We start from the raw sequence: 56,321 nt of genomic DNA, 5'->3' as shown, positions 1-56,321 counted from the left end.
TGCAGGCCTACCTTGACGACTATAACCAACGGATTATCGAGCAGTTCCGTCTGGGCGGTGACGGTACCGAGGAATCTAAGTCCCCGCTTTTCACAGGGACGTGACCGCGCTACTTCTTATGGAAAACCTCTCTCCTTTCGGGGACAACGTTTGTATTAACGGAACAGTTTGGGAGTATATTTGGTCAGAGCCTTGAATAAATAAATTTATAATCAAGCGATTAGCGGGAGATCGTGAGTCCTGCAGCCGAAAGCAAGGGGTTACGCAAACATTGCGTAACCCCTTTTTTCTTTTCCGGGCCGGCTCCTCCTCTCAGCCTGCGTTTGAATCTTCAAACGTCCTCTCGCACACCCACCGTCACTCCCGCGTACCATAACGGACACGCCCCGCGCGCCGCTCCACCATCCCGCCAGCCCCGCGCCCGCACCCTCCATCCTCTCGCCTCATGCCGACACGAATCCTCCTCGTAGACGACAACCGCGACGCCACCGAGGCCCTCGCGCTACTCCTCGAGCTCGAGGGCCACGACGTGCGGTATGCCTGCGACGGCGGCGAAGCACTGGGTGTGGTCGAATCGTTCGTGCCGCAGGTGGCGTTCATCGACTGGAACCTGCCGGACATGAGCGGCGGCGACGTCGTGGCGCGCCTGCGGCTGAATCCCGCGCTGTCCGGCACGCGCTTCATCTCGCTGTCGGGATCGTCGCTGCCCGACATCGGGCAAGGCGCCGCAGACGCCGGATTCGAACAAAACATCACCAAGCCGGCCACGCTCGAACAACTTCTCGCCTGCCTGTAGTTCCTGCCGCAACGCCCGCCACCGCCGCGCGGCAAGTTCGAAAGAATGACCCGCTGCGCGAGCGTATGCCTGTAAAGACACAAGGCATACGCTGCAGCTTCTCCGCTCCCCGGTCTCGTCGCCGCGGCACAAGAATTGCGGCGGTCCACTGAATTGACTTTCTTCCGCGCACATTCCTCCTACGATGGCGTCCGTCGCTCCGATTCCCGTCGACCCGCAGTGCCCAGGATGGCAGGGCGAGATGGCCCAGCGAATCGCCCAGTTCGACTGGAGCGGCACCTCGCTCGGTCCGCGCGAGGCGTGGTCCGCGAGCCTGCTCGCCGCTGTGCGGCTGGTGCTCGCGTCCCCCACGCCGCTTGTCATGTTGTGGGGCCGCGAGGGCACCATGCTTTACAACGACGCCTATGCCGTTTTTGCAGGCGGGCGCCACCCGTTTCTGCTGGGCAAACCGGTGGAGATCGGCTGGCCGGAGGTGGCGTCGTTCAATCGCAATGTGGTGGACAGTTGCCTCGCCGGGCGCACGCTTTCGTACCGGGACAAGGACCTGGTGCTGTATCGCGAAGGTCGCGCGGAAGACGTGTGGCTCGACCTCAGCTACAGTCCGCTCGCCGATGACGACGGCCGTCCCGCGGGCGTGCTCGCCATCGTCTTCGAGACCACGGCGAAGGTGCTGGCGCTGCGACAGCGCCAGCGTGCCGAAGAGGAACTGCTGAAGCTCACGCAGACGCTGGAGCAACGCGTGGCCGAGGAGGTATCGGCGCGCGTCGCGATGGAAGAGCGGCTGCGCCAGTCGCAGAAGCTCGAAGCCATCGGCAGTCTGACCGGCGGTGTTGCGCACGATTTCAACAACGTCCTGCAGGTCATCTCCGCAAATCTTCAGCTCATCGAAATAGCCACGCGAGGCAATGACGCGCTCAAGCGTCGGGTGTCGGCAGTGAGCAACGCGGTTGCGCGCGGCGCCAAGCTCGCGGCGCAACTTCTCGCGTTCGCGCGGCGGCAGCCGCTCGTGCCCACGGTGTTCGACCCTGTCCGCCTCGTCGAAGGCATGGCCGAGATGCTGCGTCGCACGCTGCCCGAAACGACGGAGCTTACGACGGCGGTTCCCGCTGACCGGTGGAACATCTGCGCGGATCGCAACCAGCTGGAAATCGCGCTGCTCAACCTCGTCATCAATTCGCGCGACGCGATTCACGGTCGCGGCAGCATTCGCATCGAGATCGGGTGCGTGCGTGCCGCGAGCGACGAACGCGCCTGCGTGGCCGGCGTGCCTGCCGGCGAGTACGTGCGTATCTCGGTCTCCGACACGGGCACAGGCATGCCCGAGCACGTGAAGTCGCGCGCCATCGAGCCGTTTTTCACGACCAAGGCCGAGGGGCAGGGAACCGGCCTGGGCTTGAGCATGGTGTTCGGCTTCGTCTCGCAGAGCGCGGGCTACGTCGACCTGCTGAGCGCCGAAGGCCGCGGCACCACGGTGGATCTGTACTTCCCGCGCAGCCTCGACCCCGCGAGTGACGCCGCTGCGCCCATCGGCAGATTGGCCACGCGCGGCGGGGAAACCATCCTCGTCGTGGAGGACGACGCCGACGTGCGGATCGCCGCGATCGAGATGCTCGCGCAGCTCGGCTACAAGGTGATCTCCGCGCAGGATGGCGATGCCGCGTTGGCGCAGCTTCAGGGCGGGCAGCGCGTCGATCTGCTGTTCACGGACGTGGTGATGCCCGGCACGGTGAGGAGCAGCGAACTCGCGCGCATTGCAGGCGGGCCGCCGCACAACGCGCGCATTCTGTTCGCCTCTGGCTATACGCGCGACGTGATCTTCCACGACGGCAAGCTCGACGAGGGCGTGGCGCTCATCGGCAAGCCGTACCGTCTGGAAGACCTGGCGCGGGCGGTGAGGGATGCGCTGGATGCGGCGCCGGGGACATCCGCGGAAGGCTCGGGCCAGTAACGCGCGCGCTGAGGCGTTCCGCACCAGCAGGACGCGCGGTGATCCGCATTTGGCTGGGGCCGGCTCCCCCCGTTCCACGCATCGCTTCCTGGCCGGCAAGCCCCGCCCCCCCGACGTGCTATACCGATGCTTTAAGATGACGCGCTCGCGGCCGCCTGGCACGCGCGCTTCTCGTCATCACTCGTCATCGAGTTCCCATCGCATCCGCCATGACCGATTTCCCCACCCTCAACTGGTCCGACGAACAAGGCACGCACGTCGCGCGCTGGCGCTCCGAAGCGGGCGTGCCCGCGCCGAAACGCGTCGTCATCGCCGACGACCGCATCACGGCCGACGCCGCGTGGCGCCTCGCCTGCGAGGGCACGGCGCTGCTGTGGCACGGCGATTTTCAGAACGCGCGTCAGTTGCTCCAGGCTATGGCGCGGCGCGTGGAGCGCAAGCCTCACAAGAAAGCGAAATCGCCTCCGCCGTCGCCGCGCGACGCGTTCAACCTGCACCGTCTCGCGCAGGCGCAGCGCGCACGCACGCTCGGCATGTTGCTGATTCCGCTCGCCGCGGATTACACGATCGCCCTGCGTCGCGCGCCCGACGTGAAGCAGGCATGCGAGGAGGTGTACGGCGAGGCAGGCCCTTCAGGAGATACAGGCTCCGTCGTTTCGCTGCGCGAGTTGCTCGGTCTGATCGGCGCGCACGAATGGCGCAAGAAGGGCGTGGAGATTCCCGCGCTGGGCGACCGGATTCATCCTTACTACGGGGTCTTTTCGCCGGTGCGCGGCGAGTACCTCGATCTCGTCGCGAGCGTGCCTCTGCCCTCGCAGGCGAAGGCATTCGACATCGGCACGGGCACCGGCGTGATTGCCGCGGTGCTCGCAAAGCGCGGCGTGAAGCACATCGTCGCGACCGATCAGGATCCGCGCGCGCTCGCATGTGCCCGCGAGAACCTGGCGCGGCTCGGTTACGCGTCGCAGGTGGACGTGGTGCAGGCGGACCTCTTTCCCGAAGGCCGCGCGCCGCTCGTCGTGTGCAACCCGCCGTGGGTGCCCGCGCGACCGTCGTCGCCCGTCGAGCACGCCGTGTTCGATCCCGAGAGCCGCATGCTGCTCGGTTTCCTCAACGGTCTGAAGGATCATCTGGAACCTGGCGGCGAGGGCTGGCTGATTCTCTCGGACTTCGCCGAGCACCTCGGCCTGCGCACGCGCGATGAACTGCTTGCGGCGATCGATGCCGCAGGCCTCGAAGTGGCCGGCCGCGAGAATATCCGCCCGCGGCATCCCAAAGCCGCCGATCCAACCGATCCGCTCTTCAAGGCGCGCGCCGCGGAAGTCACTTCGCTCTGGCGGCTCAAGGTGCGTTGAAGCAAGTTGCAGCACGCCGTGAGTGTGCATCAGCACACCGATACGCCGGCGCTGCGCACGCAACTGAAGACGCTGTTCCGTGACGGCACGCCGCCCGTCGAGGTGGTGCGAGCGGCGTGACTGGCGTGACTGGCGTGACTTCCGCTGGAGCGCGGCAAGGCAGCAACGCGACTACATGGCCGACCGCGCTTCGCCGTCCATCTGCTGGCGCCGGTCGTCGGCTGCGGAAAGCGGTTCGATCCGGCCCACGATGACGAGATAGCTGAACGCTCCCAGAAAACAGAAGCCGCCTGCCACGACGAGCGGAATGGTGAACGAGCCCTGGGTGAGCTGAACCATCGCGCCCGTGAAGGTCGTTATGACGATGCCAGCGAGATTCGACGCGAAGTTCTGGATGCCGCCAATCGACGCGACGTGCCGCGGCGTGGGCGCCACGTCCGCGGGCAGCGACCAGATGCTCGCGGCGGCGAACGCGAGGCTGCCATACGAAATGCCGAAGAACGCCAGCATGAGCCAGATGTTCGAGGTGAACGCGCAAAGCGTAATCACGGACGACATCAGCATGCCGCCCACCATGCACGTCTTGCGCGCCGCAGTGAGGCTCCAGCCGCGGCGGAACAGCGCGTCCGAAACGAGGCCGCCTATCCAGCCACCGGGAATCGACATCAGTGCCGGAATCATGCCGAGCGTGCCGAGCGACTTCAGCGAAAAACCGCGCGTGGCGACGAGATAGCTGGGAAACCACGTGATGAAGAAATAGATCACGAAGTTGAGGCAGAAGAAGCCGAGCATCATGCCCCACAGCGTGCGGTAGCGAAACAGCGAGCCCCAGCTCACGGAGGGTTCGTCGGGGCCGGCGCGGCGCTCGGCGGATTGCGGTGCGGGGACTTCGCCGTCGGCGCCAGTCATGTCGGCGTGTGCGGGCGCGCGGTAGATGGCGAACCAGCCCACCACCCACACGAAGCCCACAACGCCTGTGATAATGAACGAGGCCTTCCATCCGAGCGTGCTGATGATGAGCGCGACGAGCGGAATGGAAAGCGCCGAGCCCACGCGCGAGCCGCTGTCGAAGATGCTCGTGGCGAGCGCACGTTCGGCGGGACGAAACCACTGCGCGACGAGCTTTGCGCACGACGGGTACGCGCCTGCCTCGCCCACGCCGAGCATCAACCGGCAACCGAACATCGACGCCACGCTGGTTGCGCCCGCGGTGGCCGCCGTGAAGAGCGACCACCAGCCCACCGCGAGCGGCAGCGCGATGCGCGCGCCCACGCGGTCGACGAACCAGCCGAACGGCATTTGCATGAACGCATAGGTCCAGAAGAAGCCGCTCAGGATGAGCCCCATTTCGGCGGGCCCAATGCCGAGCGCGTGCTGGATCTGCGGCGCCGCGACGGCGAGGTTGGCGCGATCGACGTAGTTCACCGCGATCGCAAGAAAGCACAACAGGACGACGACCCAGCGCATTTTCCTCATGTCTCTTGTCTCCTCCTCGAACGGCATCATGGCGATGCATGGCGGCCCGCTGCGATGCCGGACAGCGGACCACGCTGGTGCGCCGGATTCGCGCCCGGCGCCGGTGTCTTGTTCTGAAAGCGTGCGGATGACTACAGCATGGGACGTGCCGCGCGAGAACGGAAAACTCGCGCGACGCGCATGGCGGACGGTTCGGGTGAATCGGCTTCTTGTATCGCCCGACAGTGACGCTAAACGATGCGTTGGGCGGAGCCTTCGACGAGCGCGTCTGCTGCGCCAAAGCCTGCTTGCGGCGTGGCGCTGGCTGTGTGCGTGCTGCGCCGCGCCACGCGACAGGCGGCCATCGCGGTCATTGATAGTAGGAATGGGAGGGGGAGGCGGTCAAGGCATTTTCCGGCGCGCGCTGTGTGGCACTCGCCTTGGCGCCTGCCGCGGGGCTCGCTGTTGCCGGTGCCGAAATCGTGCTGCGCGCGGCCATGCAGTAGACCATGCGCGCAACGCGTGCGTGCTGGTGCCGCTGAGTCTGTCCAGCCAGGTTCGGCCTTCGTCAGCCCGCGCCAGCCTGCATCAACCCGGATAAGCCTCGTCGACCTTCAGCCCGGCGAGCTTGAAGATCACGCGCAGCGTTTGGGGCTTGATGTCGCGGCGCGCGGCAAGCGAGGTCATCACGAAGTCGAGCACCTTCGCGTATTTCAGCAGGATCAGGCAGGTTTCCAGGTTGGCTTCGCCGTCGCGCATGTGTTCCGCGAGCTGCAGCATCTCCACCGAAATGTCGCGAGCCATTTCGAGTTCGATCTGCTGCTTCTCCGTCCACTCAGGCGTGGCCGTGAGCTTTGCGAGCAGTTCCTGAAACTTCTGCTCGGCCTTTCCGTCGGGTAGTGCGTCCATTGCCGCCTCATTTCATGCCGCGTGCGCTTCTGGGCGTGTTCGACGCTGTCCGGCGCACTGCAGGTTACGTAACATGAGCGCCCATGTTCCGGCGCGTCCTCCCCACATGCCTGCCGGCTTGTTGCGCCAGCGGGCGAGTCTGGTCCCTCTGATGTCTTGTTTATGCGGGTTCTACGCACGGCACACCGGTGCGGCGTTCACTGCCGGCCGTCCGGCGACCGGGTCTTGCACGAAGCGTTCCAGGCGCACTGGGGCAAGATGGTGCCGCGCCGCCGGTTCCGTCCGGCTTTTTCCGTAAAATGACAGGTACTTTCCGTTCCTTCTGTCCTCTGTCGCACGTTTCCTGGCCCTTCGCCACGCGTTGCTACGGCCGCCTTGCCTCACGATCCGCTTACGATGTCCACTGCCGCCAAGACCTACGAAGTCCGCCCCAATCAGTCTGTCGAACTCCTGAAGGAACTCCATATCCTCACGCGCGACGGCAAGATGAACCAGGACAGCCGGCGCAAGCTCAAGCAGGTGTACCACCTGTTCCAGTTCATCGAGCCCCTGCTCAAAGAACTGAAGAACGAGAAAGCGAACATCACGCTCGTCGATCACGGCGCCGGCAAGTCATACCTTGGTTTTATTCTCTATGACCTGTTTTTCAAGGAGCAGTGCGATAGCTCGCATATCTTCGGCATCGAGACGCGCGAAGAACTGGTCGCGAAGTCGCGCGAGCTTGCCGCGCGGCTGGGTTTTGGCGGGATGTCGTTTCTGAATCTCTCGGTGGCGGAGTCCATCGCGTCGAGCGAACTGCCGGAAACGGTCGATATCGTCACGGCACTGCACGCCTGCGATACCGCGACGGACGACGCTATCCGCTTCGCGCTGAAGAAGCACGCGCAGTACATCGTGGTGGTGCCGTGCTGCCAGGCCGAGGTGGCGGGCGTGTTGCGGCGTAACAAGGGCAAGTCGCTCGCGAACGCGCTGACGGAAATCTGGCGGCATCCGCTGCATACGCGCGAATTCGGCAGCCAGATCACGAACGTGCTGCGCTGCCTGCAACTCGAGGCGCACGGCTACCAGGTGAGCGTCACCGAACTGGTGGGCTGGGAGCATTCGATGAAGAACGAACTCATCATTGCCCAGTACAAGAATTTGCCGCGCCGCAAGCCTGCGGAGCGTCTCAACGAGATTCTGGATACGCTCGGCATCGCTGAACTGCGCGAGCGGTTTTTCGTGGAGGCCTGACGGGCGGCGCAGTGCGGCCGGGACGAGCGAACGTGCCGCAAAGGGCGAGTCAGTCTTTCTCGCTCATCCATTTACGCCAGCCTTCGAGTCCCATCTCGCGCAACGTAGCCTCGTTGCGCTCGTAGATCTGGGCGGCGTCGGGAAAGGCCTCCACGGCGCGGTCGATGCTCGCCTCGCGCAGCAGATGCAAGATCGGATACGGCGCACGATTCGTGTAGTTCTCGATGTCGTCGGCTTGCGTTCCTTCGAACTGGAACTGCGGATGGAAGCTCGCGATTTGCAGCGTGCCTTCCAGTCGCAGTTGCCGGAGCAGCCGGTCGGCGAAGTGCGTGCAGTCGTTGAAATCGGCGAAGTGGGCGAACGCGTTGGGGAGAATCAGCAGCGTCGTGTCGATATCCGCCGGGTCCGCATCGGCCAGCGTTTTCAGCTCCGTTTCGAGATCGGCGAGCACGCTTTCCAGGTCCGTCGCTTCGCTGATCGTGTAGCGAATCTGGTTCTTCACGTGCACGCTCTTCGCGAACGGACACAGGTTCAGGCCGATCACGGCGCGCGTGAGCCAGTGGCGCGTGTCGCTCAGGATCGTTTCGCGGGAGGCGGAGGAAAGCGGCATGGTGGTGGGGCGGCGGGGCGAATGAAAGCCGTCATTCTAGATGCGGTTACGGCGCGCTTTGGGTGGGTGCCTGCGGGCAGGCCGCTGCGATCAACTGCGCGGCTACTTTCGGCGCGGCGAGTATCGGACCGCACCCCGGCCCGTAGGTCTGACTGGCCGCGTAAATGCCTTCGATCAAGAGCGCGAGCGCGTTGGCGAGCGCGGCTGCGTCGTTCGCGCCGGCCTCGGCGGCCAGCTCGGTGAGCCGCGCCATCAGCTTCGTCTTGTTGTCCGTCACGCATCGCCGCGCAGGGTGGTTCGTGTCGGGAAACTCGGCGGAGACGTTCACGAACGGGCACCCGCGATAGTCCTTCACGGACGCCCGTTCCGCGAGGTCCTCGAAATACTGGAGCAGTTGCTTCGCGGCGTTGCCGGGGTGCTTCTCGATGCTGCGCTCGAAGCGCTGGAAGAAGCGTTCGTCGGAGCGTTTCAGGTACGCGACGACAAGATCGTCCTTCGACGAAAACTGCCTGTAGAGGCTCATCTTGTTCACGCCCGCGCGTTCCACCACGGCTTCCACGCCGACGGCCCGCACGCCTTCGCGGTAGAACAGATCGGCCGCGGCGGAAAGCAGATGCTCCTGCGCCTGCGATGCGGCGGTGGGCGGGCGGCGCGTGCCGGTTCCAGATGACGATTCGTGTTGCGACATGTCCATGCTGCCTGTAGTGACGTCGGGGCGATGCCTTGACATGTTACCGAGCGGTAACTAAGATCGCAACAATCTTGTTACTGACCGGTAACAAGCATCGGATGGCGGGTGGAGTGCGGCGCCGAAAGCGCGCCTAACAAGAACACAAAGGAGCGCGGATGAACTGGGCAGCAAGGATGGTAGGCGGACGCTTTCACTACGGTTGGCTGGCGGTGGCGGTGGTGTTTCTGGTGCTGCTCGCGGCGGCCGGAACGCGCGCCACGCCCAGCGTGATGATGGTTCCGCTCGAGCACCAGTTCGGCTGGAGCCGCGCGACGATTTCGCTCGCCATATCGGTGAACATCGCGCTTTATGGCCTGATGGGGCCGTTCGCAGCCGCCGCCATGCAGCGCTTCGGCGTGCGTCCCACCATCCTCACGGCGGTGGGCACGATGGGCGCGGGCGTGGCGCTCTCTTCGATGATGACCCACCCGTGGCAGATGATTCTCGTCTGGGGCGTGATGGTGGGCGGAGCAACGGGCGTGGCGGCGCTCACGCTCTCGGCGACGGTGGTGAACCGCTGGTTCAGCACGCATCGCGGCCTCGCGATGGGCATTCTCACCGCGAGTTCCGCCACGGGGCAGCTCGTGTTCCTGCCGCTGCTCGCGGCCGTCGCCGAGAAGCACGGCTGGCAGGCGGTCGTGTTCGTTGTGGCCGCCGCCGCTGCGGTGGTGTTGCCGCTTGTGGCATTCCTGCTGCCAGAGCGTCCTGCGGACCTCAAGCTGCGCCCGTTCGGCGAAGCGCACGACGCGCCGCCGGTGCCCATGGCCGCCGCCCAGAATCCGCTCAAAGTCGCCTTCGGCACGCTCGCGATGGCGAGCCGCACGCGCGACTTCTGGCTACTGTTCTTCAGCTTTTTCATCTGCGGCGCGAGCACGAACGGCTATGTCGGTACCCATTTGATCGCGATGTGCGGCGACTACGGCATGACCGAAGTGCAGGGCGCGTCGCTGCTCGCTACCATGGGCATCTTCGACCTGTTCGGCACGACGCTCTCGGGCTGGCTCTCAGATCGCTTCAACAGCCGCGTGCTGCTCTTCTGGTACTACGGGCTGCGCGGCCTTTCGCTGATCTACCTGCCGCATGCTTTCGGTATCGACTTCTTCGGGCTGCCCATCTTCGCTGTCTTCTACGGGCTCGACTGGATCGCCACCGTGCCGCCCACCGTGCGACTCGCCACCGACGTCTACGGCAAAGAGGCTGCGCCGGTCGTGTTCGGCTGGGTGGTGGCGGGCCACCAGCTGGGCGCGGCGTTCGCGGCGCTGGGCGCCGGCATGCTGCGCGCAAGCCTCGGCACCTACACGGTGGCGTCGATGATTTCAGGCGGGTTGTGTCTCATTGCATCTGTCATCGTGCTGCGGATCAATCGCGGCGAGCAGCGGGCGGTCGCTGCGGCGGTATAGGCCGCAAGGCGCTGCGCGTCTATTCCCTCTGAGGTGCTGAGCATCGGAACAGATTGCACAGCACCTGTCGTGTCTCCCGGTTATGCTATGGCCCTTTGACGGCCGGCGTCTGCCAGGCGCCGGTCGTCGGCCGTTCATATTTCCGCGGTCGGCATCTTCGGGCCGCGGGGCATCAGGATCATCACGACCCACTGCACCGAGAGACGCCATGAGCCACAAACCCGCTCCTACCGAAGTGCCCATCCACGAACTGCTCGCCGGCCGCTGGAGCCCGCGGGCCTACACCGCCGAGCCGCTTTCCCGCGACGCACTGCGCGCCGTGCTCGAAGCCGCGCGCTGGGCGCCGTCGGCATACAACGCGCAGCCGTGGCGCTTTATCGTCTTCGACCGCTTCGCCGACGAGGCGGCTTTCAAGCGCGCTTTCGGCACGCTCGTGCCGTTCAATCAACAGTGGAACGCGTCGGCACCCGTGCTGATCGCCGTCACGGCGCACACGCGCAATGCCAAGGGCGACGTGAACCGCACGGCGCTTTACGACGCAGGCGCGGCGGCGATGTCGCTCGTGCTCCAGGCGCACGCGCTCGGTCTCGCCGCGCATCAGATGAGCGGCGTCGACGTGCCGGCGTTCCGCAAGGAATTCGCGATTCCGGAAGACGTCGAGGTGATCGCCGTTATCTCGCTCGCCCACCATGGCGACGCGCAGAAGCTGGAGCCGGTGTTGCGTGACCGCGAAAAGGCGGAACGTGCACGCTTGCCGGTGGGTGAGATTGCCTACGGCGGGGCGTGGAATAAAGCGTTCTGAGGAGTTGAGGGGGCGGGGCGGCGTGGTGGGTGTGGGGTGAAAGGGTAGGCTTGCATGGGCGGTTGGTGTCCGCTGTGCCAAGGTGCCCGCATCGCATCGCATCGCGTTGGCATTGGCGTTGCGCTCGCGGACCACGCTGCGCCGTGCGGTCAAGCCGCGCGAGGCCCCGCGCCGAGGTGCCACCGCCGCGTCCCACGGCGGCATCTCATTGCCATACTCGCCGCACTCCGTCGCACTGCGTTCTGCTATGCGCGTTTGCCGCTTCCCCGGACTTCGTTCGCGGGGCCGCTTTCGTGGGTGACACCTGGGGCAACGGTGTCCATCGAGTCCGTCGGCGCATTTTTCCGCACCTGCCGGGCGCCGTTGTCCGCCTCTTCGTCGCTCACCTCGGAGAGCGGCGCCGCCACCGTCTCTAGCGACTTGCGCTCCGCGTCCACGCCCCAGATCGCCGCGATCACCGCGGCCGCGATCATCAGCATCGACCCTGTCAGATAACCGGTGAAGACTTCGCTGCGCTGATGCGTGTCGATCAGCCGCCCGAAGAAGGCCGGCCCCGCGATGCCGCCCAGCGCCGTGCCGAACGCATAGAACACCGCGATGGCGAGCGCGCGGATCTCAAGCGGGAACGACTCGCTCACCGTCAGGTAGGCCGAACTCGCCGCCGCGGAGGCGAAGAAGAAGATCACCATCCACGCTGCCGTCTGTGTCGTGACGGTGAGCCACTGCTGCTCGAACAGATAGCCGCTCACCGTCAGCAGCACGCCCGAAATGGCATAGGTGGCGGCGATCATGGTGCGCCGGCCCGCTATGTCGAAGAGCCGCCCCAGCACGATCGGCCCGATGAAGTTGCCTGCCGCGAACGGCAGCAGATACCAGCCTACGTGTGCGCTGGGTACGCGGTAGAAGTCCGTAAGCACCAGCGCGTAAGTGAAGAAGATCGCGTTGTAGAAGAACGCCTGCGCGGTCATCAGCGAAAGGCCCACGAGCGAGCGGCGCCGGTGCAGCACGAAGAGTGCGCGCAGCACTTCGCCGAGCGGCGTACGGTGTCGGGCGCGCAGACGCAGCGGCCGCAGCACGTCGTCGGCGAGCGTGTGGCCGGCGCGGCGAAAGCGGCTCTCGATGTCCTCGACCACCGACTTCGCGGTCTCGTGCTCGCCGTGCGTCATGAGCCAGCGCGGGCTTTCGGGAATCCACCGGCGCATGGGCAGGATGGCGAGCGCGAGCGCGGCGCCGATCAGAAAGCACGCGCGCCAGCCCCAGTCGCCCGGCAGCAGGTTGGGATCGAGCAACACCAGCGATCCGGTCGCGCCAAGCGCCGCGCCCACCCAGAACGTGCCGTTGATGCCCAGATCGGTCCATCCGCGCACGCGCGCCGGCGTGAACTCCTGGATCGTCGAGTTGATGGCGGTGTATTCGCCGCCAATGCCCGCCCCCGTGAGAAAGCGGAACGCGATGAAGCTCGCGAGATTCCACGACAGCGCCGTGGCCGCGGTCGCCGTGAGGTAGAGACCGAGCGTGACGAAGAAAAGGCGCCGGCGGCCGAGGCGGTCGGTGAGCCAGCCGAATCCGAGCGCGCCGAGCACGGCGCCCGAGATGTACGCGCTGCCGGCCAACCCGACGTCGGCATTCGAAAAGCGCAGCGCGGGGCTCGCCTTCAAGGCGCCCGCCACGGCGCCGGCGAGCGTCACTTCGAGGCCGTCGAGCAGCCATGTGACGCCAAGCGCCACGACGATCAGCGTATGAAACCGGCCCCACGGCAGCCGGTCGAGCCGCGAGGGCAGATCGGTCTGGACGACCGCGGCGGCGGGCGACGAATCGCCTGCTGAGGCACGGGGTAGCCGGGACATGGCGTGGCGTCTCCTTGGTGCGGCGTGGGTGGCGCGGCGTTGTGGCGCTGGTTGCCGTATAAGTACCGCAGTGTTGTCGCGGCGTTGCTGCACGGTGCGGCATGCAGCGCTGGAGTGCGGCGGCCGCCCAGAACACGCTTCACGGCGCGCTTCCGCTTCCGTACATCTCCTTGCTTCGGGGCCGCAGCAGGCGTAGCCAAGCGGTACCGCAATCGCCGTTCCCGGCCGCTGCCCGCGCGGCTATCCGGTTGATCGCCAAGCGGTTTTCATGATACAAAGCCCGTCCTCATTTTTCCGCGTCAGCCGTGAGCGGCGAGTCCAGCCATGAACTTCTGCGCGATTGACTTCGGCACGTCCAATTCGGCCGTTGCCTTGCCCGATGGCGCGTCGATGCGCCTTGCCCCGGTGGAGGGTGCGTACACCACGCTGCCCACCGCGGTCTTCTTCAATACCGACGAACACACGCGCGAATTCGGCCGCGCCGCGCTGGCGGCGTATGTGGACGGCTTCGACGGCCGGCTCATGCGGTCGATGAAGAGCATCCTCGGCTCGCCGCTCGCCGAAACCACGACGGACCTCGGCGACGGCAGCGCCATCCGCTATACGGACGTGATCGCCACCTTCCTTGCGCACCTGAAACAGTGCGCGGAGGCCTGCGCGGGCAGCCCGATCGCGCGCGCCGTGCTGGGCCGCCCCGTGTTCTTCGTCGACGACGACCCTCGCGCCGACGCGCTCGCGCAGCGCCAGCTCGAAGCGGCGGCGCGCTCCATCGGGCTCTCGGAAATCCATTTTCAGTACGAGCCGATTGCCGCGGCGTTCGACTACGAGTCGCGCCTCGCAGAAGAGGGGCTCGTGCTCGTGGCCGACATCGGCGGCGGTACGTCGGACTTTTCGCTCGTGCGCGTCGGCCCGGATCGGATGGCACGCATCGAGCGCAAGGACGACGTGCTCGCACACCACGGCGTGCACGTGGCCGGCACGGACTTCGACCGCCGCGTGGAGCTCACGGCCATCCTGCCTGAATTCGGCTACCGGACGCTCGACCCCGAAGGGCGCGAGATGCCGAACCGCGTCTATTTCGATCTCGCGACGTGGCATCTGATCAATACCGTCTACACGCCCAAGCGGGTGACGGAGCTGAAGCTGATGCGCCATCTGTTCTGCGATACGCGCCAGCACGACCGGCTCATGCGCGTGGTCGAACGGCGGCTGGGTCATGCGCTGGCCGCGCGTGCCGAGGAGGCCAAGATCGGCGTGGCCGCCGGTGGCGAAACGATGATCGATCTGGAAGAGGTGGAAGAAGGGTTGCGCCTCGCATTCGACGAGGCGCAACTCATCGAGGCCGGCATCGAGGAAACCCGCCGCATCGTCGAGGCGGCGCGCGAGACGGTGCGCACCGCAGGCGTCGCGCCGCGCGAGGTGAGCGCGGTGTACTTCACGGGGGGCTCGACGGGGCTCGCGTTTCTATCGAACGCGCTTGCCGCCGCGTTTCCTGACGCTCGCCCGGTCTTCGGCGACCGGCTCGCCAGCGTGGCGACGGGGCTCGGCATTCACGCCCGACGGCTGTTCGGCTGAGTTCGGCTGAGCACTGAGAGAACGGTTACGGGCCGGCGGACGATCCGCCGGTCGAGCACAGTTGCTGGATGCGGGTCATCCCGTCCCGGCCACGCGCCTGCAAGACCCGCCTGCAACGCACCACCCTGCAACGCTCCAGAAATGACAAAACCCCACCTTCGAACGAAGCGTGGGGTTTTTCCCGCGTCAGGAAGCGCAGACGCCCAAGCCGCATGTGGCCTGGGCGTGCCGCTTGCTCCTGCTTACAGCGGCTTGATGTTCGCGGCTTGCTTGCCCTTCGGGCCAGTCTTCACTTCGAACTGAACCTTCTGGTTCTCTTGCAGCGTCTTGAAGCCTTCCACGCGGATTTCCGAGAAATGCGCGAACAGGTCTTCACCGCCGCCGTCCGGGGTGATGAAGCCAAAGCCCTTAGCGTCATTGAACCACTTGACGGTACCGGTTTCCATATTACTTTCCTAAAGATGAATTTGAGCCGAAGCCCGTTGGGATGTGCACGAAAATCAAGGAAGGGGGGTAATAGGACAGCCGGAGTACCGTTGATGGGCGAACCACGAAAGACCAATTCACACTCGCCGCTTGAAATCCTGCCCGGACTTTATACGGCGATTTTCAAAGAAGGTCAACCGCAACCGAGGAAATTGCAGGGTCTTTCCTATCTGACGCGCCTGAATGGGGCCGCATTCACTCTTACAAAGCTTGCGCTAAAGCGCATTTTTTTGTAGGGACAACCCGGATTTTGACTGCATTCGGCTGGTGCAACCGGTAAACTACGCGCCGCGCGGCGGTTGCACCCAGAAAACACGCTCGCGCATGCATGTGCGACGCCCGCGAGAGCCCCACGTCAGAGGGGGCGCCGCAGCGTCAAGCTGCGCTTGATACAGGAGATGACGTGAAAAGTTCTATTCAACGGAACATTGGTCCGATCGCGCTGATGCTGACCGGGCTGGGTTCCATCATCGGCTCCGGCTGGCTCTTCGGTGCATGGAAGGCCGCCAAGATTGCCGGGCCCGCCGCGATCTGTGCATGGATCATCGGTGCTGTCGTGATTCTCGCCATCGCGCTCACCTATGCCGAACTCGGTGCGATGTTTCCCGAGTCTGGTGGCATGGTGCGCTATGCGCGGTACTCGCACGGCTCGCTCGTGGGCTTCATCAGCGCGTGGGCCAACTGGATCGCCATTGTGTCGGTGATCCCCATCGAGGCGGAAGCCTCTATCCAGTACATGAGCACCTGGCCGTACGAGTGGGCGCACCAGCTCTTCGTGGGCGGTGAACTCACCACAACAGGGTTACTGCTCTCGGCGCTGCTCGTGATCGTGTACTTCCTGCTCAACTATTGGGGCGTGAAGGTCTTCGCGCGCGCGAACTCGGCGATCACGGTGTTCAAGTTCCTGATTCCGGGCCTGACCATCGCCGGTCTCATGGCCACAGGCTTCCATCACGAGAACTTCGGCGAAGCCAGCACGTTCGCGCCGTATGGCTGGTCCGCGGTGATGACGGCCGTGGCGACGAGCGGCATCGTGTTCGCGTTCAACGGCTTCCAGAGCCCGATCAACCTTGCAGGCGAAGCGCGCAACCCGGCGAAGAGCGTGCCGTTCGCGGTGATCGGCTCGATCCTGCTGGCGCTTGTCATCTACGTGCTGCTGCAGATTGCCTATATCGGCGCGGTGAGCCCGTCCGACGTCATGAAGGGCTGGAACCAGTTCAACTTCAAGTCGCCGTTCGCCGAACTGGCGATGGCGCTGAACCTGAACTGGCTCGCCATCCTGCTCTACGTAGACGCGTTCGTGAGCCCGAGCGGCACCGGCACGACCTACATGGCGACCACGACGCGCATGATCTACGCGATGGAGCGCAACAACACGATGCCGAAGATGTTCGGCAACGTGCATCCGTTCTACGGCGTGCCGCGCCAGGCGATGTGGTTCAACCTGCTCGTGTCGTTCATTTTCCTGTTCTTCTTCCGCGGCTGGAGCTCGCTCGCGGCGGTGATTTCGGTCGCCACCGTGATCTCGTACCTCACGGGCCCGATCAGTCTGATGGCGCTGCGCCGTTCGGCTACGGACCTCGAGCGTCCGCTGCACATTCCCGGCATGTCGGTGATTGCGCCGTTCGCGTTCGTGTGCGCGTCGCTGATCCTGTACTGGGCGAAGTGGCCGCTGACGGGCGAGATCATTCTGCTGATGATCGTCGCACTGCCGGTGTACTTCTACTTCCAGGGCAAGTCGGGCTGGAGCGGCTGGGGCCGCGACCTGAAAGCGGCGTGGTGGCTCGTGGCGTATCTGCCCATCATGGCGCTGCTCTCGCTGATCGGCAGCAAGGAGTTCGGCGGACACAACCTGATTCCCTACGGCTGGGACATGGTCGTCGTGATCGCGTTTTCGCTGGTTTTCTATTACTGGGGTGTGCGTACGGGCTACCGCACCGAGTATCTGGACGAGCGCGAGAAGCACGACGAGATTCTCGAAGGTATCGGTGTGTGATCTGGGGCTGATCCTTCCGGTAACGGCGGCGTGTAGTCGCCACGTCGCGCAGTAACGAAAAAGCCTGCCTGAATTGCTCAGGCAGGCTTTTTTATGGGCTGCAGCGGCTGTACTTTTCACCCGCGATGAAACGCTTACGCGTGACCGAACACGTAGTTCGTCATGGCGAGCGCACGCTGGTACGTGCCGAGCGACTGCACGCCGACGGTGTAGTCGTCGTCCGCGGCGCCGAGGGCCGCGAAGACGGGCAGCAGATGCTCGTCGGTCGGATGCATGAGCGCCGCGTGCGGGGCGCGGGCGCGGTAGTCGAGCAGCGCGTCGATGTCGCGGGCGGCGAGGTGCGCTTCGAACCAGTCCGTGAATTCGGCGACGCGCGGGTCGGCGTCTTCGGGGCGTGCGCCGAAGTCGGCGGCGCGCAGGTTGTGCGTGATCTGGCCCGATCCGACCACCATCACGCCTTCGTCGCGCAGCGCACGCAGTGCGCGTCCCATACGGAAATGATGCGCGGGACCCATGTGGGGCTGGATCGAGATCTGCGCGACCGGCACGTCCGCCTGCGGGAACATCAGCAGCATGGGCACCCACGCACCGTGATCGAGCCCGTGCGCTTCCTCGCCGGTCGGAATGCCTTCGGCAGTGAGCAGTTGCGCGGCGCGGTGCGCAACGTCCGGCGCGCCTGCCGCGGGATACTCGATTTCGTAGAGTTCGCGCGGAAAGCCGTAGAAATCGTGGATCGTCTCGGGTTTCGTCGCGGTGCTCACGAGCGGTCGCGTCGTGCCCCAATGCGCGGAGAGCATCAGAATGGCTTGCGGGCGCGGCAGGTGTGCCGCGAGAGCGGTGAATCCGGCCGAGGGCAGAGCCGGATCGATAGGCAGCGTCGGCGCACCGTGCGAAAGATAAAGGCTGGGCACGCGGTCGGCGTGCAGCGTGGATTGGGTCATGTCAGCGAACCGCCTTGCAGGCGGCAGACGAGGTTTCGTTGACTCGAATATAGAGCCGCACTGACATTTGATAAACAGCCCATTGCGGATTTGATTGCATCTCTGACGTTGTGAATGACGAGCTGCGGTGCGTGCGGACTGCGTTTATTCGTCTTCGCCGCGCAAGCCCGTCCATGACGGCGAGAGCGCCGGCCCCAGCGCGAACAGATCGAGCACGCGGCCCACGGTGTGGTCCACCATTTCGTCGAGCGTAGTGGGGCGGTTGTAGAACGCGGGCAACGGCGGGAAGATCACGCCGCCCATTTCCGTGACGGCCGTCATGTTGCGCAGATGCGCGAGATTGAGCGGTGTTTCGCGCACGAGCAGCACGAGACGGCGGCGCTCCTTGAGCGTGACGTCGGCGGCGCGGGTGACAAGGTTGTCGGAGAGGCCGTGGGCGACGCTCGCGAGCGTCTTCATCGAGCACGGCGCGACGATCATGCCCTCGGTCGCAAACGAACCGGACGCGATACTCGCGCCCACGTCGCGCACCGAATGAACGACGTCGGCGCGGGCGTGCAGGTCGTCTTTGGTCAGCTGAAGTTCGTGCTGGATGTTGAGCCAGCCGGCGCTGGAGATCAGCAGATGGGTTTCGACGCCGCCCATGCGGCGCAGCATGTCGAGCGTGCGCACGCCGTAGATGGCGCCCGTCGCCCCCGTGATGGCGACGATCAGCCGTCGGGGACCGGGGCGGCGCACTGCGTTCGAATCCATGAAAGGCGGCGCCTTGGAGAGCGGAGAGAAACGAAAAGGCGTTGGGCGGGAGGGCCGGCGTACGTTAGGCCGCCGCGCCGCAACCGGGAAGCCGGACCAACGGTACCAACGGCATCAATGACGCCAACCGTACGTCGATCAGCCCCGCTCCCGCTCGGACGTCTCGCTCGGACGTCTCGCTTGGACGTCTATCAGGCAGCGGTGAAAAGCTGCTGCAGTTCGCCGTTCTGGTACATCTCCATCATGATGTCCGAGCCGCCGACGAACTCGCCCTTCACGTAAAGCTGCGGAATGGTCGGCCAGTTCGAGAATTCCTTGATGCCCTGGCGGATTTCGTCGTCTTCCAGCACGTTGACCGTCTTGAACTGGTCGACGCCGCAGGCCTTCAGAATCTGCACCGCGCGGCCCGAGAAGCCGCACATCGGAAACTGCGCGTTGCCCTTCATGAAGAGCACGACCGCGTTTTCGTCGACGATTTGCTTGATGCGTTGTTGCGTGTCCATAAGCGCCCTTGCGTGTACGGTTTTGTGCGAGATAGATGGAAATGATAGCGGATTTCGTTCAAGCGGGCTGAGCGTGCCGCGCACCCGCCGACATCGCGGCGAGCCGTGTCTAGGCGGCCAGCGCACCGCCGCTGATGCGTTCGATACCGGCGAGATCCCGCTCCGAGCGCACCTCGCGAAAGCTCGCCGCTGCGAGCAGCGCGCGCACTGCCTCGGCCTGATCGTAGCCGTGCTCGATCCACAGCGCGCCGCGCGGCGCGAGCCAGGCCGGCGCGCCGGCCACGATGCGACGGATGGCCGCGAGTCCGTCGGCTTCGTCGGTGAGCGCGCCGCGCGGTTCGAAGCGCAGGTCGCCTTGAACCAGGTGCGGGTCGTTCTTCGCGATGTACGGCGGATTGGTCACGATCGCGTCGAAGCGCAGCGCCGGGTCGAGCGCGGCGTACCAGTCGCTTTCGATCAGCGTGAGCGGCCCGCCAGGCCGAGCCGGGTCAGCGAGCCGTGCCGCGTTGCGTCGGGCCACCGCGAGGGCTTCGCTGGAGCGGTCGACGGCCCAGACGAGCGCGTCGGGTCGCGTGGACGCAATGGCAACGGCGATGGCGCCGGTGCCCGTGCCGAGGTCCAGCACACGCGGCCGGTTCGTAGCCGCGATGGCCGCGAGCGTCGTTTCCACCAGCAGTTCGGTTTCCGGCCGCGGAATCAGCACGTGCGGCGTGACTTCGAAATCCAGTCCGTAGAATTCGCGCTGGCCCACGAGTTGCGCGACGGGCTCGCCGGCCACGCGCCTCGATTCGAGCGAATGGAACCGCGCGATGGCGTCTTCGTCGAGCGGTTCGGCCCCGCGCGTGATCAGTTCCGTGCGGCGCCAGCCCAGCGCGTGACCGAGCAGGATGCGCGCTTCGAGCGCGGGCAGCGGCGACGCGCGCAGCAACGCAGCCGCCGTCGCGCCAGGCTCGCCGGCCTTCGGGCCAGCACTCGCGCTGGCGTCGTCCTGTTGTCGCGCGTCGTGGTTCATGTTCTACGGCTGCCCGTCAATCCGCGTCGCCAAGCGACGCAAGCTGCTCGGCCTGATGCTCGGTCACGAGCGCCGCGATCAATTCATCGAGCTCGCCGTCCATGATGGCGTCGAGGCGGTACAGCGTAAGGTTGATGCGGTGGTCGGTGAGCCGGCCCTGCGGGAAGTTGTAGGTGCGAATGCGCTCCGAGCGGTCGCCGGAGCCCACCAGGCTCTTGCGTGTGGCCGCTTCTTTCGCGTGCTGCTCCTGGTACTGCTTGTCCTTGATACGCGCGGCGAGCACCTTGAGCGCGCGATCCTTGTTCTTGTGCTGCGAACGGTCGTCCTGGCATTCCACGACGATGCCGGTGGGAATGTGCGTGACGCGCACGGCCGAATCCGTCTTGTTGATGTGCTGACCGCCCGCACCGGAGGCGCGGAATGTGTCGATGCGCAGGTCCGCGGGATTGATCTCCACTTCACCGATTTCGTCCGCTTCCGGCATCACCGCCACCGTGCAGGCCGACGTGTGGATGCGCCCCTGCGTTTCGGTGGCCGGTACGCGCTGCACGCGGTGTCCGCCCGACTCGAACTTGAGCTTGGAATAGGCCTTCTCGCCCGCGATCCGCACGATCACTTCCTTGTAGCCGCCCAGGTCCGACTCGCTCGCGGAGATCATCTCCACCTGCCAGCGGTTGCGTTCCGCGTAGCGCAGATACATGCGCAGCAGGTCGCCCGCGAACAGCGCCGACTCGTCGCCGCCCGTGCCCGCACGGATTTCGAGGAAGATGTTGCGCTCGTCGTTCGGGTCCTTCGGCAGCAGCATTTTCTGCAGTTCGCCTTCGAGCTGCGCCATGCGTTCGCGCGAGGCGCGCACTTCTTCTTCGGCGAACTCGCGCATCGACGCGTCGGCCAGCAGTTCCTGCGCCGTGGCCGCGTCGTTCTGCGCCTGGCGCCAGAGCGCGTAGTGCTCCACGACCGGGCCGAGTTCCGCATGCTCGCGTGTGAGCTTGCGGTATTGATCGATGTTCGAGGTGATGTCCTCGCGGCTCAACAGGTCGTTCAGTTCGGCCAGCCGGGTGGTGAGCTGGTCGAGCTTGTTTTGCATGCTCGTCTTCATCGGGCGGTGCCAGGGGCTCCGTAAAGGACTGCGGGAATGGGTGGGGCCGGGTAGCGACCCGAGGCGTTGTGAGCCGCGAGCGAGCTTCAGCAGGCTCGGCGCGGCGTGCTGCAGTGCCGCTAACGCTCGGACGGGCCTGAGTGCCGGTAGAAGCCGCTCATCAGTTCGATGAGCGTATCGCGGTTTTCACCGCTTGCGCGGTTCAGCGCGTGAGTCGGGCCGTGGATCAGCTTGTTCGTGAGCGCCTGCGACATCGTCTCGATCACGGCCGTCGGGTCGTCGCCGCGCGCCAGCATGCGCAGCGCGCGTTCGACTTCGGCACGGCGCAGCGCGTCGGCCTGGGTATGCATATGGCGGATCACCGGCACGATGCTGCGCGCCTCCAGCCACTGCATGAAATTCTGCACGCGCGTTTCGATAATCCCTTCCGCCTGCGCGACGGCTGCCTGGCGCGAGGCGTTGCCTTCGCGCACGATCGCGCCGAGGTCGTCCACGGTGTACAGGAACACGTCTTCGAGCTGGCCCACTTCGGGTTCGATGTCGCGCGGCACGGCGAGGTCGACCATGAAAATGGGACGGTGCTTGCGGGCTTTCACCGCGCGCTCCACGGCCCCCAGGCCGATGATGGGCAGCGTGGACGCCGTACACGACACGATGATGTCGAACTCGTGCATGCGCGCGGGCAAGTCGGCAAGCGGGATGGCGCGGCCATTGAAGCGCTCGGCGAGCCGCTGGCCGCGTTCCGCGGTGCGGTTGGCGACCACGAGTTCGCGCGGCTGTTGGGCGGCGAAGTGCGTGGCGCACAGTTCGATCATTTCGCCCGCGCCGATGAAGAGCACGCGCTGATTCGAAATCTTGTCGAAGATGCGCTGCGCGAGCCGCACGGCGGCGGCGGCCATGGAAACCGACTGCGCGCCGATTTCGGTCGTGCCGCGCACTTCCTTCGCCACGGCGAACGTGCGCTGGAAAAGCTGGTTCAGGTACGTGCCGAGCGCGCCCGCTTCGGATGCGGTGCGCACCGCGTCTTTCATCTGACCGAGAATCTGCGTTTCGCCGAGCACCATCGAATCGAGCCCCGACGCGACGCGAAACGCGTGGCGCACGGCTTCGGACTGCGGCAGCGCGTAGACGTGCGGCGCGAGTTCGTCGACCGCCACGTTGTGGTACGCCGAGAGCCACTGGATGGCGGCGTCGCGCGCGGCGCGGTCGTCGGTGGCGCAGTAAAGCTCGGTGCGGTTGCAGGTGGAGAGAATCGCGGCTTCCGGCGCGGCCAGCGAGCGGCGCGCCGACCAGGCCTCGCGGAACGTATCGAGTGCAGGCTTGATCTGTTCGAGCGGAAACGCCACGCGTTCGCGCAAGGCGACGGGCGCGGTGTGGTGATTAATTCCGATCGTTAGAAGCTGCATACGTGGGGCTATGGTCGAAGGCTCCATTATAGCGTTTCCCGCTTTGCCGCATGGGGCGGGGCGCACCGGCAGGCGCGAGTGCCGGCGTGGTCGTGCGGCCTCGCGGCGCTTACCCGCTTGCGCTTGCTTTGGGACATCTGGCCCCCTACACTCGACGCCTGCCTGCGTCCGGCGTGCGACGTCGACCTGCACGCCAATGTCCAGTCGGATTCCCCCGTTTGGGGCGGGTTTCTGTGAAAATCTCCGAGAACAATATGTCACGCTCCGCAAGCCTCCGCGTTCCTCCCTTCCGTCCGACAGGCCAGAAAATAGCGAAGGCGCGCGGCTGCTGATGGGCTGGACTGGCATCGTCGTGCTGGGTGCCGCGGTCGGTCTGGCCGGCTGGTGGCTCCACCCGCGGCGTAATCGTAGTGCACGCAGCCGCCGCGGCATGCAGATGGCCATTGCGATCGCGGCCGGCGTGGCCGGCGCGGCAATCGCCAAAATGGCCGGCAGCGTGACCGGCATCTTCCTTGACGGCGATACGCTCGAATGGCCGGTTTGCACGGCCGCCGCGCTTCTCGCCGTTGCCGTGACGGCCGGCCTTGCGTCGCGTCGCTGAATCCCGCAGGTGAAACAATGAACGCCCGACTTCCCGAAACCTCCTCCATTCCCGAACGGATCACCGCGCTGCGCGCCGCCATGACCACCCAGGGCGTTGCGGCCTGCCTCGTGCCATCCGCCGACCCCCATCTGTCCGAGTACTTGCCCGAGCGCTGGCAGGCCCGACAGTGGCTATCCGGATTCACGGGCTCGGCGGGCACGCTCGTCGTGACCGACGACTTCGCGGGCGTGTGGACGGACAGCCGCTACTGGGTCCAGGCGCAGGCGCAACTGGCGGGCACCGGCGTGCAGCTCATGAAGATGACGGGTGGCCAGCAGACGCAGCCTCATGTCGAATGGCTCGCGCAGAACGTGCCTGCGGGTTCGACGGTTGCCGTGGACGGCGCGGTACTTGGCGTGGCGGCGGCGCGGGCGCTGGAAGGCGCGCTGGGCGCGCGCGGCGTGAAGCTGCGCACCGACCTCGATCTGCTCGACGCCGTCTGGCCGAACCGCCCTTCGCTTCCTGTTGCCGCCGTCTACGAGCACGCGGCCCCGCACGCGGACGTGACACGCGCGGGCAAGCTCGACCGCGTGCGCCGCGCCATGCAGGAGAAGGGCGCGCAGTGGCACTTCGTTTCCACGCTCGACGACCTCGCCTGGCTGCTGAACCTGCGCGGCGCGGACGTCAACTACAACCCGGTGTTCGTCGCGCACGCGTTGATCGGGCTGGATCGCGCCACGCTCTTCGTCGCCGACGGCAAAGTGCCCGAGCGGCTCGCCGAGGCACTCGCGCGCGACGGCGTGCGCATCGAACCGTACTCCGGGGCAGCCGGCGCGCTCGCCGCGCTGCCGGCCGGCGCTGCGCTGCTGGTCGATCCGCGCCGCGTCACGTTCGGCCTCATGCAACAGGTGCCGGCGAACGTGAAGATCGTGGAGTCCATCAATCCGTCCACGTTCTTCAAGTCGTGCAAGACCGGGCCGGAAGCCGGCCACGTGCGCGCGACCATGGAGCAGGACGGCGCCGCGCTCGCGGAATTCTTCGCGTGGTTCGAAGGTGCGCTAGGTCGCGAACGCGTCACCGAACTCACCATCGACGAGCGGCTCACCGCTGCCCGTGCGCGCCGCGCCGGCTTCATTTCGCCGAGCTTCGCGACCATCGCGGGCTTCAAGGCGAACGGCGCCATGCCGCACTATCGGGCGACGCCGGAATCGCACAGCGTGATCGAAGGCGATGGTTTGCTGCTGATCGATTCGGGCGGCCAGTATCTGGACGGCACGACGGATATCACGCGCGTCGTTCCCGTGGGCACAATCAGCGACGCCGAGAAGCGCGACTTCACCGTGGTGCTCAAAAGCATGATGGCGCTCTCTCGCGCGCAGTTTCCGCGCGGCGTGCGCTCGCCGATGCTCGACGCCATTGCGCGCGCGCCCATCTGGGAAGCGGGTGCCGAGTACGGTCACGGCACGGGCCACGGGGTGGGCTACTTCCTGAACGTGCACGAAGGGCCGCAGGTGATTTCCTACTACGCGCCGCCCGAGCCGTGGACGGCGATGGAAGAGGGCATGATCACCTCGGTGGAGCCGGGCATCTACCGTCCGGGCAAGTGGGGCGTGCGCATCGAGAACCTCGTGCTGAACGTGGCGTCCGAAACCACGGAATTCGGCGACTTCCTGAAGTTCGAAACGCTTACGCTGTGTCCCATCGACACGCGCTGCCTCGCCTTGCAGCTCTTGCGCGACGACGAACGGGCGTGGCTCAACGCGTACCACGAGACGGTGCGCGCGCGCGTCTCGCCGCACGTGAGCGGCGACGCGAAGACGTGGATTGAGGCGCGCACGCAGCCGGTGTGAGGGCTGGGGCAAAGCAGGGACGCAAACGCAGGGACGCAAACGACGCAGCGCAGGCTGGCAAGCCAAACGGGAGCTCGTATGACCATCAAGGCAGTCGTGTTCGATTTCGGCGGTGTGCTCGTGGACTGGAGCCCTGAGTACGTCTACCGCGAACTGATTCCCGACGAAGCCGAGCGCCGCTGGTTTCTCACGCACGTCTGCGCGATGGACTGGGTCATCCAGCAGGACGGCGGCCAGACCATCGAGGAAGGCACCGCCGAACTCGTCGCGAAGTTTCCCGATCACGAGCCGTTGATCCGCGCGTTCTACGAACGGTGGCACGAGATGCTGGGCGGGCTGCTCGACGGCGGCGTCGAAACATTCGAGAGACTGGAAGCGGCGGGCGTGCCGCTGTTCGGGCTCACGAACTGGTCGGCGGAGACGTTTCCGTACGCGTGGGAGAACTTTCCGATCCTGCGCCGCTGCCGCGACATCGTGGTGTCGGGCCGCGTGAAGCTGGTGAAGCCGGACCCCGCGATCTTCGCCGAAATGGTTCGCCGCATCGACGCGCATCTGCCCGGCGTGCAGCCCGGCGAACTTGTCTTCATCGACGACAACCTCAAGAACGCGCAAGCCGCCACGGCACTCGGCTGGCACGGCGTGCATCACACCAGCAACGCCGAGACCGACGCGAAGCTGCGCGCCCTCGGCCTGCCCATCTGAGGCGCGCCTTTACGCACGCTGCGTATGTGACGTGACGTGACTGACGTGACGGCAAGGGCATCACTGCCCGAGCAGATTCATCAGCGCGCCGCCCAGCCCCTTCGCCGTTTCGCCCACGCCTTTCGCCACGCCCTCGACGCTCACGCCGAGGGCGCTCGCAAAGCCGCTCCCCATCTTCGTCATGAGGTTCTCGTTGAGCGAGAACTTCGGGTCGTGCAGATTGCCCGCCAGCACGAAGTGCAGCGTGATGTCGTCGTGGCGGCGCTTGAGCGCGGCCACGGCGGCCTTGGTGGGAATCGACATGAAGGTGTCGAGCGGATCGCCCGTGTCTGCGAGTTCGAGGTGGTGCAGCGTGATCGTGCCGGGCGCGCGCAACTGGTCATTACGCACCGAGGCTTCCACCGACGCATCCAGCGTGCCGGCGGCGATCTGCGTTTTCGTGCCCACTTTCTTGAGCAGATACGGCGCGAATCGCACGACATCGACGCCCGCGAGCTTCGTCGTGGTCTGTGAGTCGCGGTTCGCAAGGGCGATCCAGCCCGCGAACGAGAGGGTGCCCGTGTGCGATGGTCCGCGAATGGCGCCGGTCACGTTCACGTTCGATGGTTCGGCCAGCGCGGGGAAGTGCAGCGGCCCGACAGTGGCGCGCGCGTTCGTCACGGCGATGTGCCATGCCGGCCGGCTCACCGATTCGTCGTAGAAATCGAACGTGCCGTCTTCGAAGGCGATGCGGTCGATGCGCTTCTCGCGCGGCAGCGTGTCCTCGTCGCTGCTTGTCGGAGCGGCGTCACCCGGGCTGGCGAGCGTTTGGCGCAGTCCCGGCAGCAGTTCGATGCGACCGTCGGGCGCGCGCCGCACCGTCAGGTCGAAGCCGCTCACCGCGACCTCGCGCACGTGGAGCCTTCGCGCCATCAGGTCGCGCAGGTCGGTAACGATGGTGACGTGGGCGGCGCGCAGCGCGTCCTGCGCGGGCCAGCCGGCCGGCGCCTTGAGCCGCACGTCGGTGAGTGCGATGGCGGTGAGTCCCACGTCGATGCGCGCGGCGCTGCCTTGCGGACCGAGCGCGGCCACCACGTACTCCCTGACTTCGCGTTCGGCGATGTAGACCGCGATGGTCGCCCCCGCGAGCACTACGACGACAGCCCCCGCGACAATCGCCGCGATGCGTTTGCTGCGGGACATGGCCGTGTCCATTGCCTCGTCATCCTCGTCGCTCGTTGAGTTCTGTGCTGCTGCGCCTTTGCATGGCGCCGAGGCGCAATATTCGCGCCCGCGCTCAGAAGCTGCCGGCGGGCAGCGGCGCGATCCGTTCGCTCACGGCGCGGCACGCCGTCTTCAAGGGCGCAACGTAGGTTTCGAGCGGCGTCGCGCTCTTGCGAAAGAGCGGAATGCTCACGCTGATGCTGCCCACCGGCACACCGCCTCGGCCGATGATCGCGCAGCCGTAGCAGAAGATCTGCGCCTCGTTTTCTTCGCGGTCTTCGGCATAGCCGCGCTCGCGCGTTGCGTCGAGTTCCGCGGCAAGCGCAGCGGGCTCCACGATCGTGTTGGGCGTGAGGCGCTTCAGCGTGAGCGTGCGCAGCAAGGCATCGCGCGTGGCCGCATCGAGGGCCGCGAGGTACGCGTTGCCCACCGAACTCGAATAGAGCGTCACGCGCGTGCCGATGCGCGACGCCATCCGCACCGCATGCGGGCTTTCGAGCTTCTCGATGTAGACCATCTCCGTGCCGCTGCGCACGGCGAGGTGCACGGTTTCCTGGGTGGCGTCGCGCAGTTGCTGGAGCGCATCGATGGCCGCCACGCGCAGGTCGGAGCGTTCCCAACTGCGGCTGGCGAGCGTCATCAAACGCGGGCCCGGAATCAACGTGCTGCCGCCCAAACTCTCCGCCACGAGGCCTTCCGCAACCAGCGCACCGACGATGCGATACACCGTGGGCCGCGGAAAACCGCTTTGCGTGGCGAGCTGCGCGATGGTGGGCGGCGTGCCGGCGTCGGCGATCAGTTGCAGGATCGCCATGAACTTCGAGAAGGCGGCGGTGCCGGTGGCACGGGCGGCTTCGATGGCGTCGGCAGCGGGGTTCGGCATGGTCGGAACAAATGTGTAGCGTGGGCTAGACGGGCGTAAGCGGACGCAACGGTATCACGCCGTCACCCTGTGCTCGTCACGATACGAGGTACCCGCCGTCCACGGGCAGCACGGTTCCCGTGACGAACGCGGCGGCCGGCGAACACAGGAACGCGACCACGGGCGCGATGTCCTCGGGCTCGCCCCAACGGGCGAGCGGCGTGCGCTCCAGAATGGCCTGCGAGCGCGCGTCGTCGGCCTGTAGCGCCTGGGTGAGCGGCGTTGCGATCCAGCCGGGCGCCACGGCGTTCACGCGAATGCCGTTCTTCGCATAAGCGATGGCGAGCGACTTCGTGAGCTGCGCGACGCCGCCCTTGCTCGCGCTGTACGCCGGCACGAGGCCGCCGCCGAAGAAGCTCAGCATCGACGCGGTGTTCACGATTGCGCCGCGGCTCGCCGCGAGCAGCGGGCGCGCCGCGGCACAGGCGCGCAGCGTGCCGTTGAGGTTGACGTCGATCACCTGCTCGAACACCTCCGGCTCGTGCTCCTCGCCGCGACGGATCATGCCCGCGCAGTTCACGAGCACGTCGAGCGAATCGAGCGGAGCGAAGAGCGCTTCGATGTCGCTCGCAAGACGCACGTCGGCTGCGGCGATCTCGATGCCGGGCCCGAGCGCTTCGCGCTGGGCGTCGGTGGGCGAGAGCCCCGCCGCAATCACGCGCGCGCCGAGCGCCGCGAACTGGCGCGCAATAGCCGCGCCGATACCCTGGGTGCCGCCCGTGACGACGGCGGTCTTGCCGGTGAAGAGGTCGGGTCGAAAGGTCATGTCGAATGGGAACAGGAAGCGTGTCTTGTCTCGTGCAGGGGCGAAGAACGAAGAAGCAAGGCGGCGCGGCCGCCCTGCGGCGTCATGCGAGCTCGACGGCGGCCTCGCCGCTGCTGCGCTCGGCAATGGGCGCGCGCACGACGAACATGTAGACGAGCGCCGCGGCGAACGACACGGCCGCGCTGATCAGGAACGCGTTGACGAACGAGTGCGTCCGATCGACAACGATGCCCGTAATGAACGGCGCGAATGACCCGCCGAAATACCCGCCGAAGTTCTGGATGCTGCCGAGCGATGCCGCCAGATGGCGCGGCGCCGTCACGCTCACGAGCGCCCAGGCGCCGCCGCTTGCCATGTTGACGAAATACATGGCGAGCGAGAGGTACACGATGGCAAGCGTCGTGTTCGGCGTGAACGCGGCGGGCACCGTGAACACGGCCGCGCAGATGAGGCCCGTGCAGATGGGCCACTTGCGGCTGCGGATGGGCGCCATGCCGCGCGCCATCAGGCCGTCCGCCACATAGCCGCTGGAGAGCATGCCGAGCGTGCCGAAGAGGTAGGGAATGGAGACCACCCAGCCCGTCTTCGCAATCGAGAGATGCCGTTCGTGCTCCAGGTAGGCGGGCAGCCAGGTGAGGTACAGCCACACCATGTAGATCACGCCCATGAAGCCGAAGATCATGCCCCACGTGGTAGGGGAGCCGAACAGGCCGCGCCACTCGGCGAAGGTCATGCGGCGCTCGGCGCGCGCGTGCGGCTCGTCTTCGGTGAGGTGGACGACTTCCTCCTCCGCGAGCGTTACGTCGCCCCGGTTGCGATAGACGATGTACCAGCCCAGCGCCACCGCGATGCCCAGCACGCCCATCACGACGAACATCCAGCGCCAGCCGAACGCGAGCAGCAGCGCGGTGAGAATGGGCGGCGCGAGCGCGGGCCCGATGGTGGACGACGTTGTGAAAATGCCGGTGGGCCGGCCGCGCTCGCGCAGCGCGAACCATTCGCTGACCACCTTGGCGCCGGCCGGAAACTGCGGTGCTTCGCCAATGCCGAGCGCGATGCGCGCCACGAGAAATTGCTGCAACGTCTGCACGAGGCCGCCGCACAGTTGCGCGACCGACCACACCAACATGCCGAGTCCGAGCATGAGCCGCGCGCCGAACCGATCGAGCAACGCGCCCACCGGCAACTGCGAAAACGCGTAAGCAAACGAGAAGGCCGAGAGCAGCAAGCCCATCTGCGACGCGGAGAGGCCAAGCTCCCCGCTCACCGAGTGATTGGCGATGGAAAGCGTGCTGCGGTCGAGATAGTTGACGATGCCCGCGAGCATGAGAAACGTCACGGCAATGCGCTGGATGCGCCCAAGGCGCGGTGTCTTCACCTGCATGTGTCTCCTCCTGCGCTCTTTCGAGTCTGTGAATGGAAGGGGCTGCAATCCTTCGAAATGCGGCGGCCGTGCAGGGCCGCTGTGGCTGCCTTAGGTGGTGTTACCGCTGCGGCTGCGGGTATCGCTGCGGGCGCGGCTATCTCACGAACTGATCGACGTAGCCGGCACCGAGTCCCACGCGCTCGTAGTGCGCGCGGCACATGTCGAGCTTCGTGAAGACGTCCTCATAGCCGGTGAAGTTGCCGTGCGGGTCGCAGTAGAACATCACGCCGTTCACCTGGAAGTACGTGATCATTTCTTCGACGTCTTCGGGCACGTAGAGCGTGTGCGTCTCGCCGGGCGGCTCGAAGACGTAGCTGCCTTCAGTGGCGATCCAGTCGTGTTCCAGGTAGCGCCATTTGCCCTTGAGCACCATGCCGTGCACCGCCTGCGGATGACGATGCCGGCTCAGCACGCCGGACTTGCGCACGCGCAGCAGGTTCATCCAGTAGCCGGTGGAGACGTTCAGGCAGAGCGGCCGGAACCATACGTTCTCGGCCTGCGGCACCCAGAGGCGCTCGTCTTCGGGAATGGCGGGTGCCACGACGATTTCGGGCAGCGCTTCGGGCGGGTTCGGCAGCTGATAAGGCGTCAGGGCGTCAGCGCCGGCGGCTGGGGCGGGCATAGTGTCTCCGGTTGTCCATAATATGGATTTATAGATCGTATTGTGGACAAATGGTCAAACCATTGGCGCGGCGCTGTCAACCTGGCGCTGCAGGGCCGAAATAGTGGGATGGTGGAGCGGGACGAGGCATGCGCGAGCCCGCGAGGCGATCTCGCGAAGCGTTGCGCGAAAGCGGTGAAGTGACGAGAGAGGCGGCCGCCAGGAGGGCGCCCGGGTGCAGAGGAAAAACGGCGCGGCGCGCAGTTCGAAAACCTGCGCGCCGCGCCGTTCAACGGGGGCGCTTCATGAAGCGCCCCGCGAGCATCAACGCGTGATCGGACGGTAACGGATGCGCTTGGGCCGCGCGGCTTCCTCGCCGAGACGCTTGATCTTGTCCGCCTCGTATTCCTGGAAGTTGCCGTCGAAGAACACGACCTGCGAGTCGCCTTCGAACGCCAGGATGTGCGTGGCGATGCGGTCGAGGAACCAGCGGTCGTGCGAAATCACCATCACGGAGCCGGCGAACTCCAGCAGCGCGTCTTCGAGTGCACGCAGCGTTTCCACGTCGAGATCGTTCGACGGTTCGTCGAGCAGCAGCACGTTGCCGCCCGCAATCAGCGTCTTCGCGAGATGCAGACGGCCGCGCTCGCCGCCCGAAAGGTTGCCCACCATCTTCTGCTGGTCGCCGCCCTTGAAGTTGAAACGGCCGATATAGGCGCGCGACGGCGTCTCGTACTTGCCCACGGTCAGCACGTCCGCGCCGCCCGAGATTTCTTCGAACACCGTCTTCGACCCGTCCAGCGCGTCGCGGCTCTGGTCCACGTAAGCGAGCTTCACCGTGGGTCCCATCACGATCTCGCCCGAATCGGGCTGCTCCTTGCCGGTGAGCATGCGGAACAGCGTCGACTTACCCGCACCGTTCGGCCCGATGATGCCGACAATCGCGCCCGCCGGAATCTTGAAACTGAGGTTGTCGATGAGGAGCCGGTCGCCGTACGACTTGCTCACGTTCTTGAACTCGATCACTTCATTGCCGAGCCGCTCGCCGGCCGGAATGAAGATTTCCTGCGTTTCGTTGCGCTTCTGGTATTCCTGGCTGCTCAGTTCCTCGAAGCGGGCAATACGCGCCTTCGACTTCGCCTGGCGGCCCTTCGGGTTCTGGCGCACCCACTCCAGTTCCTTCTTGATCGCCTTCTGGCGCGCCGACTCGGAGGACTCTTCCTGCTTCAGGCGCTCTTCCTTCTGGTCGAGCCAGCTGCTGTAGTTGCCCTTCCAGGGAATGCCGTGGCCGCGGTCGAGTTCGAGAATCCACTCGGCGGCGTTGTCGAGGAAGTAGCGGTCGTGGGTGACGGCCACCACGGTGCCCGGAAAGCGCGTGAGGAACTGCTCGAGCCACTGCACCGACTCGGCATCCAGGTGGTTGGTCGGCTCGTCGAGCAGCAGCATGTCGGGCTTTTCGAGCAGCAGCTTGCAGAGCGCGACGCGGCGCTTCTCGCCGCCCGAGAGGTTCTCGATCTTCGCGTCCCACGGGGGCAGGCGCAGCGCGTCCGCGGCCACTTCGAGCTGCTGTTCGGCGCTGCCGTCGGCGGTGGCGAGGATTGCTTCGTACTTCGCCTGCTCGGCGGCGAGCTTGTCGAAGTCCGCATCGGGTTCGGCGTAGGCGGCGTAGATTTCGTCGAGCTTTTTCTGCGCGTGGAGAATGTCGCCGAGACCCTCTTCCACCGCCTCGCGCACCGTCTTCTGCGGATCGAGCTGCGGCTCCTGCGGCAGATAGCCGATGTTGAGGTTCGGCATGGGCGTGGCTTCGCCTTCGATGTCCTTGTCGACACCGGCCATGATGCGAATCAGCGTGGACTTGCCCGAGCCGTTCAGGCCGAGCACGCCGATCTTCGCGCCCGGGAAGAACGAGAGCGAGATGTCTTTCAGGATCTGGCGCTTGGGCGGCACAATCTTGCCGACCCGGTTCATGGTGAAGACGTATTGGGCCATGTGAGTCTTGTCTGGAACCTGTAAAGGGATGAGGAAGGGGGATGCAGAATGGGGCCGGATAGCGGCGGCGCCAAGGCGCGGCGCGTGGGTCCGAAGCCCGTATTGTAAGGGGTGGTGGCGTGGGTGCCGGCTAGCGCTTGCGCGCCATGTTGCGGGCAGCGGTGGCGCACCGCCGGGGTTGAGCCGGGGCGTGGCCGTGGGAGGCCGGGCTCAAAGCCACGATGCCACGCCGCCGTGCCGCGAGCACGTGCCGCTGCGATGTCGGCTGAAGCTGTAGGTGCCGTCGCGGCAGCGCGCCGTGGCACCCTCGGGCGCCTTGCCCGAAAGCGAATGGGCCGGCGAATGGACCGTGGCGCCGTCACGGTTGCGGTAGGTCTGGTGGTTGTCGAGATTGCTCTCGTCGGGCTGGACGGACGACGGCTGGAACGCGAAGGCCGGCACGCAAGGCAGCGCGAGGGCGAGGGCCGTGAGTGCGGCCGCGCATATCGCGCTCAAGTCGAGGCGTCGTGGACGGACGCGCGTGAGCAGGCTCATGGTCTTCTCGCTTGCTGTCGTGATGTCGTTGGATGGCCGTGCGGGCGGCCGATGCCGGATGCCGCATTCAGCGGATTGTATGAGCCTCGCCGCCGTGGAAAAGAAAAAGCCGCGCGGGTGGCGCGGCTCTGTGTGGTGCGTGCGGCCATGCAACCACGGCCGGGACGTTACATCAGACGTTGAACAGGAAGTTCATCACGTCGCCGTCGTGCACCACGTACTCCTTGCCTTCGGCGCGCATCTTGCCGGCTTCCTTCGCGCCCTGTTCGCCCTTGTACGCGATGAAGTCGTCGTAGCTGATGGTCTGCGCGCGGATGAAGCCGCGCTCGAAGTCGGTGTGGATCACGCCCGCGGCCTGGGGTGCCGTGTCACCGATGTGGATGGTCCACGCGCGCACTTCCTTCACGCCCGCCGTGAAGTACGTCTGCAGGCCCAGCAGCTTGAAGCCCGCGCGGATCACGCGGTTCAGGCCCGGCTCGTCCATGCCCATGTCGGCGAGGAACACTTCCTTGTCTTCGTCGGCGAGATCGGCAATTTCCGCTTCGATCGCGGCGCAGACTGCCACCACCGGCGCCTTCTCGGTCTCGGCGTAGCGGCGCACGGCGTCGAGGTGCGCGTTGTTCTCGAAGCCGTCTTCCTTCACGTTGGCCACGTACATCGTGGGCTTGGCCGTGATGAGGCAGAACGGCTTGATGAGCGCCTGCTCGTCTTCGGAGAGGCTGAGGCCGCGCACGGGCTTCGCCTGGTCCAGCTGCGCGCGCACCTTTTCGAGCACGGCGGCGAGCTTCACGGCTTCCTTGTCGTTGCCCGACTTCGCCGCCTTCGAGTACCGCGCGAGCGCCTTTTCCACGGTGCCGAGGTCGGCCAGCGCGAGTTCGGTGTTGATCACTTCGATGTCCGCGACCGGATCGACCTTGCCCGCCACGTGAATCACGTTCTCGTCTTCGAAGCAGCGCACGACGTGCGTGATGGCATCGGTTTCGCGGATGTTGGCGAGGAACTGGTTGCCGAGTCCTTCGCCCTTGCTCGCACCCGCCACGAGGCCAGCGATGTCCACGAACTCGACGACGGCCGGCACGATGCGCTCGGGCTTGATGATTTCGGCGAGCGCCTGAAGCCGCGCATCCGGCACTTCGACCACGCCGACGTTCGGCTCGATGGTGCAGAACGGATAGTTTTCCGCGGCGATGCCCGCCTTGGTCAGCGCGTTGAACAGGGTGGACTTGCCGACGTTAGGCAAGCCGACGATGCCGCATTTGAGGCTCATGGAATTCTCTGCAATCAGGTGGTGACGCGCCTGCCGGGGCGGCGGGTGGGTCTTGCGCCGCGCAGTCGGCCGGGCGGAGTGCGCCGTGCCGGGCGGCGCGCCGCGGGCGGCACGTCGGGAGGCGGTGACGTGGGCCGTCACCAAAAACCGTAATTGTAACCCTGTCCCGGTGGTGGTCCGACGGCTGTCCTGTCGGCATGCTTTCCGTCTGCGCACGGCCGACCGGAGAAGCCGCGGCGCTGTGTCGCGCGGCGGCTCGTCCTGGCGGGAATCGGCGGGCTCGCTATCGGTGCGCTACCCGTCTTTCCCGCCACGGCCGCATCACCCCCCAAAGCTATAATGGCCGGATGACTACCCATCCTCAGACATTTGACGTCGCCGTGATCGGCGGCGGGCTGGTCGGCAAGACTGCGGCGCTTGCACTCACGCAGGGCGGCCTGCGTGTCGCGCTGCTCGCGCAGCCCTCTTCGCCGCTGCCCGCCGACGAGGCGTTCGATGCACGCGTCTACGCGCTCTCGGCGAGTTCTCATGCGCTGCTCGAGCGGCTGCGTGTCTGGCAGGCAATCGACCTCGCACGCGTCTCGCCCGTCTACGACATGCGGGTGTACGGCGACGCTCATGCGGAGCTGCACTTTTCCGCCTTCCAGGCTGCGGTGCCGCAACTGGCGTGGATTGCGGAGTCGTCGCTGATCGAGCGTGCGCTCGACGCCGCGCTGCGTTTCCAGCCGAATCTCACGTGGCTCGACACGCGCGCCCAGGGGCTCGACGTGAAAGCCGATGCCGCCACGATCGGACTCGCGAACGGCCAGGTGCTCGAAGCGGATCTCGTGGTGGGCGCCGACGGCGCGCACTCGTGGGTGCGCGCGCAGATCGGCTCGAAGGTGGAGCGGCGCGACTATCGGCAGACCGGCGTGGTGGCGAATTTCCGCGCCGAGCGGCCGCACGGCGAGACGGCCTACCAGTGGTTCCGCGACGGCGAAATCATCGCGCTCTTGCCGTTGCCGGGTCCGCACGTGTCGCTCGTCTGGTCGGCGCGCACGGAGCACGCGAACGAACTGCTGCGGCTCACACCGGCGCAGCTCGCCGCCGAAGTGGAGCGCGCCACGCACGGCCACCCCGGCGCGCTGGAATGCGTGACGCCCGCGCGCGGTTTTCCGCTCGCGCTGCAAACCGTGGACAAGCTGATCGCGCCGCGCGTGGCGCTGGTGGGCGATGCGGCGCACCTGATCCACCCGCTGTGCGGCCAGGGCATGAACCTTGGCTTGCGCGACGTCGCCGTGCTCGCCGACGTGATCGCGAAGAAGGAGTCGTTCCGCGACCTCGGCGACACCGTGCTGCTGCGCCGTTACGAACGCGGCCGGCGTGAGGACATCCGCTCGCTGGTGGTTGCCACGGACGGCCTGCAGCGGCTCTTTTCGGTGCCCGGCAGCATTGCGCGCGCGGTGCGCAATACGGGCATGGCGTTGGTGGGCTCGCAGCCGCTCGTCAAACGCTGGCTCGTCGCGGCGGCGTTGGGGTGAATGCCCATTCAGCGTGCGGGCAGCGCGACCGATGTTCCGTCAAGGCCCGTCAAGGCGATTCGCCTCAGTCAATCAAGGCAGTTAATCCAGAAACTCCAGGAAGCAGCAATGAAGATGCGTATCCGACACTGGGCGTTTGCACTCGCGGCCGCCACAACCTTGCTGAGCGGCGTGGCGCAAGCCGACCCGGTCACCGACAAACTGAAGGCCACGCTCGAAGCACGGCTGGGTTCGGACGCCCAGATCAAGGGCATCGCGAAGTCGCCCATCGCGGGGCTCTACGAGGTGAATCTCGGCTCGCAGATCATCTATAGCGACGCGAACGGCGACTATCTGCTGCTCGGCGACCTCGTGGATGCGAAGTCGCGCAAGAATCTGACCGAAGCGCGTCTGGCCGACCTCAACCGCATCGACTTCGCGAGTCTGCCGTTCGCGAACGCCGTGAAGGTCGTGAAGGGCAACGGCTCGCGCAAGATCGCGGTGTTCTCCGACCCGAACTGCCCGTATTGCCGGCAGCTCGAGAACACGCTGAAGTCCGTGGATAACGTGACGGTCTACACCTTCCTGTACCCCGTGCTTTCGCCCGATTCGACGGCGAAGGCCAAGGCGATCTGGTGCTCGGCCGACCGCGCGAAGGCCTGGGAGGCATGGATGCTCGATCGCCGCGCGCCCTCGGGCGGTTCGTGCGACACGGCCGCGCTCGACAGCAACCTCGCGCTGGGTCAGAAGATGAACGTGACCGGTACGCCCACCGTGTTCCTCGCCGACGGCCGCCGCCTGCCCGGCGCCGTGCCGGCCGCCACGCTCGACAAGGAATTGTCGGCGGTGCGCTAAACCGCTCGTCTCGCCGCCGTCCGGATCGTCGATTCTGAACCGGACGGCGCTCGCTCTTTGAGCCGCCGGCGCCGCCCCGGGCGTCCGGCAGCCACAAGCAGCGGCCAGGGCGCCTCGCCACACTGCCGAGCCGCTGACCCGCCACCGCCCGCCGCTGATCTGCCGCCGACTTGCCACCGACTTGCCACCCCAACCAGCCCACACGATGAAGCCGATCCGCTACAGCATCGTTCCCAAGCATCCCGCCGCTCATCTCTTCGAAGTCACCGTCACCGTGCCGGACCCCGATCCCGCCGGCCAGCGCTTCATGCTGCCCGTGTGGATTCCGGGCAGCTACATGGTGCGCGAGTTCGCCCGCAACGTCGTCACGCTGCGCGCGTTCAACGAAGCCGGCCGCAAGGTGCGCATCGAAAAGACCGACAAGCATTCATGGCAGGCGGCGCCCGTCAACGGCGCGCTGACGCTGCGCTACGAGGTGTACGCGTGGGACCTCTCGGTGCGCGCCGCGCATCTGGACGACACCACGGGCTTCTTCAACGGCACGAGCGTCTTCCTCGCCGTGCTGGGGCAGGAAGCGGCGCCGTGCGTGGTCGACATCCAGCGCCCCGAGGGCGAGGCGTATCGGCACTGGCGCGTCGCCACGGCGCTGCCGGAAGCGCGCGGCACGAAGCGCTACGGATTCGGCGAGTACCGCGCAGCCGACTACGACGAACTGATCGACCATCCGGTGACGCTCGGCGAGTTCGTGCTCGCCACCTTCAACGCGCACGGCGTGCCACATGACATCGTGATCGCCGGTCGCGTGATCGCGCTCGACACGGAGCGCCTCGCCGCCGACCTGAAGCGCATCTGCGAAGCGCAGATCGCGCTCTTCGAGCCGAGGTCGAAGAAGGCGCCAATGGACCGCTACGTCTTCATGACGCAAGCCGTCGCGGACGGTTACGGCGGCCTCGAACACCGCGCGTCCACGGCGCTCATCTGCAATCGCACCGACCTGCCCGTGAAGGGGCGCGACGCGATGACCGAGGGCTACCGGACTTACCTCGGCCTGTGCAGTCACGAGTACTTCCACACGTGGAATGTGAAGCGCATCAAGCCCGCCACGTTCGCGCCGTACGACCTCACGCAGGAAAACTACACGACGCTGCTGTGGCTGTTCGAAGGCTTCACGTCGTACTACGACGACCTGATGCTTGTGCGAAGCGGCGCGATTTCGCCGGACGAGTATTTCGACCTCGTCGGCAAGACCGTGGGCAACGTGCTGCGCGGCGCGGGGCGCCTCAAGCAGAGCGTGGCGGAAAGCTCGTTCGACGCGTGGGTGAAGTACTACCGCCAGGACGAGAACGCCGCGAACGCCATCGTCAGTTATTACGCGAAGGGGTCGCTCGTGGCGCTCGCGTTCGATCTCACCATTCGCGCGCAAACGGGCAACCGCAAGTCGCTCGACGACGTGATGCGTCTCTTGTGGCAGCGCTACGGGCGCGATTTCTATCGCGGCCGCGCAACGGGCATCGAAGAATCCGCCGTCGAGGCGCTGTTTGCCGAAGCGACGGGCGTGGACTTGTCGGCGCTCTTTGCGGAAGGCGTGCGCGGCACGCGCGACCTGCCGCTCGCCGAGCTGCTGGCGCCGTTTGGTGTGTCGCTGGAACCGGACCTCGGCAAGCCTGGCAGCAAAAACGGCGACAAAAACGGAGCCAGGGACGGCAAGCCGTCGCTCGGCGCGCGCACGCGCGGCGCGGCCGAATGCACGATCGCGGCGGTCCATGACGGCGGCGCGGCCCAGAAGGCGGGGCTTTCCGCAGGCGACGTGCTGGTCGCAATCGACGGTCTGCGCGTGACCGGTTCGAATCTGGACGCGCTGCTCGCCCGTTATCGGCCGGGCGCGAAGGTCGAGGTGCACGCGTTCCGCCGCGACGAGCTGCGTGTCGCGCGTCTCACGCTCGACGGCCCGGAAGTGCCGCGCTACAAGCTTGTCGTGGCGGATAACCGCACGGCGGCGCGCACGGCGCGCTCGCGCTGGCTGGGCGTCTGAACGGTGGCAGGAAGGCGGACAGGGCGCAAACGTCCGCGACCTGTCTCCCGCGCGCGGCCGGCCGTCGGCCGAGCCTCCAGCCGCCGATTGTTCCACCGATGCAACAATGCTTCGCCGCCGCGATACTTTTTCGCGCGCCGGCGAATCCACAGAATGGCCCCACTCGCGCGACATCTGCGCGTTCCGAAACCGGATGGAGCCAAACATGACCACGATTCTGCAAATCAACTCGGCAGCCCGCTCGCAAGGCGCGCAGTCGACGCTGCTCGCCACCGAACTCACCACAAAGCTGCAACAGTCGAAGCCGGGCGCGAAGGTTGTCGTCCGCGACCTGCTGGCCGACGCGCTGCCGCACCTCGACGACGCCGTGCTGGGCGCCTTCTTCACGCCGGCCGAGCAGCGCACGCCGGAGCAGCAAGCCATCGCCGCGCGCAGTGACGCGCTGATCGCCGAACTGCAAGCCGCCGACATCGTCGTGATCGGCGCCCCGATGTACAACTTCGGCGTGTCGACGCAGCTCAAGGCTTACTTCGACCAGCTCGCCCGCGCCGGCATCACGTTCCGTTACACGGAGAACGGTCCCGAAGGTCTGGTGAAGGGCAAGAAGGTGTATGTGGTTTCGGCGCGCGGCGGCAAGTACGCCGGCACCCCCGCGGATTCGCAGACGCCGTACATCAAGACGTTCCTCGGCTTCATCGGCATCACGGACGTCGACTTCATCTACGCCGAAGGCCTGAACATGGGTCCCGATGCGGCAAGCGCGGCGCTGGCCGGCGCGCGCGAGGCGATTGCGACGGTCTGAGCGATCACGTATCAGATCTGCCGGCGGCAACGCCGGACATGAAAACGCCATGGAACACGACGTTCCATGGCGTTTTTCTTTGGCGATCGAGCCGGGCGGCGTGTCGCCCCGTTCAGGCGAGTACTTCGGCCTCGTCGGGCAACCGCCAGTCGATGGGCGCGCGGCCGTGTGTCTGCAGATAGTCGTTCGCAAGCGCGAAGTGCCGGCAACCCAGAAAGCCGCGATGCGCCGAGAGCGGCGACGGATGCGGCGCCTCCAGCACGCAGTGCGGCCGGCCCGCCAGCAGCGCGCGCTTTGCCTGCGCATGCGCGCCCCACAGCATGAACACGAGATGCTCGTGACGCATGGCCAGTTCGTGGATCAGCGTGTCCGTGCATTGCTCCCAGCCGCGCTTCGCGTGGCTCGCCGCCTGGTCACGTTCGACCGTGAGCACCGTGTTGAGCAGCAGCACGCCCTGGCGCGCCCAGGTGTCGAGGCAGCCGTGCTGCGGCACGTCATGCCCGAAATTGGCCGCGATCTCCTTGAAGATATTGCGCAGCGACGGCGGCGGCCGCACCGACGGCGGCACCGAAAAGGCGAGGCCATGTGCCTGCGGCGTGCCGCGGTCTTCACCGTGGTACGGGTCCTGACCCAGGATCACCACCTTCACCTCGTCGGGCGAGGTCAGGCGCAGCGCACGAAACACGTCGGCGGGATAGACGGTCTTGCCGGCGGCGCGCTCGCCGTCCACGAACCGGCACAGCGGCGCGTAGGCGTCGCTTTCCATGAATGGACGCAAATGCTCGCGCCAGGCGGGCGGCAGCGCGTCGAACTGATCTTCGAGCAACGGCGGGTGCGACGAGGAAGCAGCGGCGGTCGGCTGCACGTCAACGGACGCGTTCTCGTCGTCGAAGAGCGAGGGCTGCGATGCCGCGGACGTCTGCGGCGATCGGGATCGGGAACGGGAGGCTGAGGTCATGGCGCGCAAGTGTCGCAGCAAAAGCGTGGCGGCTCAATCTCCGCGCGTGGCTTCGCGCAGCCGGTAGCCGCGCTGGGCTTTGCTGACGTTGTCCGGAGCGAGGCCAGGAACGAGCCGGCCGAGTTCGGCCGCGAGTGCGTGCAGCACGGCTTCGTCGCCGCGCTTGAGTTCCAGCTCGATCTCGCAGATCGGCATGCGGCGCACTTGCGCCGCCGGTGAACCGCCATTCACCTCTGCCACGACTTCGCCCTGGTCGATGGCGGCTTCCACGTCGGCGGCATCCGTGTGGATCTCCCACAGCGTGCGTGTGAAGTCCGTGCGGAAGAGTTCGATCAGATGCGGTGCGGCGCTCTGCAGTGCCGCGGCGGCCGAGGGTTCGTCGCAGGCCGCGAGCAGCGCGTCGATTTCGAGCGCCGCGCCGGCCACGGGCATTTCCCATTCGTGCCGCGCGTGCAGTCCGCCGGTGGCGTTGCCCGCGGTCTTGAAAGTCTGCAGCCAGCCCTGCGGCGTGCGGCGCAGACGCAGTGCGCTTCTGGCCGTGGAAAGCGTGAGTTGCGGCGTGTCGAAGTAGGCGTTTTCGAGCCGGATGGCGTGGCCGGCGTGACCGGCGCGCGCGGTGAAAAACTGGGCCGCTGTGGCGACCTGCGCCTGCGGCAACGCCAGTTTGATTTCGCGTTCAATGGCCATGACTGCTGAGGGGACGGATGAGCGGGTTCAGAAGAACATGCGCGCAAGCTCCGCGCCCGGTTCCGCGGCCCGCATGAACGCTTCGCCTACGAGGAACGTGTTCACCGCGTGTTCGCGCATGCGCTCGACGTCCGCCCGCGAGAGGATGCCCGATTCGGTCACGACGATACGGTCGTGCGGAATCGAACGCAGCATGCCGAGCGTGGTTTCCAGCGACGTTTCGAACGTCCGCAGATTGCGATTGTTGATGCCGATGAGCGGCGTGGTCAGCTTGAGCGCCTCCTGCAATTCGCGGCTGTCGTGCACTTCCACGAGCACGGCGAGGCCGAGCGAGTGCGCGTACGCTTCAAGCTCCTGCATCTGCGAGGTTTCGAGCGCGGCGGCGATCAGCAGGATGGCGTCGGCGCCCATGGCGCGCGCTTCGAGCACCTGATACGGATCGACGATGAAGTCCTTGCGCAGCACCGGCAGGTTGCACGCGGCGCGCGCTTCTTCCAGGTAAGCGGCGCTGCCCTGGAAGAACTGCACGTCGGTGAGCACGGAAAGGCACGCGGCGCCGTGGGTGGCATACGAGCGCGCGATCTCGGCCGGCACGAAATGCTCGCGCAGCACGCCTTTGGAGGGGCTCGCCTTTTTCACTTCGGCAATCACGGCGGCGAGGCCGCTTTCGTGTTTCACGCGAATGGCGCCCACGAAGTCGCGCAAGTCTCGCGCCGACGCCGCCAGCCGCAGTTCTTCGAGCGGCGCGCTCTCTTGCGCGGCGCGCACTTCTTCGTGTTTCACCGCGATGATGCGTTGGAGAATGTCACTCATGGTTTGCGATCCTTACCGCTTCGATTACTGCTTCGATGGTTGCGTTGGTTAACGCTTGAATTGCTGCGTGAAACGTACCAGTTCGTCCACTTTGGCCCGCGCGCGGCCGCTCGCAATCGCTTCGCGCGCCACCTGGATGCCGTCCGCAATTGACGCCGCCACGTTCGCCGAATAGAGCGCCGTGCCCGCGTTCAGCACCACGATCTCGCGCGCGACGCCCGGCTTGTTGTCGAGCGCTTCGAGCAGCAGCGTCTTCGACTCGTTTGCGTCGGCCACCTTCAGCGTGCGGTTCGACACCATCTGCATGCCGAAGTCCTCGGGGTGGATCTCGTACTCGTGCACTTCGTCGTCGCGCAATTCACCCACGAGCGTAGCCGCGCCGAGCGAGACCTCGTCCATGCCGTCCTTGCCGTACACCACGAGCACGTGCTTCGCGCCGAGGCGTTGCATGACGCGTACCTGGATGCCGACGAGGTCCGGGTGGAACACGCCCATCAGCTGATTCGGCGCGCCGGCCGGATTCGTGAGCGGGCCAAGAATGTTGAAGATGGTGCGCACGCCGAGTTCGCGGCGCACCGGCGCGACGTTCTTCATCGCGGGATGGTGGTTGGGCGCGAACATGAAGCCCATGCCCGTTTCGGCGATGGAGGCCGCTACCTGGTCCGGTTGCAGGTCGATGTTCACGCCGAGCGCTTCGAGTACGTCCGCGCTGCCCGACTTGCTCGACACGCCGCGGTTGCCGTGCTTCGCCACACGCCCGCCTGCGGCAGCCGTCACGAACATGGTCGCCGTGGAAATGTTGAACGTGTGCGAGCCGTCGCCGCCGGTGCCGACGATATCGACGAAGTTGTCGCTATCGGGCACGTTCACGCGATTCGAAAACTCGCGCATCACGGTGGCGGCCGCGGTGATCTCACCGATGGTTTCCTTCTTGACGCGCAGGCCCGTGAGAATGGCCGACGTCATCACCGGCGACAGCTCGCCGCGCATGATGAGCCGCATCAGGTGCAGCATCTCGTCGTGAAAAATCTCGCGGTGTTCGATGGTGCGCTGAAGCGCTTCCTGTGGGGTGATCATGATGTCTGCTCCGCTCTTCATCACGCACCTTGCTCTGCTGCTACGCGTTTCGACTGCTTCAGGAAGTTCTCGAGCAGCGCGTGGCCGTGCTCCGACAGAATCGATTCCGGGTGGAACTGCACGCCTTCCACGGGCAGCGTCTTGTGGCGCACGCCCATGATTTCGCCGTCTTCGGTCCAGGCCGAGATTTCGAGACAGTCGGGCAGCGTATCGCGCTCGATGGCGAGCGAGTGATAACGCGTCACGTTGAAGTGGCGCGGCAGGTCGGCGAACACGCCTTTGCAGTCGGTTTCGATCTGGCTCACCTTGCCGTGCATGATGGTTTTCGCGCGCACTACGCGACCGCCGAACGCTTCGCCGATGGCCTGGTGGCCAAGGCACACGCCGAGAATCGGAATGCGGCCGCTGAAGTGACGCAGGACGTCGAGCGTGATGCCGGCGTGCTGCGGATTGCTCGGGCCCGGCGAAAGGCAGATGCGCTCGGGGTTGAGCTGCGCGATTTCGTCGAGCGTGATTTCGTCGTTGCGGTAGGTCCGCACGTCTTCGCCGAGTTCGCCGAAGTACTGGACCAGGTTATAGGTGAACGAGTCGTAGTTGTCGATCATGAGCAACATGGTCTGTCTCCGGTCAGAAGTCGCTGTCGAGGCCGTCCTGCACCTGCTCCGCCGCGCGCAGTACCGCGCGGGCCTTGTTCTCGGTCTCTTGCCATTCGGACTCGGGCACGGAATCCGCGACGATGCCCGCCGCGGCCTGCACGTACAGATTGCCGTTGCGGATGAGCCCGGTGCGGATGGCGATGGCGAGATCCATCTCGCCGCTGAACGACAGGTAGCCCACGGCGCCACCGTACAGACCGCGCTTCACGGGCTCGAGTTCGTCGATCAGTTCCATCGCGCGCACCTTCGGCGCGCCCGAAAGCGTGCCGGCCGGGAACGTGGCGCGCAGTACGTCGAAGTTCGTCATGCCGGGCTTGAGCTTGCCTTCCACCGAACTCACGATGTGCTGCACGTGCGAGTACTTTTCGATCACCATCTTGTCGGTCACGGCCACGGAGCCGATCTGCGCAATGCGGCCCACGTCGTTGCGCGCGAGGTCGATCAGCATGACGTGCTCGGCGATTTCCTTCGGGTCGTTGAGCAGTTCGGTGGCGAGTTCGGCGTCACGCTCGGGTGTGTTACCGCGCGGACGCGTGCCCGCGAGCGGCCGGATCGTAACGATCTGGTCTTCGCCGCGCTTTTCCTGGCGCACGAGAATTTCCGGCGACGCGCCCACCACGTGGAAGTCGCCGAAGTTGTAGTAGTACATGTACGGCGACGGATTCAGCGAACGCAGCGCGCGGTACAGCGAAAGCGGGTTGTCGCGATACGGCTTGGTGAGACGCTGGCCGACCTGCACCTGCATCAGTTCGCCGGCTGCGATGTATTCCTTGGCCTTGCGCACGGCGGCCAGATAGTCGTCTTTCTTGAACTCGCGATAAGTTTCGGTGCGCACGCTCGCCGACGTCACGGGCGGCTGAACCGTGGTGCGCAACCGCTGGCGCAGGTCACGCAGGCGCTGCTTCGCCTTCGTGTAAGCCTCCGGCGTGGCGGGATCGGCGTAGACGATCAGGTAGAGCTTGCCCGCGAGGTTGTCGATGACGGCCACTTCCTCGGTGAGCAGCAGCTGGATGTCGGGCATGCCGAGGTCGTCCGGCGGTGCCGTGTGGGCCAGCTTCTTCTCGATGTAGCGCACGGCGTCGTAGCCGAAGTAGCCTGCAAGGCCGCCGCAGAAGCGCGGCAGGCCCGGACGCTGCGCTACCTTGAAGCGCGCCTGGAACGCCGCGATGAATTCGAGCGGATCGCCTTCGTGCGTTTCGACAACCTCGCCGTCGCGCACCACTTCCGACACGCCGTTGCGCGTGCGTACAAGCGTGCGCGCGGGCAGGCCGATGAACGAGTAGCGCCCGAAGCGCTCGCCGCCCACCACCGATTCGAGCAGGAACGAATTGGCGCCGGCGCGTTCGGCCTGCGCGAGCTTCAGGTAGAGCGAGAGCGGCGTTTCGAGGTCGGCGAGCGCCTCGGCGATGAGCGGAATGCGGTTGTAGCCCTCGTTGGCGAGAGACTGGAATTCGAGTTCGGTCATGTTCCGATCCTGTTCATACTGGCGGCCGGTCGACGGGCCTGGTCTGGGGCGTTGCGTTGCCGGCGTGGGGCGGGCGTTTTGCCTGCGGAACCTGCGCTGCGGGCAGTCCCAGCGATTCTCCGACTCATCGGCGCGATCCCGTTCCGGCGCGGCGCGCGGCATACCGGGTAGGGTACACGCTCGCGCAGCACGCACAGCCTGCAAGGGCCTGGCAATGACCCGAACGGCCGGAAGGGACTACGACGACAAGTTGGATAACGCGAGGGGACTGGCGTCCAGCGCAGCCCGAGGTGTGGAAGACCTCTGTACGACTAAGGCTGGATGGAACGCGCAACGAAGTAAAAAACAGCGCCGAAGACGAGCTTCAGCGTACCTCAGCAGAGGTTAGTGCGACCAGCGACGCCAGGGCCATGCTCCCCGGTCGATGCTGCTCAGACTCCGTTTTTTATTCAGAAACATGAGGAAGGACTGTTCAAGTCGGTGAATTGTGCGCCGCGATCGCCTTGGCGGCGTCGAGCAACGTGGCGACTATACCATCCGAATCGATTTTGTGTACAGGCTGGCCATGGTTGTAGCCGTAGGGCACGGTGAGCGTCGCCATGCCGGCCGCCCGGCCCGCGAGCGCATCGTTTTCCGAGTCGCCGATAGCCACCGCGACCTGCGGCGCCACGCCGAGCGCGGTGCACGCCGTCAGCATGGGCAGCGGATCGGGCTTTTTACGCGCCACGCTGTCGCCGCCCAGGATCACGCTGAAGTAGTCGAAGAGGCCATATTGCCGCAGCAGTTCGATGGCGAAACGGTGCGGCTTGTTGGTCACGCAGGCGAGCTTCAGGCCAGCGTCGCGCATCGCGACAAGGCCCGCTTCCACTTCGGGATAGAGCCGCGTGTAACGGCCGTTGATGCGTGCGTACTCGTCCTGGTAGAGCGCGAGAGCTTCGTCGAAGCGGCTTTGCGCTTCGTCTTCGGCGAAGCGCGGCGCGAGCACGCTGCGAATCAGATGCTCCGAGCCCTTGCCGACGTAGCCGACCACTTCCTCGCGCGAGGTTTCTTCCGCGTCGAGCTGCGCCAGCATGCCGTTGAGGCCCGCGGCGAAGTCGTCGGCCGTATCGACCATCGTGCCGTCGAGGTCGATGATCGCGGCTTCGATGCGCGGCGCCGTGAAGGTAGGCGCGCGCATTACTGGCCGTGCTTCACGGTGGCGAGCGCGCCGCGCATGTCGTCGATGACGGCGCGGTAGTCGGGCTTGCCGAAGATCGCCGAGCCGGCCACGAAGGTGTCCGCTCCGGCTGCCGCGATTTCCGCGATGTTGTCCACCTTCACGCCGCCGTCCACCTCGAGGTGAATCTCGCGGCCGGTCTTGTCGCGATAGGCGTCGATGCGGCGGCGTGCCTCGCGCAGCTTGTTGAGCGCTTCGGGAATGAACGACTGGCCGCCGAAGCCCGGGTTCACCGACATGATCAGCACGAGGTCGACCCGGTCCATCACGTGGTCGAGGTAGTTGAGCGGCGTGGCCGGGTTGAACACGAGGCCCGCCTTGCAGCCGTGATCGCGGATCAGCGAGAGCGTGCGGTCGATGTGGTCCGAACCTTCGGGATGGAAGCTGATCAGATTCGCGCCGGCCTTGGCGAAGTCGGGCACGATGCGGTCGACGGGACGCACCATCAGATGCACGTCGATCGGCACCTGGACGTGCGGGCGAATTGCCTCGCACACGAGCGGGCCGATCGTCAGGTTGGGCACGTAGTGGTTGTCCATCACGTCGAAGTGAATCCAGTCGGCGCCGGCGGCGACAACGTTGCGGACTTCTTCGCCGAGCCGCGCGAAGTCTGCGGACAGGATGCTGGGAGCGATGCGGAATTGCGTCATGACGTGATGGGAAAGGGCGAATCGAAAGGCGTCATTTTACCGTTGCGCGGGCGGCGGGGCAGGGAAGGAGGGCGGACGTGCCTCGGCGGCGACGGACCGTGGTGGATCGTGGCGGGCCGCGGCGGTGAGCGCGGTAGAAATGCCGCTGGCCTTGCCTGCCGCGCTTATCTCGCCGTTCTGCCCGCTGTTTTGTCCGGTTGCGGGGCGTGGCGGCATCAAGCAGAATGCGAAACCAGATCGAATCTGCCGCCGCAGCCCGTCGGGCCAGTCCCGCCAAGACGTTGCGGCAGGCGGCGCCGGGCACGCTCCCGGCTTCTTCACCACACCGGAATCAGGATGAGCCAGTACGAATTCAGCGTATCGGCGCAGGTGCGCTACCTTCCCGAAGAGTCGGACCCGGATCGCCGCCAGTACGCGTTCGCTTACACGCTCACCATCCGCAACACGGGACAGGTGACGGCCCAGTTGATTGCGCGCCACTGGGTGATCACCGACAGCGACAATCACGTGCAGGAAGTGAAGGGGCTTGGCGTGGTCGGGCAGCAGCCGCTGCTCAAGGCTGGCGAGCAGTTCGAATACACGAGCTGGGCCGTGATCGCCACGCCTGTGGGCACGATGCGCGGAGAGTACTTCTGCGTGGCGGAAGATGGTGAACGGTTCGACGCGACCGTTCCGGAATTTGTACTGCGCATGCCGCGCACGTTGCACTGAAGTGCGATCCGGATCGCGCAGCGTGCCGACTAGTTGCGTGGTTTGTCGCGCTCGGCGCGCTTATGCTTCTTCTTGCCCGACGCGGTCCAGACAACGATGAAGATCAAGAGGAACAGCGCGAGGAGCGACTCCAGCGCGAAAACGAGCATGGGGTATTCGTCGAACAGATCGGACATGGCGGCTTCCATCAAGAGCAGGCATTGTATGCGGTTTGCCCAGCGTGCCGCGCAGTGGGCCGGCGCGGTTTCGATCGCGGTCTTGCTGGCCTCGTGCGGCGGGCGTCCGCCGCTGAAGACGGCACCGCCCACGGGCGCCGCGATCGTCCCCGGCCAGATTGCGGCGACGCGCCTCACGCCCGTGGCCTGGCAACAGGTGGCAGGCTGGGAGGACGATTCGCTGATCGGCGTGACGGCTGCGCTGCGGCAGAACTGCACGCGGCTCGCGCGCGATTCGCGCTGGCAACGCGTCTGCGCCGCCGCAGCGCAGATCGACGATCTCGACGTGACGACCGCCCGCAAATTCTTCGAAACGTATTTCACGCCGTTCCAGTTTTCGAACAACGACGGCACGCTCGATGGTCTCGTGACTGGCTACTACGAACCACTGCTGCGCGGCTCGCGTACGCGTCACGGCGTGTACCAGACGGCGCTCTACCGCTGGCCCGCGAGCGTGCGGCCGGGTGCTGCGCTGCCGTCGCGCGCGCAACTCGAGCGCTCGGGCATCCTGAACGGCAACGAACTGGTGTGGGTCGACGACCCCATCGAAGCGTTCTTCCTGCAGGTGCAGGGCTCCGGTCGAATCGTGATGGAAGACGGCAGCGTGATGCGCGTGGGCTACGGCGGCACGAACAACCAGCCGTACAAGTCCATTGGACGCTGGCTGTTGGACCGCGGCGAGATCACGCCCGCGCAGGCCACCATGCAGGGCATCAAGGCCTGGGCGCGCGCGAATCCGTCTCGCGTCGATGCGCTGCTCGATACCAATCCGCGCTTCGTATTTTTCCGCGAGATGCCTTCGGCCGAAGGCATGGCGCAGGGCGGTGCCGATGGTCCGGTGGGTGCGCTCGGCGTGCCGCTCACACCGGAGCGCTCCATTGCGGTGGACCCCTCGTCTATCCCGCTCGGCACACCGGTGTTTCTTCAGACCACGCGGCCCATGACCAACGCGCCGCTGAACCGCCTCGTGTTTGCGCAGGACACGGGTACGGCAATCAAAGGCGGCGTGCGGGCCGACTACTTCTGGGGCCTTGGCGACGAGGCCGGCGACCTGGCCGGCAGGATGAAGCAGACGGGCAGGATGTGGCTGCTGTTTCCCAACGCGGATGCTGCGGCGGTGGCGGCGCGGTAAAGCCCGGCGGCTTGCCGCTTCCCGTGCCTGCACCACCACCGGCCACCACCGGCCGGTCTGCCGGTTCACTCAGCGGCTGGCGTGCCGTTTATCCACTACGCGCCGCGCCTTTCCAACCGAGCGCTCGATTCCATTCACGGCTAGCACGTTGACCACCGCGCTCACGCCGATCAACGCCTTGATGTCGTAGGTGAGCGCTTCTTTTGCAGCTCGCAGAACGGTGGAGTCGGGCGCAGTCTCGGGGCACGGCTCGACGTTGACCGTCATGACGTCGAGCGGCCCTTCCTTGGTCAGCACGATCTGGTAATACGGCGCGAGCGCGTGCTGCTTCAACAGCAGTTCCTCGATCTGCGTCGGGAATACGTTGACGCCGCGGATGATCATCATGTCGTCCGAGCGGCCCGTGATCTTCTCCATGCGGCGCATGGTGCGCGCGGTGCCGGGAAGTAGACGAGTGAGGTCGCGCGTGCGGTAACGGACGATGGGCAGCGCTTCCTTGGTGAGCGAGGTGAAGACGAGTTCGCCGAATTCGCCTTCGGGCAGCACTTCGCCTGTTTCCGGGTCGATGATCTCGGGGTAGAAATGGTCTTCCCAGATCGTCGGGCCATCCTTGGTTTCGACACATTCCGACGCAACGCCCGGCCCAATGACTTCCGATAGGCCGTAGATGTCCACGGCCTCGATGCCCATGCGTTCTTCAATGGCCTTGCGCATGTCGTTGGTCCAAGGCTCGGCGCCGAAGATGCCGATGCGCAGCGAACATTTCGCCGGGTCCACGCCTTGCCGTTCGAGTTCGTCGGCGATGGAGAGCATGTAGCTCGGCGTCACCATGATGATGTCGGGTTTGAAGTCCTGAATCAGCTGCACCTGCTTTTCGGTCTGGCCGCCGCCAAACGGAATGACCGTGAGGCCCGCACGTTCGGCACCGTAGTGTGCGCCGAGGCCGCCTGTGAAGAGCCCGTAGCCGTAACTCACGTGCACCTTGTCGCCGCGCCGAGCGCCTGCCGCGCGGATCGAACGGGCGACGAGTCCGGCCCAGGTATCGATATCGCGCGCCGTATAGCCGACTACGGTCGGTTTGCCGGTGGTGCCCGACGATGCATGAATTCGCGCGATCTGATCCTGAGGCACCGCGAACATCCCGAACGGGTAGTTGTCCCGCAGATCCTGCTTGGTCGTGAACGGAAAGCGCGCGAGGTCGGCGAGCGTTTTGAGCTCCGCGGGGTGTACCCCTGCTTCGTCAAACTTGCGCCGGTACACCGGCGAGTTTTCGTAGGCGTGCGCGAGCGACCATTTCAGCCGCGACAGCTGCAATGCGGCGAGTTCGTCGCGGCTCGCCGTTTCAATGGGGTCGAGCGGCAGCGGGGTAGTCATCGATGTCTCCTGGGTGCTTTATGAATAGTAGGCGGCTCGTGCGGCGAAACAATCAGCACAGGGCCCGTTGTGTGCGGCGGGCCTGGATGGGCTGATTCGGTTCGGCCTCGCTGCGTTATTCGGGAACCGGTATGACCTGGCCGCGAATCTGTGCGGACTTGCCGCGAAACATCGCGACGGTTTCGCCCGCGCGGTTCGTCACGCGAATGTCGTAGATGCCCGTGCGTCCGTTCAGCACCTGTTCCGTTGCTTCGGCGGTCAGGACTTCGTCGGGTTGCACAGGCCGCAGGAATTCAATCGAACAGCCAGACGCGACTGTGCTGATGTTGTACGAGTTGCAGGCGAACGCAAAGGTAGAGTCGGCGAGCGTGAAGATGAGGCCGCCGTGGCAGATGCGATGTCCATTGAGGAAGTCGGGCCGCACGGTCATGCGCATGCGCGCGTAGCCGGCTCGTACTTCCAGCAATTCGAGGCCGAGCGCGCGGCTGCATGCGTCGGCTTCGTACATCGACTGGGCGGTGGCGAGGGCGAGTTCGTCGGGCGTCATGGGCGGGTGCGGGTAATGAATTGAGGACATATCAGCGGCCCTGGAAGCGCGGCGCGCGTTTTTCCATGAAGGCTTGTACGCCTTCCATGTAGTCGTGCGAGTTCCCCAGTTCGCGCTGCAGGTCGCGTTCCAGGTCCAGTTGCTGCTCGAGGGTATGCCCCGAGCCTTGCCGCATGGCCTGCCTCGTGGCGACGATGGCACGCGTGGGCTGTTGGGCAAGTTCTGTGGCCAGGCGAATGGCCGCGGACGGCAAATCGGCGTCGTCGACGGCTTGCCAGATGAGTCCCCAGCTTTCGGCCTTTTCGGCGCCGAGGCGCTCGCCCGTCATGGCGAGCCCGAGCGCGCGCGCCATGCCGACCCGCTGTGGCAGAAACCAGGTGCCGCCCGAGTCCGGTACGAGGCCGATTTTCACGAATGCCTGGATGAAGCTTGCGCATCTTGCGGCCAGCACGATGTCGCAAGCGAGCGCGAGGTTCGCGCCGGCGCCGGCGGCGGTTCCGTTGACGGCAGCGACGACGGGCATCGGGAGTGACTGGATCTTTTTCACGAGCGGGTTGAAGTGCTCTTCGATCAGGGCGCCGAGGTCGGTCATGGCGCCGGGCGTGAAGTCCAGATCGGCGAGATCCTGCCCGGCACAGAACGCGCGGCCCGCGCCCGTCAGAATGAGTGCGCGAGCGTTGGCACCCATCACTTCGTCGAGCGCGCCTGTCACTTCGCGATGCATAGCCCGCGTAAAACTGTTGAGCTTGTCCGGCCGGTTCAGTGTGAGCGTTGCAACGTGCGTGGATGCGTCGAATTCGACGCGGATCGCTTCGTAGGACATCGGTTGCCTCCTTGTCTCCGCTGCGTTGGCTGTGGCGTCCTGGTGCCGTTAAATGCGTTCGATGGCAAGCGCAATGCCCTGACCGACGCCGATGCACATGGTGCAGAGCGCGAAGCGGCCCGCCGTGCGTTCCAGCTGGTGAAGGGCGGTGGTGACGAGCCGCGCGCCTGATGCCCCGAGCGGATGACCCAGCGCAATCGCCCCGCCGTTTGGATTGACACGGGGATCGTCATCGCGAAGGCCGAGAAGGCGCAATACGGCGAGACCCTGCGACGCAAAGGCTTCGTTGAGTTCGATGACGTCGAATTGATCGAGCGAGAGCCCGGTTTGGGCGAGCAGCTTCTTGGTGGCGGGCGCGGGGCCGATGCCCATGATGCGCGGCGCCACACCGGCCGTCGCCATACCGATCACCCGCGCGCGGCGGCGCAACCCGTACTGGTCGGCGGCCTTGGCGCTGGCGAGCAGCAATGCACACGCGCCGTCGTTCACGCCCGACGCGTTGCCGGCCGTTACCGTGCCGTCGGGCCGGACGACGCCTTTCAGTTTGGCAAGCGCTTCCAGCGTCGTGCTGCGTAGGTGTTCATCCAGGCTCACGCGTATCGGGTCGTCCTTTTTCTGCGCGATTTCGACCGGGACGATTTCTTCGGCGAGCATGCCGTCTTGTTGGGCGCGTGCGGCCTTTTGCTGGCTGCGTAGTGCGAAGGCGTCCTGGTCGGCGCGACTGATGCCGAACTGCACCGCCACGTTTTCGGCGGTTTCGGGCATGGAGTCGACGCCATATTCGCGTTTCATCCACTCATTGACGAAGCGCCAGCCGATGGTCGTGTCGTAGATCTTTGCTTCGCGGGCAAAGGCCGACGCAGCCTTGCCCATCACGAAAGGCGCGCGGGTCATGCTTTCTACGCCACCCGCAATCATGAGTTGTGCCTCGCCTGCCTTGATGGCTCGGGCGGCGCTGCCCACGGCGTCGAGGCCCGACCCGCAGAGCCGGTTCAGCGTGCCGCCGGGCACATCGGCCGGCAGGCCGGCGAGCAGCGCTGCCATGCGCGCGACGTTCCGGTTGTCTTCGCCGGCCTGGTTGGCGCAGCCGTACAGTACGTCGTCGATTGTTTGCCATGCCACGCCGGGATTGCGCGCGATGAGCGCCTTGATGGGCACGGCAGCGAGGTCGTCGGCGCGCACGTCCTTGAGGGCGCCGCCATAGCGGCCAAACGGTGTGCGGATTGCGTCGCAGATGAAGGCGTCGGTCATCGTGGGTTCATTCCTGCGTGAGCGCGAACCGGGCAGGGCGCCCGTTCGTCGGCTCGTTCATATTAGGGAGCCCGTAGCGCGCGGGCTATTCGGCCGGATGGCCTATGCCGTCTTGCCGACTTCCGCAGTTGGTGCTTTGGGCTCAACATGAACCCGGCTTTGAACGACGCGGAATCGGTTCGCGACGAAAGCCGCGTCGGTCAGGGCGGCGTTGGCGGCGGGATTGGCCCCGGTGCCGTGGAAATCCGAGAACGCCGCAGACTGGTTGACGAATACGCCGCCCGTCAGATTGATCGAGAGAGCAACGCCGCCTTCGATCGAAGCCTCTTGCGCTGCTTCGATCACGGCGTCGTCGGTGCTGTATACGGAGAGCGTCAACGCGCCGTGATCGCGTGCAATGGACCCCGCCATTTCGAGCGACTGCGCGGTGGAGTCGGTGGCGATGACGAACGCGATGGGCCCGAACCATTCGTGGGTGAACGTTGCGGCGTCCTTTGCCGCATCGAGCTGAATGACGAGCGGCGTGCAGACGCGGGCTTCGGGAAACTGAGGATGTTCGAGCGCTCGGCTGTCCACCAACAAACGGCCGAGCTTGCGCGCTTCATCGATGCGGCGCTTGACACCCTCGTTCTGGATGGCGCCCAGCACCTCGACCGCCCGCGTGGGATCGGCAACGAGCTTCTCGACGGCCGACGTTATCGCAGCGGCCGCGTCGTCGAAGCTCAACGTTCCCTCGGCGGTCCGGATGCCGTTGCGCGGGATGTAAATGTTTTGGGGCGCCGTACACATCTGACCGGAGTAAAGCGCGAGCGAGAAGGCGATGTTGCGCGTGGCTGTCTTGATGTCGTCGACTGAATCGATCACGACCTGGTTGACACCGGCCTTCTCGGTGAAGACGTGTGCTTGCGGCGCGTGCCGCTCGAGCCATGCGCCGTTTTGCGTGCTGCCCGTGAAGTCGATCAGTTTGATTTCGGGGCGTTGAGCCAGCGCCTGGACGAGCGCGCCATCGTCGGGAGCCGTGGCGAGCAGCGTGACGACATTTGGGTCGAAGCCCGCTTCGCGCAGCACGTCGCGCGCGATGCGTACGGTGATGGCGAGCGGCAGAATCGCGCCGGGATGGGGCTTGACGATGACCGTGTTGCCAGTCGCCAGGTCGGCGAACAGGCCTGGGTAGCCGTTCCAGGTCGGAAACGTGCAGCAGCCGAGGACAAGACCCGTGCCGCGCGGGACGATCGTATAGCGCTTGTGCATCGCGAGCGGCGGGTTCTTGCCTTGTGGCTTTTCCCAGTAGGCGGTGGCCGGAATGCGGCGCAGCTGGTCCCACGCGTATGCGACCGCTTCGAGCGCACGGTCCTGTGCGTGGGGGCCGCCCGCCTGGAACGCCATCATGAAGGCTTGCCCGGTCGTATGCATGACGCTATGAGCGATTTCGAAGCTTGCGCGATTCAGCCGGACGAGAATTTCGAGGCTCACTCCGACCCATGCCGTCGGGCCTGCATCGCGCCAGCTCTTCTGTGCGCTGGCGGCCGCTGCGATCAACTGGTCCGGCTCGGAACGGGGGTAACGAATACCGAGGGCAAAACCGAATGGAGAAGCTTCGCTGCCGACGGTATCGCCCGTCGAGGGCTGGTCCAGCGGGAAGGCCCGATTCAGGTGGGCCTTGAATGCCGCTTCACCGTCCGCGCTCGCCGTTTCCCCGTACACTTTGGGGCTGGGCATTTCGGCGAACGGACTCCAGTAGCCGCGTGTCCCGATGGCGGTCAGCGCCTTTTGAAGCGTGGCTTCGTGTCTGCTGAAGAGCGGGTGTGTCATGGCGGGCGAAAGAAGATAGGCGTTAGATGAGTCCGTGTCAATTAATTGACCGACCGGTTGGTTGGCAAATGTTAGCATCAATCAAATTTCTGCGCGAAACGTTTTGTTCGCGCGTCACTTTGAAAACGGAGGACGCATGGCATACGAAAACATCCTGGTGGAAACCCGCGGCAGGGTGGGTCTCGTTACGTTGAATCGACCTAAGGCATTGAACGCACTCAACGACGCGCTCATGGATGAACTGGGCGAGGCGCTGCGCACTTTCGATGCGGACGAAGGCATTGGCGCGATCGTGGTGACGGGTAGCGAGAAAGCATTCGCGGCCGGTGCGGACATCGGCATGATGGCCACGTATAGCTTCATGGACGTCTACAAAGGCGACTACATCACGCGAAACTGGGAGAGCGTGCGATCGATCCGCAAGCCGATCATTGCGGCTGTGGCGGGTTTTGCGCTTGGCGGCGGGTGCGAGCTGGCGATGATGTGCGACATCATTTTTGCTGCTGATACGGCGAAGTTCGGGCAACCGGAGATCAAGCTGGGCATCATGCCGGGTGCGGGCGGCACACAGCGCTTGCCGCGCGCTGTGTCGAAGGCAAAGGCGATGGACATGTGCCTCACGGCACGCTTCATGGATGCTGAAGAGGCGGAGCGGGCAGGCCTTGTATCGCGGGTGATTCCAGCTGCGTCGTTGATCGACGAGGCGATGGCGGCGGCAACGACGATCGCGGAAATGCCTTTGCAGGCTGTGATGATGGTGAAGGAGTCGGTCAATCGGGCATACGAGACGACGCTGGCCGAAGGCGTTCACTTCGAACGCCGGCTTTTCCATTCGTTGTTCGCGACAGAAGACCAGAAGGAAGGCATGGCGGCGTTCGTGGAGAAGCGCAAGCCGGTGTTCAAACACCGTTAAAGGTGCCGCCTAAAAAAACTGCTTGCCACGGGCGCGGGAGGTGACTAGAATTTCGCTCTTTCGCGCTCCGGGAAGCGGGGCGCGGGGAGACGGGAAGGCCCGCGTGGCGTGGCGTTCCGGGCGATGGTGGTGAA

The 56,321-nt window shown here is 65.7% G+C and carries 52 protein-coding genes and 1 pseudogene (1 of these 53 running past the window's edge); 20 read left to right on the top strand and 33 right to left on the bottom strand.

What is annotated here, in order from left to right; all coding sequences use genetic code 11:
- From PKKP23_RS30655 to PKKP23_RS35095, 5 genes and pseudogenes are all read left to right on the top strand, one after another.
- A protein-coding gene (locus PKKP23_RS30655; protein ID WP_240659208.1) for a restriction endonuclease crosses the window boundary here: on the top strand, positions 1-104 show its 3' end. 1,000 nt of this gene lie to the left of the window's left edge; only the last 104 of its 1,104 coding nucleotides appear in the window; its start codon lies off the left edge, out of view; the stop codon is at positions 102-104.
- Between the two features lie 341 nt (positions 105-445).
- Positions 446-796 (top strand): response regulator, encoded by a 351-nt coding sequence (locus PKKP23_RS30650; protein WP_017776155.1) that lies wholly within the window; start codon positions 446-448, stop codon positions 794-796.
- Between the two features lie 241 nt (positions 797-1,037).
- Positions 1,038-2,744, top strand: a complete 1,707-nt coding sequence (locus tag PKKP23_RS30645; RefSeq protein WP_126879656.1) for an ATP-binding protein — start codon at positions 1,038-1,040, stop codon at positions 2,742-2,744.
- A 209-nt stretch (positions 2,745-2,953) separates the two neighbouring features.
- Positions 2,954-4,099 carry a methyltransferase gene (locus PKKP23_RS30640; RefSeq protein ID WP_126879655.1) on the top strand — a complete coding sequence of 382 codons (1,146 nt, stop codon included), beginning with the start codon at positions 2,954-2,956 and terminating at the stop codon, positions 4,097-4,099.
- A gap of 6 nt (positions 4,100-4,105) precedes the next feature.
- A pseudogene (locus PKKP23_RS35095) lies at positions 4,106-4,219 on the top strand (DUF1059 domain-containing protein); the annotation flags it as partial.
- Positions 4,220-4,270: 51 nt separating this feature from the next.
- Here the strand turns inward: PKKP23_RS35095 and PKKP23_RS30635 are convergent.
- Together PKKP23_RS30635 and PKKP23_RS30630 are read right to left on the bottom strand one after the other, a co-directional pair.
- On the bottom strand, positions 4,271-5,575 hold the full coding sequence (locus PKKP23_RS30635; protein ID WP_126879654.1) for an MFS transporter: 1,305 nt from the start codon (positions 5,573-5,575) through the stop codon (positions 4,271-4,273).
- 567 nt (positions 5,576-6,142) lie between these two features.
- Positions 6,143-6,463 carry a hypothetical protein gene (locus PKKP23_RS30630; protein ID WP_017776150.1) on the bottom strand — a complete coding sequence of 107 codons (321 nt, stop codon included), beginning with the start codon at positions 6,461-6,463 and terminating at the stop codon, positions 6,143-6,145.
- A gap of 396 nt (positions 6,464-6,859) precedes the next feature.
- On the opposite strand from PKKP23_RS30630, the gene PKKP23_RS30625 reads away from it, so the two are divergent.
- Positions 6,860-7,696, top strand: coding sequence for a class I SAM-dependent methyltransferase (locus PKKP23_RS30625; protein ID WP_126879653.1), 837 nt, complete (start codon positions 6,860-6,862; stop codon positions 7,694-7,696).
- A gap of 49 nt (positions 7,697-7,745) precedes the next feature.
- On the opposite strand, the gene PKKP23_RS30620 is transcribed toward PKKP23_RS30625, so the two are convergent.
- Both PKKP23_RS30620 and PKKP23_RS30615 read right to left on the bottom strand, forming a co-directional pair.
- A complete protein-coding gene (locus PKKP23_RS30620; RefSeq protein ID WP_017776148.1) occupies positions 7,746-8,306 on the bottom strand; it encodes a DUF1415 domain-containing protein in 561 nt (186 codons plus the stop codon).
- A 46-nt stretch (positions 8,307-8,352) separates the two neighbouring features.
- Positions 8,353-9,000 (bottom strand): TetR/AcrR family transcriptional regulator, encoded by a 648-nt coding sequence (locus PKKP23_RS30615; protein WP_126879652.1) that lies wholly within the window; start codon positions 8,998-9,000, stop codon positions 8,353-8,355.
- Positions 9,001-9,152: 152 nt separating this feature from the next.
- Here PKKP23_RS30615 and PKKP23_RS30610 point away from each other — a divergent pair, with 152 nt between their 5' ends.
- Complete coding sequence (locus PKKP23_RS30610; protein ID WP_126879651.1) at positions 9,153-10,436, top strand: MFS transporter; 1,284 nt, start codon at positions 9,153-9,155, stop codon at positions 10,434-10,436.
- Positions 10,437-10,644: 208 nt separating this feature from the next.
- Positions 10,645-11,238 (top strand): nitroreductase family protein, encoded by a 594-nt coding sequence (locus PKKP23_RS30605; protein WP_017776145.1) that lies wholly within the window; start codon positions 10,645-10,647, stop codon positions 11,236-11,238.
- 245 nt (positions 11,239-11,483) lie between these two features.
- Here the strand turns inward: PKKP23_RS30605 and PKKP23_RS30600 are convergent, their stop codons facing one another.
- Positions 11,484-13,085 carry an MFS transporter gene (locus PKKP23_RS30600; protein WP_126879650.1) on the bottom strand — a complete coding sequence of 534 codons (1,602 nt, stop codon included), beginning with the start codon at positions 13,083-13,085 and terminating at the stop codon, positions 11,484-11,486.
- 324 nt (positions 13,086-13,409) lie between these two features.
- Here PKKP23_RS30600 and PKKP23_RS30595 point away from each other — a divergent pair, with 324 nt between their 5' ends.
- Positions 13,410-14,660 carry an Hsp70 family protein gene (locus PKKP23_RS30595; protein WP_126879649.1) on the top strand — a complete coding sequence of 417 codons (1,251 nt, stop codon included), beginning with the start codon at positions 13,410-13,412 and terminating at the stop codon, positions 14,658-14,660.
- Positions 14,661-14,902: 242 nt separating this feature from the next.
- On the opposite strand, the gene PKKP23_RS30590 is transcribed toward PKKP23_RS30595, so the two are convergent.
- Positions 14,903-15,106, bottom strand: coding sequence for a cold-shock protein (locus tag PKKP23_RS30590; protein ID WP_017776142.1), 204 nt, complete (start codon positions 15,104-15,106; stop codon positions 14,903-14,905).
- Positions 15,107-15,549: 443 nt separating this feature from the next.
- Here PKKP23_RS30590 and PKKP23_RS30585 point away from each other — a divergent pair, with 443 nt between their 5' ends.
- Entirely contained in the window at positions 15,550-17,142 is a 1,593-nt protein-coding gene (locus PKKP23_RS30585; protein ID WP_126879648.1) for an APC family permease, read from the top strand.
- A 134-nt stretch (positions 17,143-17,276) separates the two neighbouring features.
- Here the strand turns inward: PKKP23_RS30585 and PKKP23_RS30580 are convergent, their stop codons facing one another.
- From PKKP23_RS30580 to hemA, 6 genes are all read right to left on the bottom strand, one after another.
- Complete coding sequence (locus tag PKKP23_RS30580; protein ID WP_126879647.1) at positions 17,277-18,083, bottom strand: DODA-type extradiol aromatic ring-opening family dioxygenase; 807 nt, start codon at positions 18,081-18,083, stop codon at positions 17,277-17,279.
- Positions 18,084-18,227: 144 nt separating this feature from the next.
- Positions 18,228-18,836: a UbiX family flavin prenyltransferase gene (locus PKKP23_RS30575; protein WP_126879646.1), complete on the bottom strand. Its 609-nt coding sequence runs from the start codon at positions 18,834-18,836 to the stop codon at positions 18,228-18,230.
- Positions 18,837-19,027: 191 nt separating this feature from the next.
- Entirely contained in the window at positions 19,028-19,339 is a 312-nt protein-coding gene (gene grxD, locus PKKP23_RS30570) for a Grx4 family monothiol glutaredoxin (RefSeq protein ID WP_017776138.1), read from the bottom strand.
- Between the two features lie 109 nt (positions 19,340-19,448).
- Positions 19,449-20,351 carry a peptide chain release factor N(5)-glutamine methyltransferase gene (prmC, locus tag PKKP23_RS30565; RefSeq protein ID WP_240659205.1) on the bottom strand — a complete coding sequence of 301 codons (903 nt, stop codon included), beginning with the start codon at positions 20,349-20,351 and terminating at the stop codon, positions 19,449-19,451.
- Positions 20,352-20,367: 16 nt separating this feature from the next.
- Positions 20,368-21,450 (bottom strand): peptide chain release factor 1, encoded by a 1,083-nt coding sequence (gene prfA, locus PKKP23_RS30560; protein WP_017776136.1) that lies wholly within the window; start codon positions 21,448-21,450, stop codon positions 20,368-20,370.
- Positions 21,451-21,569: 119 nt separating this feature from the next.
- On the bottom strand, positions 21,570-22,856 hold the full coding sequence (gene hemA, locus PKKP23_RS30555) for a glutamyl-tRNA reductase (RefSeq protein ID WP_017776135.1): 1,287 nt from the start codon (positions 22,854-22,856) through the stop codon (positions 21,570-21,572).
- Between the two features lie 196 nt (positions 22,857-23,052).
- On the opposite strand from hemA, the gene PKKP23_RS30550 reads away from it, so the two are divergent.
- From PKKP23_RS30550 to PKKP23_RS30540, 3 genes are all read left to right on the top strand, one after another.
- Positions 23,053-23,457 (top strand): hypothetical protein, encoded by a 405-nt coding sequence (locus PKKP23_RS30550; RefSeq protein WP_233411897.1) that lies wholly within the window; start codon positions 23,053-23,055, stop codon positions 23,455-23,457.
- A gap of 17 nt (positions 23,458-23,474) precedes the next feature.
- The gene (locus PKKP23_RS30545; protein ID WP_126879645.1) at positions 23,475-25,289 is read left to right on the top strand and encodes an aminopeptidase P family protein; all 1,815 of its coding nucleotides are present in this window, start codon (positions 23,475-23,477) and stop codon (positions 25,287-25,289) included.
- Positions 25,290-25,367: 78 nt separating this feature from the next.
- The gene (locus PKKP23_RS30540) at positions 25,368-25,991 is read left to right on the top strand and encodes an HAD family hydrolase (protein WP_126879644.1); all 624 of its coding nucleotides are present in this window, start codon (positions 25,368-25,370) and stop codon (positions 25,989-25,991) included.
- 60 nt (positions 25,992-26,051) lie between these two features.
- Here the strand turns inward: PKKP23_RS30540 and PKKP23_RS30535 are convergent, their stop codons facing one another.
- The 8 genes from PKKP23_RS30535 to ychF all read right to left on the bottom strand — a co-directional run bounded on the left by PKKP23_RS30535 (position 26,052) and on the right by ychF (position 34,699).
- Positions 26,052-27,173, bottom strand: coding sequence for a DUF748 domain-containing protein (locus tag PKKP23_RS30535; protein WP_240659203.1), 1,122 nt, complete (start codon positions 27,171-27,173; stop codon positions 26,052-26,054).
- A 94-nt stretch (positions 27,174-27,267) separates the two neighbouring features.
- Positions 27,268-28,077 (bottom strand): IclR family transcriptional regulator, encoded by an 810-nt coding sequence (locus PKKP23_RS30530; RefSeq protein ID WP_126879642.1) that lies wholly within the window; start codon positions 28,075-28,077, stop codon positions 27,268-27,270.
- Positions 28,078-28,153: 76 nt separating this feature from the next.
- A complete protein-coding gene (locus PKKP23_RS30525) occupies positions 28,154-28,882 on the bottom strand; it encodes an SDR family NAD(P)-dependent oxidoreductase (protein ID WP_126879641.1) in 729 nt (242 codons plus the stop codon).
- Between the two features lie 82 nt (positions 28,883-28,964).
- Positions 28,965-30,266 (bottom strand): MFS transporter, encoded by a 1,302-nt coding sequence (locus PKKP23_RS30520; RefSeq protein WP_126879640.1) that lies wholly within the window; start codon positions 30,264-30,266, stop codon positions 28,965-28,967.
- Between the two features lie 136 nt (positions 30,267-30,402).
- A complete protein-coding gene (locus tag PKKP23_RS30515; protein WP_126879639.1) occupies positions 30,403-30,930 on the bottom strand; it encodes a 2,4'-dihydroxyacetophenone dioxygenase family protein in 528 nt (175 codons plus the stop codon).
- Positions 30,931-31,233: 303 nt separating this feature from the next.
- Complete coding sequence (ettA, locus tag PKKP23_RS30510) at positions 31,234-32,898, bottom strand: energy-dependent translational throttle protein EttA (protein WP_126879638.1); 1,665 nt, start codon at positions 32,896-32,898, stop codon at positions 31,234-31,236.
- Between the two features lie 210 nt (positions 32,899-33,108).
- Positions 33,109-33,432 carry a DUF3761 domain-containing protein gene (locus PKKP23_RS30505; RefSeq protein WP_126879637.1) on the bottom strand — a complete coding sequence of 108 codons (324 nt, stop codon included), beginning with the start codon at positions 33,430-33,432 and terminating at the stop codon, positions 33,109-33,111.
- Between the two features lie 172 nt (positions 33,433-33,604).
- A complete protein-coding gene (gene ychF, locus PKKP23_RS30500) occupies positions 33,605-34,699 on the bottom strand; it encodes a redox-regulated ATPase YchF (RefSeq protein ID WP_017776124.1) in 1,095 nt (364 codons plus the stop codon).
- A 347-nt stretch (positions 34,700-35,046) separates the two neighbouring features.
- Between ychF and PKKP23_RS30495 the strand changes: the two genes are divergently transcribed.
- The 4 genes from PKKP23_RS30495 (at position 35,047) to PKKP23_RS30480 (ending at position 39,887) form a co-directional block, all read left to right on the top strand.
- Positions 35,047-36,219 carry a UbiH/UbiF family hydroxylase gene (locus tag PKKP23_RS30495; protein WP_126879636.1) on the top strand — a complete coding sequence of 391 codons (1,173 nt, stop codon included), beginning with the start codon at positions 35,047-35,049 and terminating at the stop codon, positions 36,217-36,219.
- A 108-nt stretch (positions 36,220-36,327) separates the two neighbouring features.
- Complete coding sequence (locus PKKP23_RS30490; RefSeq protein WP_126879635.1) at positions 36,328-37,053, top strand: DsbC family protein; 726 nt, start codon at positions 36,328-36,330, stop codon at positions 37,051-37,053.
- Positions 37,054-37,258: 205 nt separating this feature from the next.
- Positions 37,259-39,085, top strand: coding sequence for a M61 family metallopeptidase (locus tag PKKP23_RS30485; RefSeq protein ID WP_126879634.1), 1,827 nt, complete (start codon positions 37,259-37,261; stop codon positions 39,083-39,085).
- A gap of 205 nt (positions 39,086-39,290) precedes the next feature.
- On the top strand, positions 39,291-39,887 hold the full coding sequence (locus tag PKKP23_RS30480) for an FMN-dependent NADH-azoreductase (RefSeq protein ID WP_126879633.1): 597 nt from the start codon (positions 39,291-39,293) through the stop codon (positions 39,885-39,887).
- Positions 39,888-39,999: 112 nt separating this feature from the next.
- Here the strand turns inward: PKKP23_RS30480 and PKKP23_RS30475 are convergent, their stop codons facing one another.
- The 8 genes from PKKP23_RS30475 to rpe form a co-directional block, all read right to left on the bottom strand.
- Positions 40,000-40,845, bottom strand: coding sequence for a uracil-DNA glycosylase (locus PKKP23_RS30475; protein WP_126879632.1), 846 nt, complete (start codon positions 40,843-40,845; stop codon positions 40,000-40,002).
- 33 nt (positions 40,846-40,878) lie between these two features.
- Positions 40,879-41,532 carry a CYTH domain-containing protein gene (locus PKKP23_RS30470; RefSeq protein ID WP_126879631.1) on the bottom strand — a complete coding sequence of 218 codons (654 nt, stop codon included), beginning with the start codon at positions 41,530-41,532 and terminating at the stop codon, positions 40,879-40,881.
- A 27-nt stretch (positions 41,533-41,559) separates the two neighbouring features.
- Entirely contained in the window at positions 41,560-42,345 is a 786-nt protein-coding gene (trpC, locus tag PKKP23_RS30465; protein WP_126879630.1) for an indole-3-glycerol phosphate synthase TrpC, read from the bottom strand.
- Positions 42,346-42,393: 48 nt separating this feature from the next.
- Positions 42,394-43,425 (bottom strand): anthranilate phosphoribosyltransferase, encoded by a 1,032-nt coding sequence (gene trpD, locus PKKP23_RS30460; protein WP_026121724.1) that lies wholly within the window; start codon positions 43,423-43,425, stop codon positions 42,394-42,396.
- 17 nt (positions 43,426-43,442) lie between these two features.
- Complete coding sequence (locus tag PKKP23_RS30455) at positions 43,443-44,036, bottom strand: aminodeoxychorismate/anthranilate synthase component II (protein WP_017776115.1); 594 nt, start codon at positions 44,034-44,036, stop codon at positions 43,443-43,445.
- 13 nt (positions 44,037-44,049) lie between these two features.
- A complete protein-coding gene (trpE, locus tag PKKP23_RS30450) occupies positions 44,050-45,543 on the bottom strand; it encodes an anthranilate synthase component I (protein WP_126879629.1) in 1,494 nt (497 codons plus the stop codon).
- A 472-nt stretch (positions 45,544-46,015) separates the two neighbouring features.
- On the bottom strand, positions 46,016-46,720 hold the full coding sequence (locus PKKP23_RS30445; protein ID WP_126879628.1) for a phosphoglycolate phosphatase: 705 nt from the start codon (positions 46,718-46,720) through the stop codon (positions 46,016-46,018).
- Positions 46,720-47,409 (bottom strand): ribulose-phosphate 3-epimerase, encoded by a 690-nt coding sequence (rpe, locus tag PKKP23_RS30440; protein WP_126879627.1) that lies wholly within the window; start codon positions 47,407-47,409, stop codon positions 46,720-46,722. Before rpe ends, PKKP23_RS30445 begins: the two co-directional genes overlap by 1 nt.
- Before the next feature lie 336 nt (positions 47,410-47,745).
- Here rpe and apaG point away from each other — a divergent pair, with 336 nt between their 5' ends.
- The gene (gene apaG, locus PKKP23_RS30430) at positions 47,746-48,120 is read left to right on the top strand and encodes a Co2+/Mg2+ efflux protein ApaG (RefSeq protein ID WP_017776111.1); all 375 of its coding nucleotides are present in this window, start codon (positions 47,746-47,748) and stop codon (positions 48,118-48,120) included.
- A gap of 96 nt (positions 48,121-48,216) precedes the next feature.
- Entirely contained in the window at positions 48,217-49,467 is a 1,251-nt protein-coding gene (mltA, locus tag PKKP23_RS30425) for a murein transglycosylase A (RefSeq protein WP_126879626.1), read from the top strand.
- Positions 49,468-49,536: 69 nt separating this feature from the next.
- On the opposite strand, the gene paaK is transcribed toward mltA, so the two are convergent.
- The 5 genes from paaK to paaN form a co-directional block, all read right to left on the bottom strand.
- Positions 49,537-50,841 (bottom strand): phenylacetate--CoA ligase PaaK, encoded by a 1,305-nt coding sequence (gene paaK / locus PKKP23_RS30420; RefSeq protein WP_017776108.1) that lies wholly within the window; start codon positions 50,839-50,841, stop codon positions 49,537-49,539.
- A gap of 115 nt (positions 50,842-50,956) precedes the next feature.
- Positions 50,957-51,418: a hydroxyphenylacetyl-CoA thioesterase PaaI gene (gene paaI / locus PKKP23_RS30415; RefSeq protein ID WP_126879625.1), complete on the bottom strand. Its 462-nt coding sequence runs from the start codon at positions 51,416-51,418 to the stop codon at positions 50,957-50,959.
- 1 nt (position 51,419) lies between these two features.
- On the bottom strand, positions 51,420-52,211 hold the full coding sequence (gene paaG, locus PKKP23_RS30410) for a 2-(1,2-epoxy-1,2-dihydrophenyl)acetyl-CoA isomerase PaaG (RefSeq protein ID WP_126879624.1): 792 nt from the start codon (positions 52,209-52,211) through the stop codon (positions 51,420-51,422).
- Between the two features lie 48 nt (positions 52,212-52,259).
- On the bottom strand, positions 52,260-53,462 hold the full coding sequence (gene pcaF / locus PKKP23_RS30405; protein ID WP_126879623.1) for a 3-oxoadipyl-CoA thiolase: 1,203 nt from the start codon (positions 53,460-53,462) through the stop codon (positions 52,260-52,262).
- 102 nt (positions 53,463-53,564) lie between these two features.
- Positions 53,565-55,274: a phenylacetic acid degradation protein PaaN gene (gene paaN, locus PKKP23_RS30400; RefSeq protein ID WP_126879658.1), complete on the bottom strand. Its 1,710-nt coding sequence runs from the start codon at positions 55,272-55,274 to the stop codon at positions 53,565-53,567.
- Between the two features lie 136 nt (positions 55,275-55,410).
- Here paaN and PKKP23_RS30395 point away from each other — a divergent pair, with 136 nt between their 5' ends.
- Positions 55,411-56,187: an enoyl-CoA hydratase gene (locus tag PKKP23_RS30395; RefSeq protein ID WP_017776103.1), complete on the top strand. Its 777-nt coding sequence runs from the start codon at positions 55,411-55,413 to the stop codon at positions 56,185-56,187.
- The last annotated feature ends 134 nt before the right edge of the window (positions 56,188-56,321 follow it).

The sequence above is a fragment of the Paraburkholderia kururiensis JCM 10599 = LMG 19447 genome (assembly GCF_003986935.1).
GTDB classification, from domain to species: domain Bacteria; phylum Pseudomonadota; class Gammaproteobacteria; order Burkholderiales; family Burkholderiaceae; genus Paraburkholderia; species Paraburkholderia kururiensis.
The sequence above is the reverse complement of the archived record's forward strand: the minus strand, read 5'-3'. Positions and strand labels throughout refer to the sequence as shown.

Coding starts and splice junctions, on each gene's coding strand:
- PKKP23_RS30640 (WP_126879655.1), top strand. CDS start 2,954: ATGACCGATTTCCCCACCCTCAACTGGTCCGACGAACAAGGCACGCAC.
- PKKP23_RS30445 (WP_126879628.1), bottom strand. CDS start 46,720: ATGCGCGCGCCTACCTTCACGGCGCCGCGCATCGAAGCCGCGATCATC.
- PKKP23_RS30490 (WP_126879635.1), top strand. CDS start 36,328: ATGAAGATGCGTATCCGACACTGGGCGTTTGCACTCGCGGCCGCCACA.
- PKKP23_RS30625 (WP_126879653.1), top strand. CDS start 6,860: ATGTCCACTGCCGCCAAGACCTACGAAGTCCGCCCCAATCAGTCTGTC.
- pcaF (WP_126879623.1), bottom strand. CDS start 53,462: ATGACCGACGCCTTCATCTGCGACGCAATCCGCACACCGTTTGGCCGC.
- PKKP23_RS30535 (WP_240659203.1), bottom strand. CDS start 27,173: ATGTCCCGCAGCAAACGCATCGCGGCGATTGTCGCGGGGGCTGTCGTC.
- PKKP23_RS30620 (WP_017776148.1), bottom strand. CDS start 8,306: ATGCCGCTTTCCTCCGCCTCCCGCGAAACGATCCTGAGCGACACGCGC.
- rpe (WP_126879627.1), bottom strand. CDS start 47,409: ATGACGCAATTCCGCATCGCTCCCAGCATCCTGTCCGCAGACTTCGCG.
- mltA (WP_126879626.1), top strand. CDS start 48,217: ATGAAGATCAAGAGGAACAGCGCGAGGAGCGACTCCAGCGCGAAAACG.
- PKKP23_RS30630 (WP_017776150.1), bottom strand. CDS start 6,463: ATGGACGCACTACCCGACGGAAAGGCCGAGCAGAAGTTTCAGGAACTG.
- PKKP23_RS30550 (WP_233411897.1), top strand. CDS start 23,053: ATGTCCAGTCGGATTCCCCCGTTTGGGGCGGGTTTCTGTGAAAATCTC.
- PKKP23_RS30455 (WP_017776115.1), bottom strand. CDS start 44,036: ATGTTGCTCATGATCGACAACTACGACTCGTTCACCTATAACCTGGTC.
- PKKP23_RS30575 (WP_126879646.1), bottom strand. CDS start 18,836: ATGGATTCGAACGCAGTGCGCCGCCCCGGTCCCCGACGGCTGATCGTC.
- PKKP23_RS30520 (WP_126879640.1), bottom strand. CDS start 30,266: ATGCAGGTGAAGACACCGCGCCTTGGGCGCATCCAGCGCATTGCCGTG.
- apaG (WP_017776111.1), top strand. CDS start 47,746: ATGAGCCAGTACGAATTCAGCGTATCGGCGCAGGTGCGCTACCTTCCC.
- PKKP23_RS30525 (WP_126879641.1), bottom strand. CDS start 28,882: ATGACCTTTCGACCCGACCTCTTCACCGGCAAGACCGCCGTCGTCACG.
- PKKP23_RS30645 (WP_126879656.1), top strand. CDS start 1,038: ATGGCCCAGCGAATCGCCCAGTTCGACTGGAGCGGCACCTCGCTCGGT.
- PKKP23_RS30540 (WP_126879644.1), top strand. CDS start 25,368: ATGACCATCAAGGCAGTCGTGTTCGATTTCGGCGGTGTGCTCGTGGAC.
- trpC (WP_126879630.1), bottom strand. CDS start 42,345: ATGAGTGACATTCTCCAACGCATCATCGCGGTGAAACACGAAGAAGTG.
- PKKP23_RS30650 (WP_017776155.1), top strand. CDS start 446: ATGCCGACACGAATCCTCCTCGTAGACGACAACCGCGACGCCACCGAG.
- prmC (WP_240659205.1), bottom strand. CDS start 20,351: ATGAACCACGACGCGCGACAACAGGACGACGCCAGCGCGAGTGCTGGC.
- PKKP23_RS30485 (WP_126879634.1), top strand. CDS start 37,259: ATGAAGCCGATCCGCTACAGCATCGTTCCCAAGCATCCCGCCGCTCAT.
- ychF (WP_017776124.1), bottom strand. CDS start 34,699: ATGAGCCTCAAATGCGGCATCGTCGGCTTGCCTAACGTCGGCAAGTCC.
- ettA (WP_126879638.1), bottom strand. CDS start 32,898: ATGGCCCAATACGTCTTCACCATGAACCGGGTCGGCAAGATTGTGCCG.
- trpE (WP_126879629.1), bottom strand. CDS start 45,543: ATGACCGAACTCGAATTCCAGTCTCTCGCCAACGAGGGCTACAACCGC.
- paaI (WP_126879625.1), bottom strand. CDS start 51,418: ATGTCCTCAATTCATTACCCGCACCCGCCCATGACGCCCGACGAACTC.
- PKKP23_RS30480 (WP_126879633.1), top strand. CDS start 39,291: ATGACCACGATTCTGCAAATCAACTCGGCAGCCCGCTCGCAAGGCGCG.
- PKKP23_RS30580 (WP_126879647.1), bottom strand. CDS start 18,083: ATGACCCAATCCACGCTGCACGCCGACCGCGTGCCCAGCCTTTATCTT.
- paaK (WP_017776108.1), bottom strand. CDS start 50,841: ATGACTACCCCGCTGCCGCTCGACCCCATTGAAACGGCGAGCCGCGAC.
- PKKP23_RS30615 (WP_126879652.1), bottom strand. CDS start 9,000: ATGGACATGTCGCAACACGAATCGTCATCTGGAACCGGCACGCGCCGC.
- hemA (WP_017776135.1), bottom strand. CDS start 22,856: ATGCAGCTTCTAACGATCGGAATTAATCACCACACCGCGCCCGTCGCC.
- prfA (WP_017776136.1), bottom strand. CDS start 21,450: ATGAAGACGAGCATGCAAAACAAGCTCGACCAGCTCACCACCCGGCTG.
- paaN (WP_126879658.1), bottom strand. CDS start 55,274: ATGACACACCCGCTCTTCAGCAGACACGAAGCCACGCTTCAAAAGGCG.
- PKKP23_RS30595 (WP_126879649.1), top strand. CDS start 13,410: ATGAACTTCTGCGCGATTGACTTCGGCACGTCCAATTCGGCCGTTGCC.
- PKKP23_RS30605 (WP_017776145.1), top strand. CDS start 10,645: ATGAGCCACAAACCCGCTCCTACCGAAGTGCCCATCCACGAACTGCTC.
- PKKP23_RS30505 (WP_126879637.1), bottom strand. CDS start 33,432: ATGAGCCTGCTCACGCGCGTCCGTCCACGACGCCTCGACTTGAGCGCG.
- PKKP23_RS30475 (WP_126879632.1), bottom strand. CDS start 40,845: ATGACCTCAGCCTCCCGTTCCCGATCCCGATCGCCGCAGACGTCCGCG.
- grxD (WP_017776138.1), bottom strand. CDS start 19,339: ATGGACACGCAACAACGCATCAAGCAAATCGTCGACGAAAACGCGGTC.
- PKKP23_RS30600 (WP_126879650.1), bottom strand. CDS start 13,085: ATGTCCCGGCTACCCCGTGCCTCAGCAGGCGATTCGTCGCCCGCCGCC.
- paaG (WP_126879624.1), bottom strand. CDS start 52,211: ATGTCCTACGAAGCGATCCGCGTCGAATTCGACGCATCCACGCACGTT.
- PKKP23_RS30530 (WP_126879642.1), bottom strand. CDS start 28,077: ATGCCGAACCCCGCTGCCGACGCCATCGAAGCCGCCCGTGCCACCGGC.
- PKKP23_RS30635 (WP_126879654.1), bottom strand. CDS start 5,575: ATGAGGAAAATGCGCTGGGTCGTCGTCCTGTTGTGCTTTCTTGCGATC.
- PKKP23_RS30515 (WP_126879639.1), bottom strand. CDS start 30,930: ATGCCCGCCCCAGCCGCCGGCGCTGACGCCCTGACGCCTTATCAGCTG.
- PKKP23_RS30545 (WP_126879645.1), top strand. CDS start 23,475: ATGAACGCCCGACTTCCCGAAACCTCCTCCATTCCCGAACGGATCACC.
- PKKP23_RS30610 (WP_126879651.1), top strand. CDS start 9,153: ATGAACTGGGCAGCAAGGATGGTAGGCGGACGCTTTCACTACGGTTGG.
- PKKP23_RS30395 (WP_017776103.1), top strand. CDS start 55,411: ATGGCATACGAAAACATCCTGGTGGAAACCCGCGGCAGGGTGGGTCTC.
- PKKP23_RS30470 (WP_126879631.1), bottom strand. CDS start 41,532: ATGGCCATTGAACGCGAAATCAAACTGGCGTTGCCGCAGGCGCAGGTC.
- PKKP23_RS30495 (WP_126879636.1), top strand. CDS start 35,047: ATGACTACCCATCCTCAGACATTTGACGTCGCCGTGATCGGCGGCGGG.
- PKKP23_RS30590 (WP_017776142.1), bottom strand. CDS start 15,106: ATGGAAACCGGTACCGTCAAGTGGTTCAATGACGCTAAGGGCTTTGGC.